The sequence below is a fragment of the Ancylobacter dichloromethanicus genome, assembly GCF_018390645.1.
In the GTDB taxonomy this organism is placed as follows: domain Bacteria; phylum Pseudomonadota; class Alphaproteobacteria; order Rhizobiales; family Xanthobacteraceae; genus Ancylobacter; species Ancylobacter dichloromethanicus.
Genome location: NZ_JAHBGC010000016.1, coordinates 1 through 57428 on the forward strand (window position 1 = coordinate 1; position 57428 = coordinate 57428).

48 protein-coding genes, 1 tRNA gene and 1 pseudogene (1 of these 50 running past the window's edge) are annotated in these 57428 nt (G+C 69.4%); 33 read left to right on the forward strand and 17 right to left on the reverse strand.

What is annotated here, in order from left to right:
* Window positions 1-221: pseudogene (locus KHC23_RS06905) on the forward strand (serine hydrolase domain-containing protein); the annotation flags it as partial.
* 179 nt (window positions 222-400) lie between these two features.
* On the opposite strand, the gene KHC23_RS06910 reads toward KHC23_RS06905, so the two are convergent.
* Window positions 401-490 (reverse strand) — tRNA-Ser (locus KHC23_RS06910).
* A 186-nt stretch (window positions 491-676) separates the two neighbouring features.
* Window positions 677-1072 carry a hypothetical protein gene (locus tag KHC23_RS06915; protein ID WP_213370846.1) on the reverse strand — a complete coding sequence of 132 codons (396 nt, stop codon included), beginning with the start codon at window positions 1070-1072 and terminating at the stop codon, window positions 677-679.
* 455 nt (window positions 1073-1527) lie between these two features.
* Between KHC23_RS06915 and KHC23_RS06920 the strand changes: the two genes are divergently transcribed.
* The 7 genes from KHC23_RS06920 to KHC23_RS06950 all read left to right on the forward strand — a co-directional run bounded on the left by KHC23_RS06920 (window position 1528) and on the right by KHC23_RS06950 (window position 15856).
* Complete coding sequence (locus KHC23_RS06920) at window positions 1528-2871, forward strand: efflux RND transporter periplasmic adaptor subunit (RefSeq protein WP_484771495.1); 1344 nt, start codon at window positions 1528-1530, stop codon at window positions 2869-2871.
* A gap of 87 nt (window positions 2872-2958) precedes the next feature.
* Entirely contained in the window at window positions 2959-6138 is a 3180-nt protein-coding gene (locus tag KHC23_RS06925) for an efflux RND transporter permease subunit (RefSeq protein WP_213370850.1), read from the forward strand.
* 274 nt (window positions 6139-6412) lie between these two features.
* Window positions 6413-9724 carry a transglutaminase family protein gene (locus KHC23_RS06930; protein WP_213370852.1) on the forward strand — a complete coding sequence of 1104 codons (3312 nt, stop codon included), beginning with the start codon at window positions 6413-6415 and terminating at the stop codon, window positions 9722-9724.
* A 120-nt stretch (window positions 9725-9844) separates the two neighbouring features.
* Window positions 9845-12358, forward strand: coding sequence for a circularly permuted type 2 ATP-grasp protein (locus KHC23_RS06935; RefSeq protein WP_213370854.1), 2514 nt, complete (start codon window positions 9845-9847; stop codon window positions 12356-12358).
* Complete coding sequence (locus KHC23_RS06940; protein ID WP_213370856.1) at window positions 12355-13281, forward strand: transglutaminase family protein; 927 nt, start codon at window positions 12355-12357, stop codon at window positions 13279-13281. Before KHC23_RS06935 ends, KHC23_RS06940 begins: the two co-directional genes overlap by 4 nt.
* 222 nt (window positions 13282-13503) lie before the next feature.
* Window positions 13504-14271 (forward strand): SapC family protein, encoded by a 768-nt coding sequence (locus KHC23_RS06945; RefSeq protein ID WP_213370858.1) that lies wholly within the window; start codon window positions 13504-13506, stop codon window positions 14269-14271.
* 205 nt (window positions 14272-14476) lie between these two features.
* Window positions 14477-15856, forward strand: a complete 1380-nt coding sequence (locus KHC23_RS06950) for an AmpG family muropeptide MFS transporter (RefSeq protein WP_213370860.1) — start codon at window positions 14477-14479, stop codon at window positions 15854-15856.
* A gap of 90 nt (window positions 15857-15946) precedes the next feature.
* Here the strand turns inward: KHC23_RS06950 and recR are convergent, their stop codons facing one another.
* Window positions 15947-16552, reverse strand: a complete 606-nt coding sequence (gene recR, locus KHC23_RS06955) for a recombination mediator RecR (protein ID WP_213370862.1) — start codon at window positions 16550-16552, stop codon at window positions 15947-15949.
* 198 nt (window positions 16553-16750) lie between these two features.
* Here recR and KHC23_RS06960 point away from each other — a divergent pair, with 198 nt between their 5' ends.
* Entirely contained in the window at window positions 16751-18220 is a 1470-nt protein-coding gene (locus tag KHC23_RS06960; RefSeq protein WP_213370864.1) for a sodium:proton antiporter, read from the forward strand.
* A 5-nt stretch (window positions 18221-18225) separates the two neighbouring features.
* On the opposite strand, the gene KHC23_RS06965 is transcribed toward KHC23_RS06960, so the two are convergent.
* The 3 genes from KHC23_RS06965 to KHC23_RS06975 form a co-directional block, all read right to left on the reverse strand.
* Entirely contained in the window at window positions 18226-18750 is a 525-nt protein-coding gene (locus KHC23_RS06965; RefSeq protein ID WP_213370866.1) for a DUF3016 domain-containing protein, read from the reverse strand.
* A 36-nt stretch (window positions 18751-18786) separates the two neighbouring features.
* Window positions 18787-20391, reverse strand: coding sequence for a phosphoenolpyruvate carboxykinase (ATP) (locus tag KHC23_RS06970; protein ID WP_213370868.1), 1605 nt, complete (start codon window positions 20389-20391; stop codon window positions 18787-18789).
* Window positions 20392-20521: 130 nt separating this feature from the next.
* The gene (locus KHC23_RS06975; protein WP_213370870.1) at window positions 20522-21271 is read right to left on the reverse strand and encodes a HugZ family pyridoxamine 5'-phosphate oxidase; all 750 of its coding nucleotides are present in this window, start codon (window positions 21269-21271) and stop codon (window positions 20522-20524) included.
* Window positions 21272-21460: 189 nt separating this feature from the next.
* Here KHC23_RS06975 and KHC23_RS06980 point away from each other — a divergent pair, with 189 nt between their 5' ends.
* From KHC23_RS06980 to ahcY, 6 genes are all read left to right on the forward strand, one after another.
* The gene (locus KHC23_RS06980) at window positions 21461-22159 is read left to right on the forward strand and encodes a response regulator transcription factor (RefSeq protein ID WP_152303983.1); all 699 of its coding nucleotides are present in this window, start codon (window positions 21461-21463) and stop codon (window positions 22157-22159) included.
* A 7-nt stretch (window positions 22160-22166) separates the two neighbouring features.
* Complete coding sequence (locus tag KHC23_RS06985) at window positions 22167-24089, forward strand: sensor histidine kinase (protein ID WP_213370872.1); 1923 nt, start codon at window positions 22167-22169, stop codon at window positions 24087-24089.
* Window positions 24090-24091: 2 nt separating this feature from the next.
* Complete coding sequence (locus KHC23_RS06990) at window positions 24092-24577, forward strand: HPr kinase/phosphorylase (RefSeq protein ID WP_213370874.1); 486 nt, start codon at window positions 24092-24094, stop codon at window positions 24575-24577.
* Between the two features lie 178 nt (window positions 24578-24755).
* Complete coding sequence (locus KHC23_RS06995; protein ID WP_213370876.1) at window positions 24756-25157, forward strand: PTS sugar transporter subunit IIA; 402 nt, start codon at window positions 24756-24758, stop codon at window positions 25155-25157.
* Window positions 25154-25441: an HPr family phosphocarrier protein gene (locus KHC23_RS07000; protein ID WP_213370878.1), complete on the forward strand. Its 288-nt coding sequence runs from the start codon at window positions 25154-25156 to the stop codon at window positions 25439-25441. The genes KHC23_RS06995 and KHC23_RS07000 overlap by 4 nt, the downstream gene beginning before the upstream one ends.
* A gap of 133 nt (window positions 25442-25574) precedes the next feature.
* Complete coding sequence (gene ahcY / locus KHC23_RS07005) at window positions 25575-26987, forward strand: adenosylhomocysteinase (RefSeq protein WP_213370880.1); 1413 nt, start codon at window positions 25575-25577, stop codon at window positions 26985-26987.
* 54 nt (window positions 26988-27041) lie between these two features.
* On the opposite strand, the gene KHC23_RS07010 is transcribed toward ahcY, so the two are convergent.
* Window positions 27042-27530 (reverse strand): GNAT family N-acetyltransferase, encoded by a 489-nt coding sequence (locus KHC23_RS07010; RefSeq protein WP_213370882.1) that lies wholly within the window; start codon window positions 27528-27530, stop codon window positions 27042-27044.
* 233 nt (window positions 27531-27763) lie between these two features.
* Here KHC23_RS07010 and KHC23_RS07015 point away from each other — a divergent pair, with 233 nt between their 5' ends.
* The gene (locus tag KHC23_RS07015; RefSeq protein ID WP_213370884.1) at window positions 27764-28075 is read left to right on the forward strand and encodes a hypothetical protein; all 312 of its coding nucleotides are present in this window, start codon (window positions 27764-27766) and stop codon (window positions 28073-28075) included.
* Window positions 28076-28117: 42 nt separating this feature from the next.
* On the opposite strand, the gene KHC23_RS07020 is transcribed toward KHC23_RS07015, so the two are convergent.
* Both KHC23_RS07020 and KHC23_RS07025 read right to left on the reverse strand, forming a co-directional pair.
* Entirely contained in the window at window positions 28118-29146 is a 1029-nt protein-coding gene (locus KHC23_RS07020; protein WP_213370886.1) for a magnesium transporter, read from the reverse strand.
* A gap of 153 nt (window positions 29147-29299) precedes the next feature.
* On the reverse strand, window positions 29300-30073 hold the full coding sequence (locus KHC23_RS07025; protein WP_213370888.1) for a ferredoxin--NADP reductase: 774 nt from the start codon (window positions 30071-30073) through the stop codon (window positions 29300-29302).
* A gap of 172 nt (window positions 30074-30245) precedes the next feature.
* On the opposite strand from KHC23_RS07025, the gene KHC23_RS07030 reads away from it, so the two are divergent.
* Window positions 30246-30695, forward strand: a complete 450-nt coding sequence (locus tag KHC23_RS07030; protein ID WP_213370890.1) for a VOC family protein — start codon at window positions 30246-30248, stop codon at window positions 30693-30695.
* Between the two features lie 16 nt (window positions 30696-30711).
* Here the strand turns inward: KHC23_RS07030 and KHC23_RS07035 are convergent, their stop codons facing one another.
* Complete coding sequence (locus KHC23_RS07035; protein WP_246544371.1) at window positions 30712-32151, reverse strand: sensor domain-containing diguanylate cyclase; 1440 nt, start codon at window positions 32149-32151, stop codon at window positions 30712-30714.
* Window positions 32152-32449: 298 nt separating this feature from the next.
* Here KHC23_RS07035 and KHC23_RS07040 point away from each other — a divergent pair, with 298 nt between their 5' ends.
* Window positions 32450-33835: an aldehyde dehydrogenase family protein gene (locus KHC23_RS07040; RefSeq protein ID WP_213370894.1), complete on the forward strand. Its 1386-nt coding sequence runs from the start codon at window positions 32450-32452 to the stop codon at window positions 33833-33835.
* Here KHC23_RS07040 and KHC23_RS07045 read toward each other — a convergent pair.
* Window positions 33798-35114, reverse strand: a complete 1317-nt coding sequence (locus KHC23_RS07045; RefSeq protein WP_213370896.1) for an Hsp70 family protein — start codon at window positions 35112-35114, stop codon at window positions 33798-33800. The two genes, KHC23_RS07040 and KHC23_RS07045, sit on opposite strands and share 38 nt — an antisense overlap.
* Window positions 35115-35443: 329 nt before the next feature.
* Between KHC23_RS07045 and KHC23_RS07050 the strand changes: the two genes are divergently transcribed.
* A complete protein-coding gene (locus KHC23_RS07050; RefSeq protein WP_213370898.1) occupies window positions 35444-36106 on the forward strand; it encodes an exopolysaccharide biosynthesis protein in 663 nt (220 codons plus the stop codon).
* Window positions 36107-36129: 23 nt separating this feature from the next.
* Here KHC23_RS07050 and KHC23_RS07055 read toward each other — a convergent pair whose 3' ends face one another.
* Complete coding sequence (locus KHC23_RS07055) at window positions 36130-36348, reverse strand: hypothetical protein (protein WP_213370899.1); 219 nt, start codon at window positions 36346-36348, stop codon at window positions 36130-36132.
* A 223-nt stretch (window positions 36349-36571) separates the two neighbouring features.
* Between KHC23_RS07055 and KHC23_RS07060 the strand changes: the two genes are divergently transcribed.
* A complete protein-coding gene (locus KHC23_RS07060; protein ID WP_213370901.1) occupies window positions 36572-37012 on the forward strand; it encodes a DUF983 domain-containing protein in 441 nt (146 codons plus the stop codon).
* Here the strand turns inward: KHC23_RS07060 and KHC23_RS07065 are convergent.
* Entirely contained in the window at window positions 36995-37828 is an 834-nt protein-coding gene (locus tag KHC23_RS07065) for a ChbG/HpnK family deacetylase (protein WP_271188738.1), read from the reverse strand. The genes KHC23_RS07060 and KHC23_RS07065 overlap by 18 nt on opposite strands.
* A gap of 216 nt (window positions 37829-38044) precedes the next feature.
* On the opposite strand from KHC23_RS07065, the gene KHC23_RS07070 reads away from it, so the two are divergent.
* The 7 genes from KHC23_RS07070 (at window position 38045) to KHC23_RS07100 (ending at window position 47596) form a co-directional block, all read left to right on the forward strand.
* On the forward strand, window positions 38045-39085 hold the full coding sequence (locus tag KHC23_RS07070; protein ID WP_213370903.1) for a glycosyltransferase family 2 protein: 1041 nt from the start codon (window positions 38045-38047) through the stop codon (window positions 39083-39085).
* Complete coding sequence (locus KHC23_RS07075; RefSeq protein WP_213370905.1) at window positions 39082-40851, forward strand: glycosyltransferase family 39 protein; 1770 nt, start codon at window positions 39082-39084, stop codon at window positions 40849-40851. The genes KHC23_RS07070 and KHC23_RS07075 overlap by 4 nt, the downstream gene beginning before the upstream one ends.
* An 11-nt stretch (window positions 40852-40862) precedes the next feature.
* The gene (locus KHC23_RS07080; protein WP_213370907.1) at window positions 40863-41315 is read left to right on the forward strand and encodes a GtrA family protein; all 453 of its coding nucleotides are present in this window, start codon (window positions 40863-40865) and stop codon (window positions 41313-41315) included.
* 80 nt (window positions 41316-41395) lie between these two features.
* Window positions 41396-42241, forward strand: a complete 846-nt coding sequence (locus KHC23_RS07085) for an ImuA family protein (protein WP_213370909.1) — start codon at window positions 41396-41398, stop codon at window positions 42239-42241.
* Window positions 42242-42323: 82 nt separating this feature from the next.
* On the forward strand, window positions 42324-43757 hold the full coding sequence (locus tag KHC23_RS07090) for a Y-family DNA polymerase (RefSeq protein ID WP_213371055.1): 1434 nt from the start codon (window positions 42324-42326) through the stop codon (window positions 43755-43757).
* 7 nt (window positions 43758-43764) lie between these two features.
* On the forward strand, window positions 43765-47145 hold the full coding sequence (locus KHC23_RS07095; RefSeq protein ID WP_213370911.1) for an error-prone DNA polymerase: 3381 nt from the start codon (window positions 43765-43767) through the stop codon (window positions 47143-47145).
* 175 nt (window positions 47146-47320) lie between these two features.
* Window positions 47321-47596, forward strand: coding sequence for a hypothetical protein (locus KHC23_RS07100; RefSeq protein ID WP_213370913.1), 276 nt, complete (start codon window positions 47321-47323; stop codon window positions 47594-47596).
* A 266-nt stretch (window positions 47597-47862) separates the two neighbouring features.
* On the opposite strand, the gene KHC23_RS07105 is transcribed toward KHC23_RS07100, so the two are convergent.
* On the reverse strand, window positions 47863-49197 hold the full coding sequence (locus KHC23_RS07105; protein WP_213371057.1) for an NAD(P)H-dependent oxidoreductase: 1335 nt from the start codon (window positions 49195-49197) through the stop codon (window positions 47863-47865).
* 134 nt (window positions 49198-49331) lie between these two features.
* The gene (locus KHC23_RS07110; RefSeq protein WP_213370915.1) at window positions 49332-50354 is read right to left on the reverse strand and encodes a sugar-binding transcriptional regulator; all 1023 of its coding nucleotides are present in this window, start codon (window positions 50352-50354) and stop codon (window positions 49332-49334) included.
* A 202-nt stretch (window positions 50355-50556) separates the two neighbouring features.
* Between KHC23_RS07110 and KHC23_RS07115 the strand changes: the two genes are divergently transcribed.
* Window positions 50557-51006 (forward strand): MarR family winged helix-turn-helix transcriptional regulator, encoded by a 450-nt coding sequence (locus tag KHC23_RS07115; RefSeq protein ID WP_213370917.1) that lies wholly within the window; start codon window positions 50557-50559, stop codon window positions 51004-51006.
* Here the strand turns inward: KHC23_RS07115 and KHC23_RS07120 are convergent.
* Entirely contained in the window at window positions 50996-51961 is a 966-nt protein-coding gene (locus tag KHC23_RS07120; RefSeq protein WP_213370919.1) for a LysR family transcriptional regulator, read from the reverse strand. The two genes, KHC23_RS07115 and KHC23_RS07120, sit on opposite strands and share 11 nt — an antisense overlap.
* A 191-nt stretch (window positions 51962-52152) precedes the next feature.
* On the opposite strand from KHC23_RS07120, the gene KHC23_RS07125 reads away from it, so the two are divergent.
* The 4 genes from KHC23_RS07125 (at window position 52153) to moaB (ending at window position 55456) form a co-directional block, all read left to right on the forward strand.
* Complete coding sequence (locus KHC23_RS07125) at window positions 52153-53085, forward strand: ring-cleaving dioxygenase (protein WP_213370921.1); 933 nt, start codon at window positions 52153-52155, stop codon at window positions 53083-53085.
* An 82-nt stretch (window positions 53086-53167) separates the two neighbouring features.
* Window positions 53168-53800, forward strand: a complete 633-nt coding sequence (locus KHC23_RS07130) for an alpha/beta hydrolase (protein WP_213370923.1) — start codon at window positions 53168-53170, stop codon at window positions 53798-53800.
* Between the two features lie 107 nt (window positions 53801-53907).
* Window positions 53908-54834: a KPN_02809 family neutral zinc metallopeptidase gene (gene ypfJ, locus KHC23_RS07135; protein WP_213370925.1), complete on the forward strand. Its 927-nt coding sequence runs from the start codon at window positions 53908-53910 to the stop codon at window positions 54832-54834.
* Between the two features lie 55 nt (window positions 54835-54889).
* Window positions 54890-55456: a molybdenum cofactor biosynthesis protein B gene (moaB, locus tag KHC23_RS07140; RefSeq protein ID WP_213370927.1), complete on the forward strand. Its 567-nt coding sequence runs from the start codon at window positions 54890-54892 to the stop codon at window positions 55454-55456.
* 32 nt (window positions 55457-55488) lie between these two features.
* Here the strand turns inward: moaB and KHC23_RS07145 are convergent, their stop codons facing one another.
* Window positions 55489-56073 carry a glycosyltransferase family protein gene (locus tag KHC23_RS07145; RefSeq protein ID WP_213370929.1) on the reverse strand — a complete coding sequence of 195 codons (585 nt, stop codon included), beginning with the start codon at window positions 56071-56073 and terminating at the stop codon, window positions 55489-55491.
* A gap of 343 nt (window positions 56074-56416) precedes the next feature.
* Between KHC23_RS07145 and KHC23_RS07150 the strand changes: the two genes are divergently transcribed.
* Window positions 56417-57428, forward strand: the 5' portion of a protein-coding gene (locus KHC23_RS07150) for a PA0069 family radical SAM protein (protein ID WP_246544395.1). 80 nt of this gene lie beyond the right edge of the window; the window shows 1012 of its 1092 coding nt (coding positions 1-1012); it begins with the start codon at window positions 56417-56419; the stop codon falls past the right edge of the window.

The following is a 57428-nucleotide window of genomic DNA, read 5'->3' on the forward strand; positions in this document are numbered from 1 at the left end:
GGATTCGGCAGGGCTATGGCTATATGTGGTGGACCCTTCCCGAGGACATTTGGGGAAAGAGCGCCTTCTACGCGTCCGGCTATGGCGGCCAGATCATAGCCGTTGTGCCGACGAAACGGCTGGTGGTCGTGCAGACCGTTGATCTGAGCCAGAATCCGAAGGGCATCCGGACAAGCGCCTTCATCGACCTTTTGAAGAAGGTCGCCTCCGCATCGCGGTAAGCGGTCTGGCGCAGCGCACGACCGGGCGCCCGTAGGGCCGCAAGAGCGCGGCCCAAGCGAGAGGGCGCTCAACGGTCGATCGGCGCGCGCAGTAATTCTAAAATGTGGGGTAAAATGAGGGCGGCTGAGTTGGGCGGTCGTACAAAAACCTTGTAAATCAAGGCTTTAGGTTAAGAGGCTGGCGGAGGGAGCGGGATTCGAACCCGCGATACGGTTTCCCGTATACACACTTTCCAGGCGTGCGCCTTCAACCACTCGGCCACCCCTCCGTCGCCGGTCCGCGAGGGCCGGTGTCTCGTCGATCGGTGCCGGGCGGGCCGGCCGAACCGTCGAAGAGGCGCGGAATATAGCGAAGCGCGCCACTCTGGCAAGCCATCCGCGCGTGTTGCGCCGCCCATTCGCGCGAGGCTGGGGAAAAGGTGCCCGCGCGCGGCGCGGCGAAGGCCGCCGGCCGGTCAGTTCAGCGGCGCGGTGGTCGAGGTGATGGTGCAGGTGGCGGCGTCGGCCTTGGGCCCCATCAGGTGGACCTGGTCCTGGCCCTTGGCGCCGGCGACGATGTTGTAGATCGTGGTGCCGGCCGAACCGGCCGGCTTGCCGTTGACGGTGAAGGCGCAGTTCACCCCGACCGACCCCACGGTGGCGGCGGTCTCGTTGACCACCGAAACCCCCATCACCGTTCCCACGTCATTGGTGAAGATGTCGCCCTGGCTCAGCACCAGGCCGGAGAATTTGGCGGCGGCCTGCGGCTCGGCCTGCTGCGCGGCGGCGGGCAGGGAAATACCGGCCAGCGACATCGCCGCGAGGGGCAGGGCGGCGATCAGGGCGAGGGCGATGGGCAGGCTGTGCAACATGGGGGGCCCCGCGGTCCGCCGCGGCGTCCGGACCGGAAGTTTGACGGGAGGCTCGCCGCAGGAGGGCAGCCTAGTCGATGCGCGTCAAATGTCGAGACGGTAGGCCGCTCCCGGTGGGCGGGGGAGCCGTTGAGTCGCGGTAAATTGGCCGCCGCCGGGCAAGGTCTTTCCGCGCTGTCGACGGCGCCCGGCGCTGTGATGCGTGGTTGCGGCGCCCCGCAGTCACGATGCGCGGGCCATTGGCGCAAATATATCCGCTGTCCTCTTTCGGTGGAAGGCGAGCCTTCCGGCGCGGCACTGGCCTGCGGAAGCCATCAAGTGTGAAGTTAATATTGCAATTTTTTCTGCCTCTAAGGTGATTTATTGTGTTGAACGTGCCCGGATTGCCACAACTAGACAAGTCTGCGAGCGACGGTATAGTTTGCCGGTAGAGTTGTGCGCCACGGGAGAGCGGAATGAGTCCGAGCGTGTGTCAGGCCGGTCGACGTCGCATGGGCGCCGGTCTGCTCGGTGTCGGTATGGCGTCCCTCCTGCTTGCGGCGTGCTCGGAAGAGAACAAGTATGTGGCGCCGCCGCCGCCGCAGGTGACGGTCGCCGCGCCGGTGCAGCAGGCGGTGACCCGCTACCTCAAGTTCACCGGCAACACCGCCTCCATCAACACTGTCGATCTGGTCGCCCGCGTCGAGGGCTTCCTGATGTCGATCGACTACAAGGACGGCGCGGTGATGAAGAAGGGCGACCGGCTCTTCCTCATCCAGCAGGACACCTACCAGGCCGATCTCGACCAGGCCAAGGCGCAGCTCGCCTCGGCGCAGGCCCAGCTCACCAACACCCAGGCGGAATATCAGCGCCAGTCGACGCTCGGCCAGCAGGATTTCTCCTCGCAGGCTACCGTCGACAAGGCGCGCGCGGCGATGGAGGAGGCGGTGGCGTCGGTCGACGCGGCCAAGGCCAATATCGAGATCGCCACCATCAATCTCGGCTACACCACGGTGCTGGCGCCGTTCGACGGCATCGTCACCCGCCACCTCGCCGATGTCGGCCAGCTGGTCGGTCACAGCCAGCCGACCACGCTCGCCACCATCGTGCAGATGAATCCGATCTACGCCTATTTCAACATCAGCGAGAACCAGGTCCTGCGCATCAAGGAAGCCCTTGCCGCGCAGGGGCGGACCATCGAGGAAGTGAAGCAGATCGAGATCGACATCGGCCTGCAGGACGAGGGCGACGAGTACCCGCACAAGGGCCGGCTCGACTATGTGTCGCCGGAAATCGACCCCGCGACCGGCACGCTGCTGGTTCGCGGCGTGTTCGACAATCCCAAGCTGGCGCTGCTTCCCGGCCTGTTCGTGCGGGTGCGCATTCCGGCGCAGAAGATTCCGGACGCCTACCTCGTCGACGACACCGCGATCGGCACGGCGCAGCAGGGCAAATATGTGCTGGTGGTCAACAAGGACAATGTGGTCGAGCAGAAGATCGTCACCGTGGGCCAGCAGATCGGCAATTACCGGGTGATCGAATCCGGGCTGTCGGCGGAGGATCGCGTGGTGATCGGCGGCGTCCAGCGCGCGACGCCGGGCTCGAAGGTCGACCCGGTCGAAGCCAAGGCAGACGCGGCGAAGCCGGACGAAGCCAAGCCAGACGGAGCCAAGGCGGACGCGGCGAAGCCGGACGCGGCATCGGCGACGACTCCCGCCGCCGCGACCCCCGCCGACAATGCGGCCGGCGCCAAGCAGGATCCGGCGCCTTCGGACCCGGCGCCTTCGGACCCGGCGCCGGCGGCCAAGCCCGCGAACTGACATCTGTGACCCGACGTCCGGAAGCTGGTTTCCGGCAACCGACATCGCGACCCCCGCGCAGGACCGCTTGAACCGAAGGCCCGTCACATGATTTCGCGCTTTTTCATCGAACGGCCGGTTCTCGCCAACGTCCTCGCGCTGGTCTTCGTGCTGATCGGCAGCGTCGCGCTCTACACCTTGCCGGTGGCGCAATATCCCAATGTCGTGCCGCCGACGATCCAGGTCTCCACCCTGTATCCCGGCGCCAGCGCCCGCACGCTGGTCGACACCGTCGCGCTGCCCATCGAGCAGCAGGTGAACGGCGTCGAGGACATGCTCTACATGCAGTCCACCAGCGCCAGCGACGGCACCTATTCGCTGACCGTGACCTTCGCCATCGGCACCGACCCCAACATCGCGCAGGTGCTGGTGCAGAACCGCGTCGCCATCGCGCTCGCCTCGCTGCCGCAGGCGGTGCAGGTGCAGGGCGTGACGACGCAGATCAAGTCGACCGCGATCCTTCAGTTCGTCACGCTCTATTCGCCGGAAGAGAAGTTCGACAGCCTGTTTCTCGCCAATTACGGCGTCATCAATATCGAGAACGAGATCGCCCGCCTCGATGGCGTCGGCAATGTCAGCGTGTTCGGCGCCGGCGATTATGCGATGCGGGTCTGGCTCAATCCCGACGAGTTGCAGGCCCGCCAGCTCACCCCGCAGGACGTGATCGACGCGATCCAGCAGCAGAGCCAGGAAGTGGCCTCCGGCGTGGTGGGCATGCCGCCGGTGCCGAAGGGGCAGAACTTCCAGTTCACCCTTCTGATGGACGGCCGGCTCAACGACGTCGCCGACTACGAGAACATCATCGTCAAGGTGTCGAACGCCGATGGCGGGCGCATCACCCGCCTGCGCGACGTGGCGCGGGTGGAGATCGGCGCGCAGACCTACAGCCAGATATTCACCTTCAACAACAAGCCGGCGGCGGCGCTGGGCATCTACCAGCTGCCGGAGGCGAACTCGCTGCAGGTGGCGACCGAGGTGCGGGCCAAGATGGAGGAGCTCTCCAAGAGCTTCCCGCCCGGCCTCTCCTATGACGTGCCGTTCGACACCACCGTGTTCGTGAACGCCTCGATTTCGGAGGTCTACGTCACGCTGTTCGAGGCCGGCATCCTGGTGCTCATCGTCATCCTGGTGTTCCTGCAGGACTGGCGGGCGATGCTGGTGCCGGCGACCACGGTGCCGGTGACCATCATCGGCACCTTCGCCGCCATGGCGGCGATGGGCTTCACGGTCAACCTCTCCACCCTGTTCGCCATCGTGCTCGCCATCGGCATCGTGGTCGACGACGCCATCGTCATCGTCGAAGGCGTGGCCCGCCATATCGAGCGCGGGCTGCCGGGCCGGCAGGCCGCCGAAAAGGCGATGGACGAGCTGCTGGGGCCGATCATCGGCATCACGCTGGTGCTGATGGCGGTGTTCCTGCCGGCGGCGTTCATGCCCGGCCTCACCGGCCAGATGTACCAGCAGTTCGCCCTTGTCATCGCCGCCACCGCGTTCATCTCGGCGATCAACGCGCTGACGCTGAAGCCGACCCAGTGCGCGCTGTGGCTGCGCAAGCCGGTGCCGGAGGACCAGCGCAACATCTTCTATCGCGGCTTCAACGCCGTCTACAACAAGGCCGAGCACTGGTATGCCGGCCTGATCCATCACATGGTCAAGGCGAGCGGGATCATCGTCACCGTCGGCCTGGTGCTGATCGGCCTCGCCATCTGGGGCATCACCCGGGTGCCGACCGGCTTCCTGCCGACCGAGGACCAGGGCTATGTGCTGATCGGCGCGCAGCTTCCCGACGCGGCCTCGCTCCAGCGCACCACCGAGGTGATGAGCCAGATCTCCGAGATCGCCGGCAAGACGCCGGGGGTGAAGGACGTGATCGCCATTTCCGGCGTCTCCGTGCTCGACAACAACGCCACCCTCGCCAATGGCGGCGTCGCCTATGTCATGCTCAATCCGTGGGACGAGCGCGACAAGGCGGGGCAGGGGCTGCGCTTCATCTACGACACGCTGAACAAGGAGCTGCAGCAGGTCGAGGGGGCGATGACCTTCGTGCTGGTGCCGCCGGCGATCCAGGGCGTGGGCAACGCGTCCGGCTTCACCATGATGCTGCAGCAGAAGGACGGCAGCTTCGACTTCACCGAACTGCAGGCGGTGACGCAGCAGATCCTGAAGAACGCCTCCACCCAGTCGGCGCTGCAGCGTCTCTCCACCTCGTTCCGCGCCAACGTTCCCCAGCTCCTGTTGAAGATCAACCGCATCAAGGCCGAGACTCTGGGCGTGACGGTGGGCCAGGTGTTCTCGACCGTGCAGGGCTATGTCGGCTCGAGCTATGTCACCCAGTTCAACGAGTTCGGGCAGACCTTCCAGGCCTATATCCAGTCCGAGCCCGACTTCCGCCGCACGCCGGAGGAAATCCTCAACCTGAAGATCCGCACCCCGGACGGCACCATGGTGCCGCTCGGCACCCTGGCCGAGGTGGAGCCCGCCTTCGGCCCGCCGCTGATCACGCTGTACAACCTCTACCCCGCCACCACCATCCAGGGCGGCCCGGCGCCCGGCTTCTCGTCCGGCCAGGCGCTCGACATCATGGACCAGGTCGCCGACGCGACGATGCCCGGTGGCATGGGCTTCAGCTGGACCGCCATGTCCTATCAGGAGGTGGTGGTCGGCAACGAGGTCTACTTCGTCTTCGGCCTCGCCATCCTGCTGGTCTATTTCGTGCTCGCCGGCCAGTATGAGAGCTGGGTGCTGCCGTTCTCGGTGCTGCTGGCCGTGCCGCTGGCCCTGCTCGGCACCGTGGTGGCGCTGACCGGGCTCGGGATCTCCAACAATCTCTACACCCAGATCGGCCTGATCCTGCTGATCGCCCTGTCGGCCAAGAACGCCATCCTGATCGTCGAATTCGCGCGCGAGAAGCGGGCGGAGGGGATGGAGATCGCCGAGGCGGCGACCGAGGCCGCGCGGCTGCGATTCCGGCCGATCCTGATGACCTCCTTCGCCTTCATCCTTGGCGTCCTGCCGCTGGTGCTCGCCACCGGCGCCGGCGCCGCCTCGCGCAAGTCGATCGGCATCGCGGTGTTCTCCGGCATGCTCGCCTCCACCTGCCTTGCCGTGCTGTTCGTGCCGTCCTTCTACACGGTGCTGCAGCGCTTCGAGGAATGGCGCGTGCGCGGCAAGGTGCCGGCCGGCACCGCCCCGCCGGATGGCGACGGAACGCCTCATCCGGCGGCGTGAGCCGGCGGGAAGCGCGTTGATCCGGGGGTGCGAGAGCCGGGGCGCGGGGGCCTGCGCCCCCGACGCCTCAATTCTTGGCAGCCGGCTGACGCTTCGCTAGGCGGCCGGCGCGGGGGCCCCGCCCCCCAGCCTCCTGCGGCGCCGGGACACGCCCCTGCGGCATGGCGGGCCGGCCCCATTGCCCTGCGGCACGATTCCTGCGTTCATCGGGGTGGTTCCGCCCCGCTGGCGCGCTGGCGGGCGTGGTGTGTTCTTCGTCGGTCAGTTGGTGCCTATGACAATCTTCGCGAGCCTGCATCACGTCACGGCCTACAGCTATGACCGTCCGGTCTCGCTGGGACCCCAGATCATCAGGCTGCGCCCGGCGCCCCATTGCCGGACCCCGGTGAAGAGCTACGCGCTCAAGGTCACCCCCTCGAACCATTTCGTGAACTGGCAGCAGGACCCGTTCGGCAACTGGATGGCCCGCTTCGTCTTCCCCGAGAAGGCGACCGAGTTCCGGGTCGAGGTCGATCTGATCGCCGACATGACGGTGTACAACCCGTTCGACTTCTTCATCGAGGAATATGCCGAGAAGCTGCCCTTCGCCTATCCCCCCGGCCTCGCCAAGGAACTGATCCCCTATCTGGAGCTGGAGCAGGGCGGCCCGCTGCTCGACGGCTTCGTCGACCAGATCCGCCCGCCCGCCGGCGCGCCGACGGTGGACTACCTGGTCGAGCTGAACCAGAAGCTGCAGCAGCGCGTCGGCTATCTCATCCGCCTGGAACCGGGGGTGCAGACGCCGGACGAGACGCTGGGGCTGGCCTGCGGCTCCTGCCGCGATTCCGGCTGGCTGCTGGTGCAGGTGCTGCGCCGGCTCGGCCTCGCCGCCCGCTTCGTCTCCGGCTACCTGATCCAGCTCAAGCCGGATGTGAAGGCGCTGGACGGTCCGACCGGCACCGAGGTCGACTTCACCGACCTGCACGCCTGGTGCGAGGTCTATCTGCCGGGCGCCGGCTGGATCGGGCTGGACCCCACCTCCGGCCTTCTGTGCGGCGAGAGCCATCTGCCGCTCTGCGCCACGCCCAACCCGGCCTCGGCCGCGCCGATCACCGGCGGATTCTCGGCCGAGGAGGGGACGAAGACCGACTTCGAATTCGAGATGAAGGTCACCCGCGTCGCCGAGAAGCCGCGTGTCACGCTGCCCTTCTCCGACGAGGCGTGGGCGGCGCTCGACGCGCTCGGCGACAGGGTCGACGCGGACCTCGCGGCGCAGGATGTGCGCCTGACCATGGGCGGCGAGCCGACCTTCATCTCGATCGACGACTATCAGGGCGCGGAGTGGAACACCTCGGCGGTCGGCCCGACCAAGCGGGCCCGGGCGGACGAGCTGATCCGCCGGCTGCGCAAGCGCTTCGCCCCCGGCGGCATGCTGCATTACGGCCAGGGCAAATGGTATCCCGGCGAGAGCCTGCCGCGCTGGACCTTCTCGCTCTACTGGCGCAAGGACGGCAAGCCGGTCTGGCGCGACCCCGCGCTCGTCGCCACCGAGGCCGTCTCCTCGGCCACCATCGAGGAGGCGCACGGCTTCATCGCGATGCTGGCCGACCGGCTCGGCGTCGGTGCCGGCTTCGCCGAGCCCGCTTTCGAGGACCCCGCCTACTGGATCGTCAAGGAAGGCGACCTGCCGGAGAATGTCGACCCGTTCGATTCCAAGCTGGAGGATGCCGAGGCGCGGGCCCGCATCGCCCGCGTGTTCGCGCGGGGCCTCGGCAAGCCCAGCGGCTATGTGCTGCCGATCCAGCGCTGGCAGGCCCGCGCCTCGCGCGGCTGGGTCAGCGAGAAATGGCGCTTCCGGCGCGGGCGCATGTTCCTCGTGCCGGGGGATTCGCCGGCCGGCTTCCGGCTGCCGCTGGCGAGCCTGCCCTGGGTGCCGCCGGCGGCCTACCCTTACGTCCATCCCGCCGACCCGATGACCATTTCCGGCGACCTGCCGGACGTCGAGGCACTGCACCAGCTCTACCGCCGCACCGCGACCGAGGACGGCCAGCAGGAGCAGGTCGACCAGGTGCTCACCGGCACCGGCGCGGTGCGCACAGCGCTTACCGTCGAGCCGCGCGACGGGCGGCTCTGCGTGTTCATGCCGCCGACCGAGCGACTGGAGGACTATCTCGAACTGCTCGCCGCCATCGAGGTGACGGCGGAAGAGCTCAAGCTGCCGGTGCATATCGAGGGCTACACCCCGCCGGTCGACCCGCGCCTCAACGTCATCCGGGTGGCGCCCGACCCCGGGGTCATCGAGGTCAATGTCCACCCGGCGGCGAACTGGAAGACCTGCGTCGAGATCACCCGCGACCTCTATGAGGAAGCCCGGCTGTCGCGGCTCGGCACCGAGAAGTTCATGGTCGACGGGCGCCATACCGGCACCGGCGGCGGCAACCATGTGGTGGTGGGCGGCGCCATGCCGGCGGACAGCCCGTTCCTGCGCCGGCCGGACCTGCTCGCGAGCCTCGTCACCTACTGGCAGCGCCATCCCGCGCTGTCCTATCTGTTCTCGGGGCTGTTCATCGGCCCGACCAGCCAGGCGCCGCGTGTCGACGAGGCGCGCCACGACGCCCTGTACGAACTCGAAATCGCCATGGCCCATGTGCCCGCGCCCGGCAGGGGCATGGCGCCGCCGCCCTGGCTGGTCGACCGGCTGTTCCGCAACCTGCTCACCGATGTCACCGGCAACACCCACCGCTCCGAGATCTGCATCGACAAGCTGTTCTCGCCGGACGGGCCGACCGGCCGGCTCGGCCTGGTCGAGTTCCGCTCGTTCGAGATGCCGCCGGACTGGCGGATGTCGCTCGCCCAGCAATTGCTGCTGCGCGCGCTCATCGCCTGGTTCTGGCGCGCGCCGCAGCAGGGCCCGCTGGCCCGCTGGGGCACCGCGCTGGCCGACCGCTTCATGCTGCCGCATTTCGTCTGGGCCGACTTCCAGGACGTATTGGCCGATCTCAGCGGGGCGGGCTACCGCGTCGATCCGCTGTGGTTCGAGGCGCAGCGCGAGTTCCGCTTCCCCTATTTCGGCCAGGTCGAGCATGGCGGCGTGACGCTGGAACTGCGCCAGGCGCTGGAGCCATGGAACGTGCTCGGCGAGGAAGGGGCGGCCGGCGGCACGGTGCGCTTCGTCGATTCCTCGGTGGAGCGGCTGCAGGTGCGGGTCGAGGGCCTCAACCCGATCCGCCACGTCGTCGCCTGCAATGGCCGCCGGCTGCCGCTGCTGCCCACCGGGCGCTTCGGCGAATATGTCGCCGGCGTGCGCTTCAAGGCGTGGCAGCCGGCTTCCGGCCTGCACCCGAACATTCCGGTGCACGCGCCGCTCACCTTCGACATCGTCGATCTGTGGTCGAACCGCTCGCTGGGCGGCTGCGTCTACCATGTCGCCCACCCCGGCGGGCGCAATTACGAGACGTTCCCGGTGAATTCCTACGAGGCGCAGGCACGGCGGCTGGCGCGGTTTCAGGCCCATGGCCACACGCCCGGCTATCTGTTCGTGCCGCCGGAGGAAGCCTCGTCCGAATTCCCCGCGACGCTGGATCTGCGGCGGCCGGCGCGGATCTGACGCGGCGCCTTGCTTCATTCGGGCCACAGGCCGGGCCGCGCCGACCCGGGCGCGCCGCTTTGGCGCGTGCGGTCGCGGCGCGAGGATGGTATGCCCATCCTTTAGGGCCGAGAGGAAGCCATGCCCGGTCGCAGTGACCCGAAGGCGCGCACGCGCCGCTTCGAAGAGGCGGCGGTCGAGGCGCTCCTGGCGGAATACAAGCCGTTTCCCGGTGTCCACGATGAACTCGTGGACGGCGAGGGGCGGCCGCGCGCCCACTGGACCTCGCTGCTGGCGGCGCTCGCCGAGATGGGCGTCGAGGAGGTCAACCGGCGTTTCCGCGCCGCCGACCGCCATCTCTACCGCTCCGGCGTGTTCTACCGCGTCTATGACGACCCCAATGGCGGCGAGCGGCCCTGGCCGATCTCGCATCTGCCGCTGGTCATCGACGCCACCGAATGGCGCGCGCTGGAGCGCGGGCTGATCCAGCGCGCGCAGATGCTCGAATCGCTGCTCGCCGATCTCTATGGCGGGGGGCAGCTGGTGCGCTCGGGCGCGCTGCCGGCGGCGGCGGTGGCCGGCAATCCCGATTTCCTGCGCCCGATGGTCGGGGTCGACCCGCATGGCGGCAGCTTCCTCAGGATCTACGCCGCCGATATCGGGCGCGGCCCGGACGGCAATTGGTGGGTGCTGTCGGACCGTACCCAGTCGCCCTCGGGCGCCGGCTACGCGCTGGAGAACCGCATCGCCATCGCCCGGGCGCTGCCGGACCTCGCCCGCTCGCTCAACGTCAAGCGCCTTGCCAGCTATTTCCAGGGCCTGCGGGCGGGACTGACGCGGCTCGACCGTTCCGGCGAGGGGCGGGTGGGCCTGCTCACCCCCGGGCCGCTCAACGAGACCTATTTCGAGCACGCCTATCTCGCCCGCTATCTCGGCTTCGTGCTGCTGGAGGGCGACGATCTCACCGTGCGCGACAACATCGTCTATGTGCGCACCGTGGCCGGGCTGAAGCGGGTGGACGTGCTGATGCGCCGGCTCGACGCCGACTATGCCGACCCGCTGGAGCTCAACCCGTCCTCGCGGCTGGGCGTGCCCGGGCTGATGCAGGCGATCCGTGCCGGCGGGGTGGCGGTGGTGAACGCGCTCGGCGCCGGCGTGGTCGAGGCGCCGGCGATGATGGGGTTCCTGCCCCGGCTCGGCCGGCAGGTGCTCGGCGAGGCGCCGATCCTGCCCAATGTCGCCACCTGGTGGTGCGGCCAGCCGGCCGAGCGCGAGCGCGTGCTCGACAGCCTCGACGACCTCGTGCTCTCGCCCGCCTTCCGCCGGCCGGTGCCGGGGGCGCTGGAGGACGGCCCGGTGATCGGCGCCGATCTCGCCCCCGCCCGCCGCGCGGCGGTGGAGCACGCCATCCGCACCCGCGGCGTCGACATTGTCGGCCAGGAGGCGGTGCGGCTGTCCACCATGCCGGTGTGGCGCAACGGCCGGCTGGAGCCGCGCCCCTTCATCCTGCGCATCTTCGTCGCCGCCACCGAGGCGGGCTGGACCGTCATGCCCGGCGGCTTCTGCCGCGTCTCCGACAGTATGGACGCCCGGGCCGTGTCGATGCAGGGCGGCGGCCGCTCGGCCGATGTGTGGGTGCTGGACGCCGCGCCGGTGGAGCAGACCACGCTGCTGCCGGCGCGCGACGCGGTCGAGGTCAAGCGCCAGACCGGCCCGCTGCCCAGCCGCGCGGCGGATAATTTCTTCTGGCTCGGCCGCTATGTCGAGCGGGCGGAGAGCACGCTGCGGCTGCTGCGCACCCTCGCCGGCCGGCTCTCCTCCACCGCCGATGGCGGCGGCGCGTCGGTGCCGGCGCTGCTCGACCTGCTGCAGTCCTGGGGCGCGGCGCCGGACGAATTGGGCCGGGCGCGGCCGATCCGCCATGTGCTGGCGGCGCTGACGCGGCGGGACCAGCCGGGGGCGCTGCCCAACCTCATCGACCATGCCCGCCACACCGCCTCGGTCATTCGCGACCGGCTGTCGCCGGATGCCTGGCGCACGCTGGCCGATCTCGGGCTGATGATGGACGAGCCGGTGCCGGCGGCGAGCGCGGAGCCGGACGCCTATGAGCGCGCCGACCGCGCCTTGCGCGCGCTCGCCGCCTTTTCCGGCCTCGCATCGGAGAACATGAACCGGCTGGCCGGCTGGCGCTTTCTCGATCTCGGCCGCCGCGTCGAGCGCGGCATCGCCGTGTGCCGCTTCGCCCGCGCGCTGGTGGGCGAGACGCCGAGCGCCAGCACGCTGGATGTGCTGCTGGAGCTGTGCGACAGCCAGATCACCTACCGCTCGCGCTATGTGATGGTGGAGAGCCGCGCGCCGGTGCTCGACCTCGTGCTGCTCGACCCGGTCAACCCGCGCTCGCTCGCCTTCCAGATCGCCGCCATCAGCGACCATCTCGACGCGCTGCCCGGCCATCTCGGCGAGGCGTTGCCGCCGCCCGAGGAGCGGCTCGCCGCCCGGCTCTCGGCCAGCATGAAGGCGTTCGACGCGGTCGAGTTCGACGATGCCCGGCTCAGCCAGATCGGCGCCGAGCTGATGGAGCTCTCCAACGATGTGGCGGAACGCTACTTCATCCACCGCCAGCCGGTGGAGACGCCGTGGGACCTGCTGGCATGAAATACGACATTCACCAGTCCACCGCCTATTCCTACGCCTCGTCCGTGCCGGTGGCGCGCCATGTGGTGCGCATGGTGCCGGTCGACCGGCCGAACCAGCGGGTGGTCGCCAGCCATTTCGTGGTCGAGCCCGAGCCGGTGGAATGGACCGAGACGCGCGATTTCTTCGGCAACAAGGTGGTGCATATCCGCATCGAGACCCCGCACCGGAGCTTCACCGTGAAGACCCGGGCGCGGGTGGAGGTGGAGGCGCCGGCCGAGATCGCCGCCGATGCCGGCCCGAGCTGGGAGGAGGCGCGCGAGGCGGCGGATGAGAGCCTCGACCTCTCCGCGCTCTCGCCGGCGCATTTCCTGTTCCCCAGCCCCGCCGTGCCGCTGAGCGCGCCGATCACCGAATGGACGGCGGAGAGCTTCCCGCCCGGTCGGCCGATGCTGGCCGCCTGCGTCGAGCTGATGAACCGTCTCTATGAGGAGTTCACCTACGACCCGCGCGCCACCGACGTCTCGACCCCGCCGCTGGAGGCGTTCGAGCTGCGGGCCGGGGTGTGCCAGGACTTCGCCCATATCATGATCGCCGGGCTGCGCGGCCTCGGCCTGCCGGCGGCCTATGTCTCCGGCTTCCTGCGCACCGAGCCGCCGCCGGGCAAGGAGCGCCTCCAGGGCGCCGACGCCACCCATGCCTGGGTCATGGTGTGGTGCGGCGAGGCGATCGGCTGGCAGGGGCTGGACCCGACCAACGCGCTCGTCGTCGCCACCGACCATGTCGTGCTGGCGGTGGGGCGCGACTATACCGATGTCGCCCCCATCGGCGGCGTGGTGTTCGGCTCGGGCAAGCAGAAGCTGAATGTCGAGGTGGACGTGATTCCGCTGGCGGAAGAGGCGGCGGCCGGCAAGGGGCCGGCCTCTCCCCATTCGCGGGCCTGAGACCCCGCGCGCGCAGGCTCCCGGCGGGTGATTGTCGCGCCCCTGCCGATAGGGTAATCCGGTCTGATCGACGGCTCTTGAGCGAAATGCCCAGGGGTATTATCGAACGTCCTCTCTCAACTGGATCGGTGGTTTCTTCGAGCGAAGGGCCGGTCCCACGCATGCGGACGCACCCGGTTGACGGGGCGCGTCCGTCGGCCCGCTACGCGAAAGGTTCCTGCCGTGACGAACCCGACCCAGCCTTCCCCCGCCGCCTCTCTCCCGCTGTTCTACCGCTCGCCGGCCCTGCTGCGCTACCGCAGCCATGCCCGGCTTGGCGTCCGGCGCGAGGCGAGTTTCCAGTTCGCCGCGGCCGCGACGTCGATTCCGCTGGTGGCGGGCGATTTCGTGCATGCCGCGCGCGACTATCCCATCGTGTTCGCCGGTGACGAGGGAGCCATGCCGCTGGCGGTGACGGGCGTCGCCGCCGGGCGGAACCTGTTCGTGGAGGCCGACGGGCGCTGGCGCGCCGGCAGCTATATTCCCGGCTATGTCCGCCGCTACCCGTTCATCGGCATCGTGGAGGGCGGCGCCACGATGCTGGGCGCCGATCTCGCCAGCGACCGGCTCGCCGTCGCCGATGACGAGGGGGCCGAGCGGCTGTTCGACGCCAAGGGCGGCGCCACCAAGATCGGCCAGGCCGCCAGGGACATGTGCGACGCCTATGCGGCCGACCATGCCCGCACCACGGCCTTCGTCACGGCACTGAAGGCCAACGGCCTGCTCTCCGCGCGCTCGGCGCAGGTCAATTATGCCGATGCCGGCCGCGCCGTGGTGCAGGGCTTCCAGCTGGTGGACGAGGCGGCGTTCCGGGCGCTCCCCGGGCCGGTGGTCGTCGAGTTCCACGCCAGGGGCTGGCTGGACCTCATTATCCTGCACCTCGCCTCCCAGCACCGCTGGCGCGATCTGGTGAACGCCTCCTCGAAGGAGCGCGCCAAGGCGGCGAACTGACGGAGCCCGCGGCCCGCCCTCGCCCGGGAGCCGGGTCGCGGAAGGGCGGGCCGCATCCTCCGGCGCGGGCGCGCCGGGGCCGGCGGTCAGGCTGGGCGGGTGAAGCGCGTCTTGGCGATTCATTCGCGGGCGAAAGCACTTTAGAGATGGGTGAGACGCCCCCCGAATCGGCGCGCCCTCCCGCGCGCCGCCGAGAGAGCCGGCCATGACCGACACCGCCCGCACCCCCGCCCGCGACGACGACGGCTTCCTCGCCAGCCTCGCGGTCTATCTGCGCCCGCGGGTGCTGATCGTCATCCTGCTCGGCTTCTCCTCCGGCCTGCCGCTGGCGCTGTCCGGCGCCACGCTCACCATCTGGATGGCCGAGGCGCAGGTGAACCTCGCCACCATCGGCCTCTTCGCGCTGGTCGGCGTGCCCTATAATTTCAAGTTCGTCTGGGCGCCGCTGGTCGACGCGCTCGACGTGCCGCTGCTGGGGCGCTGGCTCGGGCGGCGGCGCGGCTGGCTGGTGTTCACCCAGCTTCTGCTGGTGCTCGCCGTCATCTGGCTCGGCTTCCAGGACCCGGTGAACGCGCCCTGGCATGTGGCGCTCGGCGCGCTGCTGGTCGCCACCGCCTCGGCGACGCAGGACATCGTGGTCGACGCCTTCCGGGTCGAGAGCCTGGAGGTGCGCGAGCAGGCCGCCGGCATGGCCGGCTATGTCGCCGCCTACCGGGTCGGCATGCTGGCCTCGGGCGCCGGCGTGGTGCTGCTGGTGGCGTGGTTCGAGGTGCTCGGCACCCCGCGCGCGGATGTGTGGGCCTATGGCTACCTCGCCGCCGCGGCGATGGTCGGCGTCGGCCTGTTCGCCGCGCTGATGGCCAAGGAGCCGGCGGCCGAACCGGCGACCGAACCGGCGGGGCAGCCGGCAGCTCAACCGGCGATCCAGCACCAGGAGAACGTGTTCCGGCGCATCGGCCAGACCGCGGTCGGGGCGTTCAGCGAGTTCCTCACCCGCAACAGTGCGGTCGCCATCCTGCTGTTCGTGGTGCTGTTCAAGTTCTGCGACGCCTTCGCCGGCGCGCTGAGCGGCGCCTTTGTCATCGATATCGGCTTCGACAAGGCGACCTATGCCGGCGTGGTCAAGGGCGTGGGCTTCGCGGCGGCGCTGCTCGGCGGGTTCGCCGGCGGGGTGATCGCCCGCGCTTTGCCGCTCTCCACCGCGCTCTGGGTGGGGGGAATCCTGCAGATGCTCTCCAACCTCGCCTTTTCCTGGCAGGCCTGGATGGGCGTGAACGTGCCGGCGCTGATGGTGACCATCGTGGTCGAGAACTTCGCCGGCGCCATCGGTACGGTGATCTTCGTCGCCTATATCTCGGCCCTGTGCGGCAACCGTGCCCACACCGCGACGCAATACGCGCTGCTCACCGCGCTGGCCGCCGTCGGCCGAACCTTCCTCGCCTCCTCGGCCGGCTTCATCGCGGTGGAGACGGGGTGGATCGTGTTCTTCGCCATCACCTCGGTCGCCGCCCTGCCGGGGCTGGCGCTGCTGGCCTGGCTGCAGGCGCGCGGCCATTTCCGCGAACTGGCAGCCGGCAGCCGGTGAAGCGGCAGCGTTGCAGCCTGTCGTCTGCAGCCGGATGCAGCAGCGCTCGCAGCGCCCTCCGCAGTTGGCGATTGCAGTCGCGCGGCAGGCTCAGAAGCTGGTGCGCGCCCGGATCGCCGCCGACAGCGTGCCCTCGTCGAGATAGTCCAGCTCGCCGCCCACCGGCACGCCATGGGCGAGGCGGGTGACCTTCACATTCGCCTCGCGCAGAAGCTCGGTGATGTAATGCGCCGTGGTCTGCCCATCGACCGTGGCGCCGAGCGCCAGCAGCACTTCCGTCACCGTGCCGCCCTGCACCCGCCCGACCAGCGCGGCGAGGTTGAGGTCGTCCGGCCCGATGCCGTCGAGCGGCGACAGCGTGCCGCCGAGCACGTGGTAGCGCGCGTTCAGCGCCGCGGCGCGCTCCAGCGCCCACAGGTCCGCCACATCGGCGACCACCACCAGCAGCGCGGGGTCGCGGGTGTCGTCGATGCAGATCGAGCAGGGGTCGCGGACGTCGATATTGCCGCAGACGCGGCAGGTGCAGATCTTGCCCAGCACGTCCTCGAAAGCGCTGGCGAGCGGGCTCATCAGTTGTTCGCGCTTCTTGATCAGGTGCAGCGCCGCCCGCCGGGCCGAGCGCGGGCCGAGGCCCGGCACGCGGGCGAGAAGCTGGATCAGGCGTTCGATCTCGGGACCGGCGACGGCGCGGGGCATGGGCATCCTCAAGGCCGGAACGCTCCCGGCCGATCCTGTCTCGTCTAGCGCAGGCCGGCCCGGGCCGCAAAGGCGCAGCGACGTGGCCGAACCCGGCAGCATAATCGCGGCGGCGCCGGTCCGGTTTTGCTCGACACCCGGGGAGGGGGTTGCTAACCGGGATTTCAACGAATGAATACGCCGACCTGGGGGAGACTGATGACGACGACGAAAGCCGCCGCGCGTGCCGTCCTGTGCCTCGCGGCCCGGTGCCGTGCCATGCCGTTCCTGGCCGCCCTGCTGCTGGCGGGCGCGCTGCCGGCCCAGGCGGCGGAGGGCGCCGGAATCGACGGCGCCGCCCTGCCGCTGCTCTGGGGCCTCCCGTTTGTCGGCATGTTGCTGTCGATCGCCGTCATCCCGCTGCTGGCCGGGCATTTCTGGCACCATCACTACGGCAAGGTCGCGCTGTTCTGGGGGCTGGCCTTCCTGGTGCCGTTCATCGCCGTGTTCGGCGCCGGGCTCACGGTCTACGAGGTCGCCCACGCGGCGCTGCTGGAATACATCCCCTTCATCATCCTGCTGTTCTCGCTGTTCACCATTTCCGGCGGCATCCTGCTCACCGGCAACCTGCACGGCAGCCCGGGGGTGAACACCAGCCTGCTCGCCATCGGCACGCTGCTGGCGAGCGTGATCGGCACCACCGGCGCCTCCATGGTGCTGATCCGCCCGCTGCTGCGCGCCAATGACGACCGGCGCCACAATGTGCACACCGTGGTGTTCTTCATCTTCCTGGTGTCGAACATCGGCGGCTCGCTCACCCCGCTCGGCGATCCGCCGCTGTTCCTCGGCTTCCTGAAGGGCGTGGATTTCTTCTGGACCACGCAGCACCTGTTCCACGACACCGCCGTCATGGCCGTCATCCTGCTCGGCGCGTTCTACCTGCTCGACCGCTATTTCTATGCGCGCGAGGAGAACCTGCCGGCCAAGGCCGACCCCACCCCGGACACGGAGCGGCTCGGCCTGCGCGGGCTGCGCAACGTGCCGCTGCTGGCCGGCGTCATCGGTGCCATCCTGATGAGCGCGCTGTGGAAGCCGGGCATCGAGTTCGACATTTTCGGCACCCATGTGCCGCTGCCCTCGATCGCCCGCGACCTCGGCCTGCTGGTGCTGGCGGGAATCTCCATCGCGATCACCCCGGCTTTCATCCGCGAGCGCAACGGTTTCGACTGGGAGCCGATCCGCGAGGTCGCCAAGCTGTTCGCGGCCATCTTCCTCACCATCATTCCGGTGATCGCGATCCTCAAGGCGGGCGCCAACGGCGCGCTGTCGCCGCTGGTGGCGCTGGTGACGGACGAGGCCGGCGGGCCGGTGAATGCCGGCTATTTCTGGATGACCGGCCTGCTCTCGGGCTTCCTCGACAATGCGCCCACCTATCTGGTCTTCTTCAACCTCGCCGGCGGCGACGCGCAGGAACTGATGACGCGCTACGCGGTGACGCTGGAGGCGATCTCGGCCGGCGCGGTGTTCATGGGGGCGCTGACCTATATCGGCAACGCGCCCAATTTCATGGTGCTGGCCATCGCCAAGAGCCGCGGCGTCGCCATGCCGAGCTTCTTCGGCTACATGGCCTGGTCGGGGCTGTTCCTGCTGCCCTGCTTCGCGCTGCTGACCTGGCTGTATTTCCTGTAGCGGGCTCAGCTCGCCGGCCGCTTCGCCTCCAGCGCGGCGAAGCGGGTGCGGAACCAGCGGTCCAGCATCGCCGTCTCGAAGCGCAGCGGCTCGGTGGAGCGCACCGCCACCGGGTCGGTCAGATAGTTCATCGCCCGCAGCGTCTCCTCGCCGCGCGCGATCACCTTGCCGCTGCGGCGCAAGGTGTAGCGCAGCGTCATCGAGGGCCAGGTGTCCTGCCGCATGACGCGACGTTCCCCGGTGCGCGAACGCAGCGGGTTGATCCTGCCGGCGAGGTCGAGGTCGAGCACGGTGACGTCGATCTCATAGCCCGCCGGCAGCCGCTTGGCGGCGAGGCGCTGGATGATGCGCTCCAGCCCCTCCAGCGTCAGGCGCTGCTCGACCGGCCCCCAGGAGAGATTGCCGTCGCGGTAGGTCTCCGGCGCGCGGAAGGTGACATGCGTCGCCGCCTGCGCCGCGCCGGGAAGCAGCAGCACCGCACCGAGGGCCAGTGCGGCGCGGGTGAGGGGCGGGATGCCGGGCGTCGTCATGTCTTCCTCCGCGGAGCGTGAAGGGTGAGTGTCGCCCTATTCCGCCGCCATGGCCATCCCGGGCTGGGCGCCGCGCACGCCCTCGCCGAACGCCGTCTCGAAACGGGCGAAATGAGCGCCGAACAGCCCGGCCAGCCGGCGCGCGGCGACCCCGTGCTCGATCTGGCTGGGCCAGGCTCGCGCCGGGTCGAGCAGCCGGGGGTCGACATCTTCCAGCGCCGTCGGCACGGCGAAGCCGAAATGCGCATCGGTCCGCCATTCGCCGGCCGCCAGTTCGCCCGCCAGCGCGGCGTCGACCAGCCGCCGGCTGGTCTCCAGCGGCACCCGGCGCCCGCTGCCGGCCTGCCCGCCGACCCAGCCGGTATTGACCAGCCAGCAGGTCGGCGCATGCGCGGCCAGCAGGTCGCGCAGCAGCCGGCCCTGGATGTCGGTCGTACCCGGCAGCTCCGCAGCGGCGAAGCCGGGCGCGAAGGCCGCTTCGGGCGTCTCCCCGGTGCCGCCGGCGCCATAGCCGGAGAGGAAATGGTAGAGCGCCTGCTCCGGGCTCAGCCGGGCGATGGGGGGCAGCACGCCGAGCCGGTCCTGCACCAGCATGAACAGATGCGTCGGCGCGCCGAGGGAGCCGCCGCGCCGGTCCGGCCCCGCCGGGGCGATGGCGCGGGCAAGGGCGGCCGAGGCGGCGTCGGCGAAATCGGGCACCCGCGTGTCGGGGTCGACCGCGATATTCTCCAGCACCGCGCCGAAGCCCGGCGCGGCCTCCGGGGGATGGAGCCGGTCGGCGGGGCGGGCATAGGCGCCCGTCTCCAGCACGAACACGCCCTCGCTCTGCCAGGCCAGCGCGCCATCGCCGACCGGCGCCTGGGCGCAATAGCCGGCCAGCGCGGTCTTGCCGGCGCCGCTGGTGCCGAGGAACAGCGCGACGTCGCCCGCCGGGCCGTGGGTGACGGCGCCCCGCAGCGCCAGCACGCCGCGTCCGGCAAGCCGGTCGGCGAGGAAGATGAACAGCGCCTCGCGGATCGCCTCGCTGCGGGCGGTGCCGGCGACCAGCGCCAGCCCGTTGTCGAGGTCGATCGCGATCGCGCCGGCGGGGCCAAGGCCGTGCCTCTCGGCGTCGGGCCGGAAGCTGGGCGCGCATAGAATGGTGAGGTGCGGGCCGTTATCGGCGCCGGCCGCGCCTGTGTCTGCGGCGGCATCCGGGGCGGGGAGCAGATTGCGGGCGAGCAGCGCGTGCCAGGCCTGTTCCGAGAGCACCCGCAACGCTACGCGCCGGCCCGGCCCGGCGTCGGCCTGTGCCTCCTGTCCGAACAGGGTGCGGCTCCCGGCATGTGCCAGCAGGTCGGCCTTGAGCGTCTCGAAGGTCTGGCGCGGCAGGAGGGCGATGTCTCCGCCGGCGCCGGTTTGGCCCGCGCCGTCTTCGCCCGCCTCGCGCACCAGGTAGCGGCCGGGTGCCGCGCCCTGCGCGGTGGTCACGACCAGCGCGCCGGTATCGGTGAGCCGGGCCTCGCCGCGCGCTACGGCGCGCTCGCACAGCGCCGCCGTTCCGAGATTCCAGAACACCCGGCCGGTGGCCGAAAGACCGAGGGCGGAAAGACCCGCCATTTCCGGGCCGTGATGTTCGCTCTGCGTGCCGGTTTGACTCAAGGTCGGCTCCTCCTACGCGTGACAGGAAGAGGCACCATGGGAGCGCAGTCGGGCGTTTTGAGCGAGTTTCCGGGTCGATTCTGTGGCCAAAAGCGGGACGCAGCGATATCTTGGCCCCGAAGCGGTGGCCTCAAACCATTGCGCTGCGGGCCTTGTTCGCCAGTTCGACCAGCACCGCGCGCATCTCCTGCGCGCTCGTGACGCGGCGCCCGAAATCGAGCCGGCGCACCCGCGTGCCGTCCATCAGGTCGCAGCCCTCGGGGTCGAGCCCCACCAGCCGCCAGTGGCCGGGCCCGGTGCCGAGGAGATGGAGGGCGTAGAGCTGCACCGCGTCGGCATGGTCGGCGTTCATGTGCGCGACGGCGCCTTCCTCGGCGGCGAGGACGGCGCCGGCGTCGTCGATCCGGGTGGCAAGCTCGGCTCCCGCCACATCGACGATCCGCCCGAATCCGGCGACGAGATGGGCGCTGTCGACCTCCATGCGGTAGAAGGCGAAGTCGCTGAAGCCGGCAAAGCCCGCCGCGTCCGGATGCCGCGCCAGGAACCGGCGGCGCGCCGCGGCGCCCGCGTCGGTATCGGCGAGCGGCGCGATCCGGCCCTTCAGGCCGGCGCGTGCGCCCTGCAGTTCGTCGCCGTCGCGGTGCTCGTCCACCAGCAGCGACACGCGCGGGTCGCGCCCGAGATTTCCGGTGTGGCGGGCGAGCTGCGAGAGCAGCAGCAGCGGCGCGCCATCGGGCAGGGTGGCAAGCTGGACCAGCGAGGCATAGGGCCCGCCATCGGCGTCCAGCGTCGCCAGCGCCCCGGTCTGGCTCTCGCGGAGCAGCCGCTTCACCGCCAGCACCGGGTTGAATTCGTCCGTCTTCCGGGGAGTCGCCGACATGGTGGAACACTCCGTTTTCCAAGGCCAAAGGGGTGCGCGAGCCGGCGTCCAGCGTCAAGCGCTCCGCCATGATTGGCCGTCGCCCTCGAAACGCGCTAATTTCCGTTGAATCAGTTTGCGTGTCACATTGTGGCCACGCCGGCGGGGTTCACCGCTTCGTGTACCGCCGCCGAACAGGAAAGTGCGCAGATGCCGACCATCGCTCTCGTCGACGACGATCGCAACATTCTCACCTCCGTATCCATCGCCCTGGAGTCGGAGGGCTACCGGATCCAGACCTATACGGACGGCGCCACGGCACTTGACGGTTTCAAGACCAATCCGCCGGACCTCGCCATCTTCGACATCAAGATGCCCCGCATGGACGGCATGGAGCTGCTGCGCCGGCTGCGCCAGAAAAGCGACATGCCGGTCATCTTCCTCACCTCGAAGGATGACGAGATCGACGAATTGTTCGGCCTGAAGATGGGGGCCGACGATTTCATCAAGAAGCCGTTCTCGCAGCGCCTGCTGGTCGAGCGGGTGAAGGCGGTGCTGCGCCGCTTCGCACCCAAGGACGGCACCCTGCCGCGCGAGACCGACAGCGCCAAGGTGCTGGAGCGCGGCCTGCTGCGCATGGACCCCGAGCGCCACACCTGCACCTGGAAGGGCGAGAACGTCACCCTCACCGTCACCGAATTCCTCATCCTGCAGGCGCTCGCCACCCGCCCCGGCGTGGTGAAGAGCCGCAACGCGCTGATGGACGCGGCCTATGACGACCAGGTCTATGTCGACGACCGCACCATCGACAGCCACATCAAGCGGCTGCGCAAGAAGTTCAAGGTGACCGACGACAATTTCGAGATGATCGAGACGCTGTATGGCGTCGGCTACCGCTTCAAGGAGTAGCGGCTCCTTGCTCGATCCCGAATCGACCCGGAGCGCGCCCGACGAGATGGTGGTCGGCGATGAAGGGGAATCGATGGACATGCCCCGGCCCGCCGAGCGGGCGGGCCTGCTCGGCGCGTTGCGCCGGGCACGCAATTTCGTTGCCTTCAAGAGCTTTTCCAGCCTCACCCGCCGCATCGTCCTGCTCAATCTGGTCGGCATGTGCGTGCTGGTGTCGGGCATCCTCTATCTCTCCGAATTCCGCGCCGGGCTGATCGACGCGCGGGTGCAGAGCCTGCTGGTGCAGGGCGAGATCATCGCCGGCGCCATCGCCGCCAATGCGCAGGTCGAGACCAACGCCATCACCATAGATCCCGAGCGCCTGCTGGAGCTGAGGGCTGGCGAGAGCTACGGCCCGGGCGAGGAGGGCTTCGCGCCGCTGGAATTCCCGATCAACCCGGAACGCGTCGCCCCGGTGCTCAAGCGGCTGGTCGAGCCCACCGGCACCCGCGCCCGCATCTACGACCGCGACGGCGCGTTGCTGCTCGATTCGCGCTCGCTCTACGCGCGCGGCGAAATCCTGCGCTTCGACATGGCCGCGCCCACCACGCCCAAGCCGAACTGGATGGAGCGCGGCTGGAACAGCATGAAGTTCTGGTTCGAGCGTGGCGACCTGCCGCTCTACAAGGAACTCGGCCCCAATAATGGCAAGGGCTACCCGGCGGTGGTGGAGGCGCTGCAGGGGCAGAAGGCGAGCGCGGTGCAGGTCAATGACCGCGGCCAGGTGATCGTCTCCGTGGCGGTGCCGGTGCAGCGCTTCCGCGCCATTCTCGGCGCGCTGCTGCTGTCCACCCAGGGCGGCGAGATCGACGAGGCGGTGGCGGCCGAGCGGCTGGTCATCGTGCGGGTGTTCCTGGTGGCGATGGCGGTGATGGTGGTGCTGTCGCTGCTGCTCGCCGGCACCATTGCCGGCCCGGTGCGCAAGCTCGCCGACGCCGCCGAGCGGGTGCGCCGGCGGACCCGCTCGCGGGTCGAGATCCCGGATTTCACCAGCCGCTCCGACGAGATCGGCCATCTCTCGGGCGCGTTGCGCGACATGACCGACGCGCTCTATTCGCGCATCGAGGCGATCGAGAGCTTCGCCGCCGATGTCTCGCACGAGTTGAAGAACCCGCTGACCTCGCTGCGTTCGGCCGTGGAGACGCTGCCGCTGGCCAAGTCCGACACCTCGCGCGGCCGGCTGCTGGAGGTGATCCAGCACGACGTGAAGCGGCTCGACCGGCTCATCACCGACATTTCCGACGCCTCGCGGCTCGACGCCGAATTGCAGCGCCAGGAATCCGAGCCGGTCGACCTGGTCCGGCTGCTCAACACCGTCACCGGCGTGCACAATGACGTGCTGCGCGGCGACGGCGTGCGGGTGAGCCTCGCCTTCGAGCCGGCGCCGCCGGCGGGAAGCAGCACGTTCATCATCCCCGGCCACGATTCCCGCCTCGGCCAGGTGATCAACAACCTGATCGACAATGCCCGTTCCTTCTCGTCCCAGGATGGCGAGGTCCGCGTGACCTGCCGGCGGACCCGCGACGCGGTGGAGATTCTGGTCGACGATGACGGCCCGGGCATTCCGCCGCACGCGCTGGGCCGCATCTTCGAGCGCTTCTACACCGACCGGCCGGAAGAGCAGGGCTTCGGCCAGAATTCCGGCCTCGGCCTGTCCATTTCCCGCCAGATCATCGAGGCGCATGGCGGGCGCATCTGGGCGGAGAACCGGCCGGCCGAGACCCGCCCGGCCGAGCCGGCGGCGAAGAAGCCGAAAGCCACGCGCGCCAGGGCCAAGCCGGCGGCGGGCGAGACCCCCGTCGCCCCCGCCGGCGGGGCGCAGGCCGAGACGCCGAAGCCGGCGGCCAGGCCTTCCGGCGCGCGTTTCGTCGTCCGGCTGCCGGCGAGCTGACCATGGCGGGGGTGATCGACGGACCCGACGGCGCCACCCCGCACGCGGCCACCGTGCACGCCTCCTGCGTCCGCGTCGCCGGGTGCGGGGTGCTGATCCGGGGGGCGTCGGGCACCGGCAAGTCGCACCTCGCCTTTGCACTGCTTCTCGCAGGCCGCGCCGGCATCGCCACCCCCGCCGAACTAGTCGCCGACGACCGCGTGGTGCTGTCGCGCCGGGGCGCGCGGCTTTTCGCTGCCGCGCCGCCCGTGCTCGCCGGGCTGATCGAGGTGCGCGGGGCCGGCCTGCGGCGCGTGCCCTTCGCGGCCGAGACCGCCGTCGATCTCGTGGTCGACCTCGGCGCCGCCGATGCCGCCCGGCTGCCGGCGCCGGCGGCGCGGCAGGTGGCGCTCGAGGGGGTGGAGATCGCGCGCCTCCCCGTCCTCGCCGGCGGCGATGCGGTGCAGCAGGTGCTGGCGCTGATCCTCACCGAGGCCGTCCCGGAGTAGCGATTTCCCGCTTTTTCGCGCCGCCGCCGGCCCTGTGCGGATTTTCCGCAGCGGTACTTGCCATTCGTGTGCAGCGCAACGATGATGTGCGCCCCGCAAAGGGGGCGGCGGGCGATCCTGCAATGAAGCCTCCCGCAAAGAATTGCAGTCGCGCCGGACAGGCGTGCGGCGGAGCAAGATGATAGGTCTCGTACTCGTAACGCACGGACGCCTTGCCAGCGAATTCCGCGCCGCGCTTGAACATGTCATGGGACCGCAATCCCACATTGAAACCATCACCATCGGGCCGGACGACGATATCGAGCGGCGCCGGCAGGACATCGTCGATGCGGTCGCGGCGGTGAACAGCGGCGGCGGCGTGGTGATCCTCACCGACATGTTCGGCGGCACGCCCTCGAACCTTGCCATCTCGGTCATGACCGCGCCCGACATCGAGGTGGTCGCCGGCATCAACCTGCCGATGCTGGTGAAGCTCGCCACGGTGCGCGGCGAGGTGCCGATGGGCGAGGCGGTGGTGCAGGCCCAGGAAGCCGGGCGCAAATACATCAACATCGCCAGCCGGGTGCTGGCCGGGAAATGAGCGTGACCACGGACGGTCTCCGGCGCGAGCTTGCCATCGTCAACAAGCGCGGCCTGCACGCCCGTGCTTCCGCCAAATTCGTCCAGACGGTGGAGCGCTTCGACGCCGATGTGCGCGTCACCCGCGCCGGCGAGACGGTCGGCGGCAGCTCCATCATGGGATTGATGATGCTGGCGGCGGCGCCCGGCACCACCATTCTGGTGGAGGCGAGCGGCGCCGAGGCGCAGGCGGCGATCGAGGCGCTGGAGGCGCTGGTCTCCGGCCGCTTCGGCGAGGACGAGTGAGCGAGCCGCCCCGGCACCCGCAAGCGTCATATAAAGACATCTTTATATCGTTATTGTATTTGTGGAGCCCGGCTGCTATCACCCGGCCAGCTCATCCGTACCGCTTTGCGTCAGGCAGCAGGGAATCCGCATCATGGCCATTGCCAGCGACTACATCGTCAAGGACATCAGTCTCGCCCCGTTCGGCCGCAAGGAACTCTCGATCGCCGAGACCGAAATGCCGGGTCTGATGGCCACGCGCGAGGAATACGGCCCGAAGCAGGTGCTGAAGGGCGCGCGCATCGCCGGCTCGCTGCACATGACCATCCAGACCGGCGTGCTGATCGAGACGCTGGTCGCCCTCGGCGCCGATGTGCGCTGGGTGTCGTGCAACATCTACTCGACCCAGGACCACGCGGCCGCCGCCATCGCCGCCGCCGGCGTGCCGGTGTTCGCCGTCAAGGGCGAGACGCTGACCGAATATTGGGACTACACCGCCAAGCTGTTCGACTGGCACGGCGGTGGCCACCCCAACATGATCCTCGATGATGGCGGCGACGCCACCATGTATGTCCATCTGGGCCTGCGCGCCGAGAACGGCGACACCGCTTTCCTCGACGCTCCCGGCTCGGAAGAGGAGCAAGTGTTCTTCGCGCTGCTGAAGAGGCAGCTCAAAGAGAAGCCCAAGGGCTATTTCAAGGCGATCGCCGACAGCATCAAGGGCGTCTCGGAAGAGACCACCACGGGCGTGCACCGCCTGTACGACATGCAGAAGGCCGGCACGCTGCTGTGGCCCGCCATCAACGTCAACGACTCGGTCACGAAATCGAAGTTCGACAACCTCTATGGCTGCCGTGAATCGCTGGTCGACGGCATCCGCCGCGGCACCGACGTCATGATGTCCGGCAAGGTCGCCATGGTCGCCGGCTTCGGCGATGTCGGCAAGGGTTCGGCCGCCTCGCTTCGCCAGGCCGGCTGCCGCGTGATGGTCTCCGAAGTCGACCCGATCTGCGCGCTGCAGGCGGCGATGGAAGGGTATCAGGTGGTGACCATGGAAGAGGCGGCACCGGTCGCCGACATCTTCGTCACCGCCACCGGCAACAAGGACATCATCACCATCGAGCACATGCGCGCGATGAAGGACCGGGCGATCGTCTGCAACATCGGCCACTTCGACAACGAGATCCAGATCGCGTCGCTGAAGAACCTGAAGTGGGACAACATCAAGCCGCAGGTCGACGAGATCACCTTCCCCGATGGAAAGCGCATGATCCTGCTGTCGGAAGGCCGTCTGGTGAACCTAGGCAACGCCATGGGGCACCCGTCCTTCGTGATGTCGGCCTCGTTCACCAACCAGACGCTGGCGCAGATCGAACTCTATGCCAACAACAAGGACGGCAGGTACAAGAAGGAAGTGTACGTGCTGCCGAAGTCGCTGGACGAGAAGGTCGCCATGCTGCACCTCGCCAAGATCGGCGTGAACCTCACCAAGCTGCGCCCCGACCAGGCCGCCTATATCGGCGTGACCCCTGAAGGCCCCTTCAAGTCGGACCACTACCGCTATTGAGCCTTTCCGGGTTCGCGCGAGTGTAAAGGGCGCCTTCGGGCGCCCTTTTTCGTCTCAGAGCTCCCTCTGCATCAACACCAGGTCGAGCCGACGGCCGAACTTGATGCCGATGCCCGGCATGCGGGCGGTCTCGATGAAGCCGAGGCGCGCATGCAGGGCCAGCGAGGCGTCGTTGCCCGCCGTGACGCCACCGATCATCACCTTCTTGCCGAGCGCGCGCGCCGGTTCGAACAGGGCTTCCACCAGCGCCCGCCCCAGCCCGCGCCCGCGCGCGGCTTGCGCCACATAGACCGAATGCTCGACACAGATGCGAAAGCCCTCGAAGGGGCGGAAATCGCCGAAGCTCGCATAGCCCAGCACCTCGCCCCCGTCTTCGGCGACGATCACCGGATAGGCCTTGGCCCGCCGGTCGCGCAGCCAGGCGACGCGGTTGGCGAGATCGGTCGGCGTGTCGTTCCAGATCGCCGTCGAGTTCAGAACGGCGTGATTGTAGATGGCGAGGATACCGCCCAGATCGGCTTCCACTGCGTCGCGTAGCATCATGTTCCCCGGTTCCGGCATCGGCAGCTTAGAGCATGTAAGGGGAGTGGCGCGCGACTTTCGCGGCCGGCACAGGCTCGTCCGGTGCCGCACTGTCGACCCTGTGAATCCGCTCGATGGCAGGGACTGGCGGCGTCGCGGCGATGAAATTCCCCGCCCGCCGCTGGAATGAAGCCGGAACGCTCCCCATATCCGGGTTTCGCGGGGCGACCGCGCCAGGAGGAAAGACCTAAAGGATGAGCTCGACCGATCCGTTCGATCGCATGCGTTTCACCGTCAGGAAGGTGAGCTGGTGGCAGGTGGCGCTGGTCGTCGCCGTGGCCCTGGCGCTCGGCACCGCTCTGGCGCTGGTCGCGGCCAGCGTGTTCCTCGTTGTCTTCCCGGTCGTCGTCATCGCCGGCCTCGCCTACCGCCTGTTCGGCGGGCGTCGGCGCACGGGTGCCACGGGCGGCCCCGAGATCATCGAGGCCGAATACCGCGTGCTGTCACCCGAGGAAGCGGCGCGCGCCGATCGCGACCGCTGGGATTCCGGCCACACGCCGCGCTGAGGCGACCATCGCCGGTTTCTCGTCAGCGCCGCTCCTGCAGCCTCACGCCGGTGCCAGTTCGATGCCCAGCAGCCGGGTGGTGACGGAGAAATAGATTAGTAGCCCGGTCAGGTCGACGATGGTGGTCAAGGCGGGACCGGAAACCACGGCGGGGTCCTGGCGCAGCGCCACCGAGACGACGGGCAGTACTGCACCGATCAGGGTGGCGCTCACCACCTGGACGGCGATGGCGACGCCGATGGCGATGCCAATGTCGCTGAGGCCCAACCCCATGGGGATTTCGGCGCCGTTGGAGAGGAAATACACCTTCAGATAGGTGAAGACGAACAAGGTCGCCGCCACCAGCAACGCTACCCGTAGCTCCCGCCACAGAACCCGCCCTGCATCGAGCGTTGTGATGCTGCCGAAGGAGATGGCGCGGGTAATCAGGCTCGCCGACTGGGTGCCCACATTGCCTCCGGTGTCCGCGATCATGGGCATGTAGAGCGCGAGGATCACCAGCACGTCGAGCGCGCTCTCATAGGCGTGGACCACAAGGCCGGCCGCAAGCCCCGCAACCGCAAGGCCGAAGATCCAAGGTATACGGCGCCTGTAGTCCTGCCAGATGGTGAGATTCATGTAGTTGTCGTGGTCGTGGGCCACGCCCACGATGCCCGCCATCTTGGCCGCGCTTTCGTCGGCCATGTCGAACAGAAACCGATAAGCCGCCTCATCCGGGAGAAGGCCGCGGATCCGGCCGTCCTTGTCCAACACGGGCAGGCAATGCGCGCGGGTGCGCAGAACATTGCGAGCGGCATCTTCGGCGGCGGTATCCTCGGTCAACGGCGTCACGTCGGCGATCACCATCTCGCGTGCCGGCCGCGTCGCGGCTTCGGCAAGGCAGTCGCGCACGTTGACGAGACCGAGAAAGCGGCCGTCCAGCTGCCTCAGGCAGGCGAAATTCACGTCGTCCTTATGGGCGGCCTCCGAAAACCGGGCCACCACGTCCCCACAGGTCGCAGACGAATCGAAACTGAGAAAGTCCTGCCGGGCGATCGAAAGGACGGCGATGGTGTCGGACGGAGCAAGCATGAGGTCCTCGCAAGGCGGCGCCACCGAGAGGCGTCAGAGCCGCAGAGTACCTCCCTCCCTTTTTGTCCATGTGACGTCTGTGGCCCTTTGCCGACCCAGGCGTCGTGAAGGAGGCCGCAGCTTCCTTCCATGCTCGCGCCCCGCGAGAGCCGATCACTTCTCCACGAAGGCTTTCTCGATCACGAAGTCACCCGGCTCCGTGGTCGAGCCTTCCTCGAAGCCCTTCTCCTTGAGAATGACGCGCATGTCGTCGAGCAGCTGCGGGCTGCCGCACAGCATGACGCGGTCGTCCTCCTTGTCGAGCGGCGGCAGGCCGAGATCGGCGAACAGCTTGCCGGAGGTGATGAGATCGGTGATACGGCCCTGGTTGCGGTAGGGCTCGCGCGTCACCGTGGGGTGGTAGACCAGCTTCTCCTGCACCAGTTCGCCGAAATACTCGTTCTCCGGCAACTCCTCGGTGATGAACGCTTGATAGGCGAGTTCCGCCACCGTGCGCACGCCATGGACGAGGATGACCTTCTCATAGGCCTCGTAGGTCTCCGGGTCCTTGATCAGGCTCATGAACGGCGCGAGGCCAGTGCCGGTGGCCAAAAGATAGAGCCGGCGGCCCGGCACCAGATAGTCCACCAGCAGGGTGCCGGTCGGCTTGCGCCCGACAATCACCTCGTCACCGACCTCGAGGTGCTGCAGCCGCGAGGTAAGCGGCCCGTTCGCCACCTTGATCGAGAAGAACTCCAGCGTCTCCTCGTAATTGGCGCTGGCGATGGAATAGGCGCGCAGCAGTGGCTTGCCGTCCACCTGCAGGCCGATCATCACGAACTGGCCGTTCTTGAACCGCAGCGCCGGGTCGCGCGTGGTGGTGAAGGTGAACAGGTTGTCGGTCCAGTGATGCACCGACAGGACGCGCTCAGTGTGGAGATTGCTCATCTACAATCCATAAAAGTGAAAACTTCCAAACAAACTGGAAGCTGATGTAATTCTTGGGCTCCGTTTACTGCGCATCGGGGCCGCTGTCGACCCTTTGTCGCGGCCTTGTCACGCGCGCTTGCGCCTCTCGCCGGGGTCGGGGAAACATGCGGCATGGGCCCCGCCGGGGGCCATGAGCCTTGTCAAGGAGACCGCCGTGTTCAGCCACATCATCCTTGGGGCGCGCGATCTCGTCGCGCTGACCGCCTTCTACGACGCGGTGCTGGCACCGCTCGGGCTGGTGCGCGTCGACGAGCCGTCGGATGGCGGGCCACCCGGCTCGATGTGGCTGCTGCCGGGGCGGCGCTGGCCGCAATTTTTCGTGCAACTGCCGTTCAACGGCCTGCCGGCGAGCTGGGGCAATGGCACGCAGGTCAGTTTCGCCGCACCCTCGCCGGCGGCGGTGGACGCGGCGTGGCGGGCGCTGATCGACCATGGCGGCTTCGACGAGGGGGCGCCGGGCCTGCGCCCGGACTACGCGCCCGACTATTACGGCGCCTATGGCCGCGACCCGGAGGGCAACAAGCTGTGCTTCGTGCATCTGGCCGAGCTGGAAGAGCTTACCGTCAGGGCGGGTGCGTGAGGCGGCGCGGCGCCGGTCAGCGGCCGGCGTCGTTCTCGCGCCTTTTCTCGTACATCTGCGCCTCCGCCCGCCGGACCACCACTTCCAGCCGCTCGCCCGGCGCGCTGGTCGCCATGCCCAGCGACAGGCGGAGCGTGCTGGCGGAATAGAACTGGTTGTTGAGGTTCGCCAGTTCGTGGATGCTCTCCATCACGGTGAGCCCGGCTTCCGCATCCACCCCCGGCAGCAGCACGGCGAATTCGTTGCCGGCGATGCGCGCGGCGCAATGGGGGGCGTCCACCGCCTTGCCGATGATCTCGCCGGCGCGGCGCAGCAGCATGTCGCCGGCCACCTGGCCGAGCTGCTCGTTCACCTTCTTGAGGCCGTCGAGGCGGACCGAGATGACCGTGACCGGAAACGGGCCGCGCCGCTCCAGCCGGTTCAGTTCGTCGACATAGAAGGTGCGGTTGTAGAGCTTGGTCAGCACGTCGTGCTTGCCGAGATATTCGAGATAGGCCTCGGCCTTCTTGCGCGCGGTGATGTCGGTGAGCGCGACCTGCACCAGCGACCAGTCGTTCTCATGGCCGGGCAGCACCGAGAATTGCAGATGCACATGCAGCAGGTCGCCGCCCAGCGTGTAGTTCACCACCTCGCGGCTGTGGAACAGCTTGCCGTTCCACAGCTCGATCAGCTGCTCGCGGAAATGGCGCTGCATGTCGTCGCGGAACACCGCCTGCACGTTGTCGACCAGCTCGGCGGTGCTGCTGGCGCCGAACATTTCCAGCGTGTGCCGGTTGACCTCGAGCACCCGGATTTCGCTGACACAGCGCTGCACGAATTCCGGATGCACGTCGGTGAAGACGCGGAAATCCTCGATGCCGCGAAAGCGCAGATCGTCCATCAACTGCTTGATGGTGGAGAAATCCTCCACCCACAGCGACACCGGCGAGTGCTGGAACAGGCCGAGCGCATAGCGTTCGGCATTGGCGGCCTGGCGGCGCGCCGCCTCGCGGGCGGTGACATCCTCGGCGGAGAGCAGGATGCGGCCGAGGCTTTCCTCATAGCCCGGCAGGACGGTGCCCTTGAGCTGGATGTCGAGCCGATCGCCGGCCAGCGTGTAGTTGACCGCCTGGCTGGAAAAGCTCGTATGCCCATCCCAGAGCTGCGACAGCTCCTCGATATGGGTCAGCAGCATGTCGTCGCGGAACACCTTGTCGAGATTGTCGACGAGGTGGGAAAAGCTGCTGGCCTCGAACAGCGTGAGCGTGCGCCGGTTGACCTTGAGCACCTTGATGCGCCGTGAACATTCCGCGACCCGTTGGGGGTGTCCGCGCAGATGGTCGCGCAGCGAGGTGACGCCCTCGGCGCGCCAGCGCTCGAACAGCTCCCGCACGGCGCTGAAGTCCTCCAGCCACAGCGAGATCGGCGCCAGGTCGAACATGTCCTCATCTTCGCCCCGCACCGGCCGGGGGGCCATCCGGGGCTCCAGTGGCGACATGCTGGATTTGTTCGGCTTCATCGCGGCATACCGACCATGTGCAGGAGGTTGTCGTAAAATGTGGGAACCAGCCCTTCCGGGCGGACCTTCGTACGATCGTCGCGAAGGTAAAATGAGACCATTTGGTCCAAATTCCACGTAAACTTAAGGGAGATTCGTCTGCGCCGCAACGCGCGGGCACCGGGTCGGCGCCGGCGCGGCGACGGTGTACGCCGCCACACTTTCTTATATCCTCCTGCCGGCGCGGAGGCCATCCGCGACCCGGCCTGGATGTGACATGAGCGACATTATCTGCATTTCCCCGATCGACGGCACCGAGCTCGCCCGCCGCCCGCCTGCCTCCGAGGCGGCGATCGCGCAGGCGCTGGCACAGGCCCGCGCCGCGCAGCGTGACTGGCGCCGGGTGCCGATCGCCGAGCGCTCGTCCCATGTGCTGCGCTTCCTCGATGCCATGCTGGCGATGAACCAGGAGATCGTGCCCGAGCTCGCCCAGCAGATGGGCCGTCCGGTGCGCTATGGCGGCGAGTTCGGCGGCTTCGAGGAACGGGTGCGCTATGTCGTGGAGATGGCGGAGGATGCCCTCGCGCCGGTCATTCCCCATGATGCGCGGCCGGGCTTCACCCGCTACATCAGGCGCGACCCGCTCGGCCTCGTGCTGGTGGTGGCGCCGTGGAACTACCCCTACCTGACGGCGGTGAACACCATCGCCCCGGCGCTGATCGCCGGCAACGCGGTGCTGCTCAAGCACGCGGCGCAGACGATCCTCGTCGGCGAGCGTTTCCAGATGGCGATGGACCGCGCCGGCCTGCCGAAGGGGCTGTTCGCCAATCTGGCACTGACCCATGACCAGACGTCGCGGCTCATTGGTTCGGGGGCGGTCGATTTCGTCAATTTCACCGGTTCGGTGGAAGGCGGGCGGGCCATCGAGCGGGCGGCGGCGGGCACCTTCACCCCGCTGGGCCTGGAACTCGGCGGCAAGGACCCGGCCTATGTCAGGGCCGACGCCGATCTCGATTTCGCGGTGGGCAACCTGGTGGACGGCGCCTTCTACAATTCCGGCCAGTGCTGCTGCGGCATCGAGCGCATCTATGTGCATGAAAGCCTCTATGACCGCTTTGTCGAGGGTTTCGCCGACCTGACCTCGCGCTACGTGCTCGGCAACCCGCTGGACGAGACGACAACGCTGGGCCCGATGGCGCAGAAGCGCTTCGCCGACCTCATCCGTGGCCAGATCGCCGAGGCGGTGGGCAAGGGCGCGACGGCGCATGTCGACCCCGCCGCCTTCCCCGCCGACAAGGCGGGCACGCCCTATCTCGCCCCGCAGGTGCTGACCGGCGTCGACCATTCCATGTCGGTGATGCGCGACGAGAGCTTCGGCCCGGTGGTCGGCATCATGAAGGTGAAGGACGACGAGGAGGCGCTGGCGCTGATGAATGACAGCGTCTACGGCCTCACCGCCTCGGTCTGGACCGCCGACCTTGACGCCGCCGAGCGGCTCGGTGCGGAGATCGAGACCGGCACCGTGTTCATGAACCGCTGCGATTATCTCGACCCGGGCCTCGCCTGGACCGGGGTGAAGCAGACCGGGCGCGGCGCCTCGCTCTCGCGCCTCGGCTTCGAGACGCTCACGCGGCCGAAATCCTTCCATCTGCGCCACGGCTGAGGTCGCCGGCGCCGGGCTTGCCGTAGCGGCGGGCGGCCTCGATGGCGAGGCCGGTGCCGACCGAGCCGAACGTGTCGCCATCCACCGCGCGCGCCTGCGGCACGGTGGCGCGGATGGCGGCGCGCACATGGGCGAGCCGGGTCGAGCCGCCGGTGAGGAACAGCGCGTCGATGTCGCCCGCCTTGAGCCCTGCCTGGCCGAGGCAGATGCCGACCCGCCGGGCGATCCTGCCGGCCAGCCCCTTCGTATGTTCGACCAGTTCGTCCGGCGTCAGCCCCACCGACAGCCCGGCCTCCAGCCAGCCGAGGTCCACCCGCGCCTGCTCGGCCTCGGCGAGGGCGATCTTAGCCGCCTCGGCCTCCATCGCCAGCGTGTGGCCGCGCTGTTCCTCGATCACCCGGATCAGGCGCTCCACCCGCTGCGGCTCGGCCGCCTCGCGGCGCACCTCGTTGAGTTCGCGCACGGTCCTGGCGTTGTACAGCCGGTTGATGCTCGACCAGGTCGCCAGCTCGTGGAAATAGCCGCTCGGCACGTCGCGGCCGGGCCGCTTCATCGGGCTGCGGAAGCCGAGCAGCGGCATCAGCGTGCCGAGGCTGAGGGTGCGGTCGAAATCGGTGCCGCCGATGCGCACGCCGTCATTGGCGAGGATGTCGTCGGCGCGGTCCGCGCGCGTCCGGCGCGCCTCGCCGAGCCGGACGATGGAGAAATCCGAGGTGCCGCCGCCGATATCGGCGATGAGCGCGATCTCTTCGCCCGTCGCCTGCTGCTCATAGTCGAGCGCGGCGGCGATGGGCTCGAACTGGGTCGAGACCTCGGTGAAGCCGATGTCGGCCGCGATGGCGCGCAGCGTGTCCTCGGCCTTGCGATTGGCCGCCTCGTCGTCGTCGACGAAGAACACCGGCCGGCCGAGCACGACCGCGTCCAGCTTTCCCCCGGCCGCCCCGGTGCCGGCCTCCGCCTCCGCCCGCGCCTTCACCGCCCCGAGATAGTCGGCGATCACCTCGCGAAAGCCGATGGCGCGGCGCCCGATCTGGGTCTTCTCCTCGATCAGCGCGCTGCCCAGCACCGCCTTGAGCGAGCGCATCAGCCTCCCGTCCTCGCCCTCGACATAGCGGGCCATGGCGGCGCGGCCGATGGTGAGGTTGCCGTTCCGGTCGTAGAACACCGCGCTCGGCACGGTCGACTTGCCGTCTTCCAGCGCGGCCAGCACCGGCCCGCCGCCGCGCCAGAGGGCGAGGGTGGTGTTGGAGGTGCCGAAGTCGAGGCCGCAAAACGTCATGGACAAGCTCCCATCGGAAGGGGCGCCTTCCTAGAGGCTTCGTATGACCTGTTCAACTGACATGATGTTGACGTCGCCCGCCGGAGGCGCCACAGCTTGGCGACATTCACAGGGAACGACGCCGTGACGCTGCACAACTGGACCATGAAGCACTCCATCGCGGTGGTGGTGATCACGCTGCTGGCCGTCGGCGCCTTCCTGTTCAGCTGGACCTGAGCGACGCCGGCGCGCAGAACTTCCGGCCTTTTGACTTCTGGCCATTGTCACATGCCGCCCTTATCTGAGGGCAGGGTCGCGTTGCGCGGCCTCCGGGAGGAGTGACGTCCGTCGTGCTGTCCAAACCGCCGACCGAGAACAGTGCCGACGCCGGGCAGGCCGGCGGGCTGGACGAGACCCTGCGCCTGTCGGAGGTGCTGAATGCCATCGCGGCGGATACCTCGCGTGAGCGCATCGCCGTGGGCGATCTGCTGAAGGTGATGCAGGAGCGGGCCTTCGGGCCGCTGATGCTGATCTTCGCGCTGCCCAACGCGCTGCCGACGCCGCCGGGCACCTCTTCCGTGCTGGGCGCGCCGCTGGTGTTTCTCACTGCGCAGCTCGCGCTCGGCTGGTCGCCCTGGCTGCCGCCGATCATCGCCCGGCGCTCCATCGCCCGCAAGGATTTCGCCGCCTTCGTCGCCAAGGCCACGCCCTGGCTGGCGCGGGCGGAGAAGTTGCTGCGCCCGCGCTTCGGCGTGCTGGCGCATCCGCCGGCGGAGAACATCGTCGGGCTTATGTGCTTCGTGCTGGCGGTGGTGCTGGTGCTGCCGATTCCGCTCGGCAACATGCTGCCGGCGCTGGCGATCTGCCTGCTGGCGCTCGGCATTCTGGAGCGCGACGGGCTGTGGATCATCGCCGGGATGGCGCTCGCCGTCGCCTCGCTCGGCGTCGTCTGGGGCGTGGTCTGGGCCTTCGTGAAGACCGGGCTGTTCCTGCTGCACCGCCTGATCGACTGAGCGAGGGCACGACGGCCCCCGGGTCAGCCCTGCGCGCGGGCGCTCTCCAGCGCGCGGGTCAGCATGTCGAGGCATTCGCGCGCCTGCTCGTGGCCGGTGGCATCGCCGCGCAGGCGGAACGCGATGTCGCGCAGGTCGCGTATGGCGACATCGACGGCGGTGGCGAGGTCGATGTCGAGATCGGCCTCATACGCATAGTCGGGCTCGGGGACGCGGATCGGAAACGGAACGACGTTACTCATGCGACTACTGGACTCGTGTTCGGCGAATCGCCCTTGGCGTTATCCCCGGAAAGATGCCCGCAATTGGTTAACGACCCGCTCCTGTTACCGGCCGCCTCCAGGAGTGTATGCAGTCAATATGCAATCAATACTTCATTGTATTGACATTGAATGCTTCACTGCCTAGCTATTGAATGCAGCGTGCCGAGGCGAAGAGGCGTCGGCACGTGCAGGAGAGACCTTCATGTCCGTCCGTCTGCCTTCCGTGCCGGTCGCCGACCGGGCCTATCCGACACTCTCGCCCTTCAAATGCGGCATGCGCGCCTGCTGTCCGCGCTGCGGGCAGGGCAAGCTGTTCGACGGGTTCCTGAAACTGGCGCCGCGCTGCGAGGTCTGCGGCCTCGATTATTCCTTCGCCGACCCGGCGGATGGCCCCGCCTTCTTCGTCATCTGCTTCGTCTGCGTGCCGGCAGTGATCTTCGGCCTGTGGCTGGAAGTGGCGTTCCAGGTTCCCTATTGGGTGCATCTGGTGACGACATTGCCGGTGCTGCTCGTCACCTGCATCCCGCCGCTGCGCCCGCTCAAGGGCTGGCTGGTGGCGAGTCAGTATTACCACAGGGCGGAGGAGGGGCGCCTCGTCACCGCCGCCGACGTACCGGACGCCGCCTCAGCCGCCCGCGAGTGAGGGGCCGGCCGGCGCCGCCCCGGTCTCGCGGAAGCGCGCCGGGCGCACCCCGGCGGCCTCGAGGTCCTCGCCGCAGGCGCCGGAGCGCAGATAGGCGAGTTCCCGCTCGCGCGGCGCCAGCAGCGGGTCGAGCCGGCGCAGTTCCTCGTCGACCATGCCGGGATGGCAGTGCACCAGCACCCGCGTCCCCGGCCCCCGAAGGCTCGCCCGGAACACGTCGCGATAGGGCGGATCGGGCGTGAAGCCGTAGAGCCCGCGAAAACTGTCATTGCTGGCGATGCCCGCGCGCGCGGCGCGCGGCGCGCTGCCGGCGGCGAGCGTGCCCACGACCAGCGCCTTGCGCAAGCCGAGGCCGCGTCGCCGGGCCCAGGCGAGGGGCTCGGTGCAGTTGCGCAGCCAGGGCAGCCGCCCGCCATAGCGCGCCACCATTTCCTCGATCACGACCGCGCGGATGCCCGGCAGCGCGTGGGCGTGCTGGTGGCCGTCGATGAAGTCCGGTGGTGCGCCCCATGCGTCCTCGAAGGCATCGAGCTGAGCGCGCAGTTCGTCCCGCAATGCCGCGCGCGGCAGCGCCCCGGCCAGCGCGCGCAGGATGAGCGGCCCGATCTCCGGCAGCCGCCCCTCATGCGCCAGCCCGCGCGCGGGGGAGAGTGCGCGCTGGCCGGTGAGGGTGAAATGCAGGCCGATATCGGCGGGATAGGCGGCGACGAGCGCCCGGAGCCCGTCCGCCCGCCGCTTCCAGCCCGGCAGCCCGGTCATGGCGCCGGTGGCCGAGAGCCGGCCGCGTTCGATCAGTTCCTCTATGGCCGCGCTCACGCCGTCGCTCAGGCCGTAATCGTCGGCGCAGATTACTATGGGTTTCAGGGTGTTTCCTTTCGGTGTCCGGCGGACAAACAAAGATCACAATCGACTCATACGTCAATGCAAGTTTCACGAAAGTCAGCCGTGCCTTTAATAAAGGGAAGGTCGCCTTACCTGACGGAAAACGTTTCCGTCGCCAAGGCGAGAGGCAAGTAAATCTAGATTAAAGACATGAGCAAAGCTTCCCCAAGGTCGCCCGGCCTGATCTCGATCGTGGTGCCGGTATACAATGAGGCGCGCTGCCTGGCGGCGCTGCACGCCCGGCTCTGCGCCGTGCTCGATGCCTATCCCGAACTGCGCCGGGAATTCGTCTTTGTCGACGACGGCAGCCGCGACGACAGCTTCGCTCTGCTGGCCGCGCTCGGTGCCGGCGATCCCGCGATCAAGGCGCTGCGCTTCGCGCGCAATTTCGGCAAGGAATCGGCGATGGCCGCCGGCCTGCGCGCGGCGGTGGGCGACATCGTGGTGCTGATGGATTCCGACCTTCAGCACCCGCCGGAGGTCATCCCGGAGATGATCGAGCGCTGGCGCGACGGCGCCCAGATGGTCACCGCCGTGCGTCGTTCGCGCAGTACCGATCCGCTCGGCCGGCGGCTGCTCTCGCGCGGCTTCTATCATTTCTTCCACGCGCTGTGCGAGGTCGAGATCCCGGAGGGAGCGGGCGACTACCGCCTGTTCGACCGCCGCGTCGTCGACGCCATCAACGCCCTGCCCGAGCGCAACCGCTTCATGAAGGGCATCACCAGCTGGGTCGGCTTCCGGCAGGAGGAGATCGAGTTCGAGGTCGCCGAGCGCGCCGGCGGCACCAGTTCGTTCAACACGCTGCGCCTGCTGCGCTACGCCATCGACGGCCTGTCCTCCTTCTCCATGGTGCCGCTGCGGGTCTGGTCGCTGGTCGGGGTGGCGCTCGCCGGCCTGTCGGGCCTCTATGGCCTCTATCTGCTCGGCGAGGCGCTGGTGTTCGGCGTGCGCACGCCGGGCTTCCCCACCATCATGGTGAGCATGCTGTTCGTCTCCGGCGTGCAGCTCATCAGCCTCGGCGTCATCGGCGAATATGTCGGGCGCATCTTCACCGAGGTGAAGCGCCGGCCGCTCTACCTCGTCGCCGACGAGATCGGCTTCGGGGTATCGGCCGCGCGGCCGGCCGGCTCGTCCGCCCCCGCCGAGATGCGGCAGGCCCCCGCCCTCGTGCCGGATGGTTTCGCCTCGTGAGCCTCGACACTTCCGCCGTTCCCGCCGCCGCTCCCGGTCGCCCCGCGCTGCGGCGCGGGCAGGCGATCTCGCCGACGCGCCTCGCCAGCCTCGCCGTGTTCGCGGCGGTGGCGGCGTGGATCGTGCTGACCTTCCGCGATTATGGCATCAGCAATGACGAGCCGGTGCAGCACACCTATGGCCAGCTGCTGCTGGCCTGGTATGCGAGCGGATTCACCGACGAGCGCGCCTTCCACTACATCAACCTCTATCTCTATGGCGGCCTGTTCGACCTGATCGCGGCCGGCCTCGAGCCCTATGTGCCGCTGCCGCTCTACGAGTGGCGCCACCTCCTCTCCGCCGGCTTCGGCCTGGTCGGGCTGGTCGGCACCTGGCGGCTGGCGCGGCTTCTCGGCGGTGAGAAGGCGGGCCTCGTCGCGGTGCTGCTGCTGGCCTTCACCGGTATGTATGGCGGGGCGATGTTCACCCACACCAAGGACGTGCCCTTTGCCGCCGCCATGGTGTGGAGCCTCTGTTTCATCACCGCCCTGGCGGTGGAACTGCCAGCGCTGCCGCGCTGGCGCACCGTGCTCGGGCTCGGTCTTTCGGTCGGCTGCGCGCTCGGGCTGCGGGTCGGCGGGGTGTTCGCGGTGTTCTATCTCGCGCTCATCCTTGCGGCGGGGACGCTGGTGTTCCGCGACCTGCGCCTGCCGCTGCGGGTTCTGCCGCGGCTCGTCGTCTCCGGCCTGGTGGCGCTCGCGCTGATGGCGGCGACCTGGCCATGGTCGGTGCTGCCGCCGACCAATCTGTTCAAGGCGATGGGCGCCTTCAGCAATTTCAGCTTCGACCTCAAGACCCTGTTCAACGGTCGCTTGCTGCCGATCGACCAGGTGCCGCCCGGCTACATGCCGGAATATCTGCTCATCAAGCTGCCGGAAGTGACGCTGCTCGGCCTTCTCGCCGCGCTGGCGATGACGGTTCTGGCGGCGGCGCGGCTCGTGCGCGGACGACGGTTGGCGATGGCGGTCCTCGCCCATCCGCGACGGATGCTGGCCTTTCTGCCGCTGGCGCTGGCGATCCTGGTGCCGGTCGTCTTCGCCGTGCTGGACGACCCGCCGCTCTATAACGGCATCCGGCATTTTCTGTTCGTCCTGCCGCCGGTCACGGTGCTGGCGGCGCTCGGGCTCGTCGGCGGGTGGCGCGGGCTGTGGCGGCACTCGCGCGTCGCCGGGGCGGTCTTCGCGCTGGCCGCGCTCGAGCTGTTCCTGTTCAACGCCTCGGTGCTGTGGCGCCTGCACCCTTACGAATATGTCGCCTATAACCAGCTGGTCGGCGGCACCGCCGGGGCGTGGGGGCGCTTCGAGGGCGATTACTGGTCGTCGAGCCTGCGCGAGGCATCGCTGGCGCTGCGCCACGGGGTGGCGCGGGAGAGGGCGCCGGAGCACCCCTACAAGGTCTCGGTCTGCGCCGAGGACGTGCAGGCGCTGACCTATCTCGGCCCGAACTTCCAGGCGGTCGAGGACTGGGACGGTGCCGATTTCGTGCTGTCCGCCAGCAATGTCGGCTGCGACGGGATACCGGGCCTGCCCTATGCGACGGTGAGCCGGATGGGCCTCGCCTTCGCCTCGGTGATGGACCAGCGCCTGCGCCACCCGCCGGTGGAGGTGCCGCTGCCGGACAAGGACCGGGGCATGGACAAGGGGATGGATCCCGACGCCCCGGCGGTTTCGCTGAAGGAGGCCGGGCCGCAGGAAACCGGGCCGCAGGTCGCCAAGGCCCGGCCGTGAGGGGCCCGCGCATGAATGCTGCGTCGTCGAGGCGGGGAGAAAAAGCGGCGGCGCTGCTGGCGCGGGCGCGCCACATCCTGCTCTTCGCCGCCCTCGGCGCCGTCGGCACGCTGGCGCATTATGCCGTGCTGGTCGGGCTGGTGCAGGGCGGCCTCGCCGGGCCGGTGGCGGGGTCGAGCGCCGGCTTCCTGGTCGGCGGGATGGTCAATTACCAGCTCGGCCGGCGCCTGGTCTTCCGCTCCTCGAAGCCGCACCGCGCGGCGCTGGCGAAATTCTTCACCGTCGCCGGCATCGGGCTGGGATTGAACGCGCTCTTGATGGCGCTGCTCACCGGTCCTCTTGCCGCGCCCTATCTGCCGGCGCAGGTCCTCGTCACCGGCCTGCTGGTGCTCTGGCATTACGCCGGCAACGCGCTGTGGACGTTTCGCGCGGCGCGGCAGGCCGGCGCCCCGGTGGAGGGCTGATCCCACAGAGACGACTTGACTCTCGGCGCGGATGGAGTCGTTTTAGGGGGAACAAAGCATGAACAATATCGAGCGCTGCGATGGACCCGATCCGCGATGTGGCGGCGCTGAGGCAGATGCTCGCCGGGCTGGAGGCGGCACGTCTGCCCGGCGTCGAGCCGTCCTTCTCCCTTGGTGCCGCCGGGCCGGCGGCGGGCGGGGTGTGCCTTGCCCGCGGCGCCCTGCACGAGGTGCAGGCAGCCTGTAGCGCCGACCTGCCGGCGGCCGCCGGCTTCGCGCTGGCGCTGGCGCTGCGCGCGCTGCAAACCGCCGACGCGGGGGAGAGGCGGCCGCTGCTGTGGGTGCGCCAGGACCTTGCCGAGGCCGAGTTCGGGCGGCTCGACGCGCCCGGCATCGCCGCGCTCGGGCTTGATCCCGCGCGCCTCCTGGTGGTGCGGGCGCGCGACGGGGCGGAGGTGCTGCGCGCGGCGGGTGACGCGGTGCGCTGCGCCGGGCTCGGCGCCCTGCTCATCGAGACCTGGGGCACGCCGAAGGCGCTCGACCTCACCGCCACGCGGCGCCTCGCCCTGCGGGCGGCGTCCTCCGGGGTGACGAGCTTCCTGCTGCACATGGCCGCGCAGGCCGCCCCAACAGCGGTGGCGACGCGCTGGCGGGTGGCACCCGCTGCCTCGGCCCCGCTGGAAGGCGACGCGCCGGGCGCGCCTTCCTTCCACGCCACCCTGCTGCGCCATCGCGGCGGCGCGGGCGGTGTGCGGCCGGTGGAGGGCGGCGACTGGAAACTGGAGTGGGACCATGAGGCCTGTACCTTCCGCGACCTCGACCCGCTACCTCGCGCTGTGGTTCCCGTTCCTGCCGGCCGACCGGATGGAGCGGGTGCGCAGGAGGCGCGGCGGGGCGAGGTCGTCGCGCTGCGCCGTGCCGGCTGACGGTGGGCCGGGGAGGCGGGGCGAGGGCGATCGGCAGATCGGCGACCCCTTTGCCCCCGCGCCGCTGGTCTTCGTCGAGAAGGTGCGGGGCGCCCTGCGCCTCGCCGCGCTCGACCGCGCCGCGCATCGCGCAGGGCTCGCCCCCGGCCTGACGCTGGCGGATGCGCGCGCCCGCCTGCCCGGCCTCGCCGTGCTCGACCACGACCCCGCCGCCGACGCCGCCTTTCTGGGGGAGGTGGCGGATGATTGCGACCGCTGGACGCCGCTGGTGGCGCTGGACGCGCCGGAGGGGGCGCCGGACGGGCTGATCCTCGACATCACCGGCTGCGCGCATCTGTTCGGCGGCGAGGCGGCGCTGCGCGCGCGGCTTCTCGCCCATCTCGAACGCCACGGCCTCGGCGCGCTCGCGGTCATCGCCGGCACGCCGGACGCGGCGCGGGCGCTGGCCCGCTCGGGGCGGGGCGGGGTGGTGCCGCCGGGCGGGGAGGCGGCTGCCGTCGCCGGCCTGCCGGTCGCCCGGCTCGGGGTGAGCGCGGAGACGGTGACCGGGCTTTCGCGCGCCGGGCTCAAGACCATAGGCGATCTCGCCGCCCGCCCCGCCACGCCGCTCGCCGCCCGTTTCGGCGTGGAGTTGCTGGTGCGGCTCGACCGCACGCTGGGGCGCGAGGATGTGCGCCTCGTGCCGCGCCGCCCGCTGCCGGCCTGCATCGCCGAGCGGCGCTTCGCCGAGCCGATCGCCCGCACCGCCGACATCGAGGCGACGCTCGCTTTGCTGGTCGACGATCTCGCTTTGATGCTGGAGGCGCGCGGCGAGGGCGGGCGGGCCTTCGAGGCCTGCTTCTTCCGCACCGATGGCGCGGTGCGGCGGCTGAGGGTAGAGACCGCGCGGCCGCTGCGCGACGGCGTGGCACTGGCCCGGCTCTGGCGCGAGCGGATCGAGACGCTTGCCGACCCGCTCGACCCCGGCTTCGGCTTCGACCTGGTACGGCTCGGCGTATTGCGGTCCGAGCCGCTCACCCCGGCGCAGGTGAGCCTCGACGGCCGCGCGGTGGAGGAGGAGGAAGTCGCGGCGCTGGTCGACCGGCTCGCCGTGCGGCTGGGGCGCGAGCGGGTGCTGCGTTTCCTCCAGCGCGACACCCACGATCCCGACCGCGCCAGCGCGCTGGTGCCGGCGGGCGCCGCAGTCCCTTCGGCCGCGCCGGCCGGCTCGGCGGCCGAGGCGCTGGCGCGCCCGCTCACCCTGTTCGATCCGCCCCAGCCGGTGGAGGCGCTGGCCGAGGTGCCGGACGGCCCGCCGCTGCGCTTCCGCTGGCGGCGCGTGGTGCACGAGGTCGCCCGCGCCGAGGGCCCCGAGCGCCTCGCCCCGGAATGGTGGCGCCGGCCGGAGGAAACGCCGACGCGCGACTATTACCGGGTGGAGAATCGCGAGGGCCGGCGCTTCTGGCTGTTCCGCGCCGGTCTTTATGAGCGCGAGCCCGGTGCGCCGCGCTGGTTCCTGCACGGCCTGTTTCCGTGAGGCGATGATGGACGCGCCGCTCTATGCCGAACTCGTCGCCGCCTCGAACTTCTCCTTCCTGCGCGGCGCCTCCTCCGCGGTGGATCTGGTGGCGCGGGCGATCGCGCTCGGCCATGCCGGGCTCGGCATCGCCGACCGCAACACGGTGGCCGGCGTGGTGCGCGCCCATGCGGCGGTGAAGGAGGCCGAGGAAGCCTGGCGGGCGGCGCAGGACCGGCAGGCTCACGACTCAAGGGCGCGGTTCCCCTTCACCCTCGCCGTCGGGGCGCGGCTGGTCTTTGCCGACGGCACGCCCGACATCGTCGCCCATGCGCAGACGCGCGCCGGCTGGGGAAGGTTGTGCCGGCTGCTCACGGCAGGCAACCTCAAGGCCGCCAAGGGGTCGTGCATCCTCCGGCTCGACGACCTGCTGGCCGATGCCGGCGGGCTGTCGCTTATCCTGATGCCGCCGGATGGTATGCCGGTTAAGGAACTGCCCGGGCTTGTCCCCACCCTGGCCCGGCTTCTTGAGGCGGCGCCCGGCGCGCTTTGGCTCGGCGCCGCGATGCACCGGCGCGGCGACGACCGTCGCCGCCTCGCGGCGCTGAAGGCGGTGGCCGCGCAAGCCGGCGTGCCCCTTCTCGCGACCAATGACGTGCTCTTTCACCACCCGGACGAACGCGACCTGCAGGACGTGCTCACCTGCATCCGCGAGGGCGTCGTCATCGACGCCGCCGGGCGCTTTCTGGAGGCCAATGCCGAGCGGCATCTCAAGCCTCCGGCGGAGATCGCCCGCCTGTTCCGCGACGCGCCCGAAGCGGTGGAGGAGACGCGCCACTTCCTCGCCCGCATCGACTTCTCGCTGGCGGAACTGACCTATGAATATCCGCAGGAGCCGGTCCCGCCCGGCTACACCCCGCAGGGCCGGCTGGAGGAGCTGACCTTCCAGCGCGCCGCCCTCCGCTACCCCGAGGGCGTGCCCGACAGGGTGGAACGCCAGCTCAGGGTCGAGCTGGCGCTGATCGGCGAACTGGGCTACGCGCCCTATTTCCTCACCATTCGCGATATCGTCGACTTCGCCGAGAAGCGGGGCATATTGTGCCAGGGGCGCGGCTCGGCGGCCAATTCGGCGGTGTGCTACGTGCTCGGCATCACCGCCGTCGATCCCGCCACCAGCAATTTGCTGTTCTCCCGCTTCATCGCCCGCGAGCGCAACGAGCCGCCGGATATCGACGTCGATTTCGAGCATGAGCGGCGCGAGGAGGTGATCCAGTACATTTATGAGCGCTATGGCCGCGAGCGGGCCGGCATCGTCGCCACGGTGATCTCCTATCGCCCGAAGAGCGCCATCCGCGATGTCGGCAAGGCGCTCGGCCTCACCGAGGACGTCACCGCCCGGCTGGCCGGCACGGTGTGGGGCAGCTGGGGCGACGACATCAAGGGCAGCCAGGCGCGCGAGGCCGGGCTCGATCCCGGCAACCCCATGGTGGCGCGGGCGGTGGGCCTCGCCATCCGGCTCATCGGTTTTCCGCGCCACCTGTCCCAGCATGTCGGCGGCTTCGTGCTGACCCAGCACCGGCTCGACGAGACGGTGCCGATCGGTCTCGCGGCGATGAAGGACCGCACCTTCATCGAATGGGACAAGGACGACATCGACACGCTCGGCCTGCTGAAGGTCGACGTGCTGGCGCTCGGCATGCTCACGTGCATCAGGAAGTCGCTGGACCTGCTGCGCGCGCATGAGGAGATCGACTGGTGCCTCGCCGAGGTGCCGCGCGAGCAGGGCGATGTCTACGACATGCTGTGCAAGGGCGATTCCATCGGCGTGTTCCAGGTTGAGAGCCGGGCACAGATCAACATGCTGCCGCGCCTCAGGCCGCGCAAGCTCTACGACCTCGTCATCCAGGTCGCCATCGTCCGGCCGGGGCCGATCCAGGGCGACATGGTGCACCCCTATCTGCGCCGGCGGGACGGGCTGGAGAGGGAGGATTATCCCTCGCCGGCTCCCCCGCACAACCCCGACGAGCTGCGCGAGGTGCTGTCGCGCACGCTCGGCGTGCCGCTGTTCCAGGAGCAGGCGATGCATCTCGCCATGGTGGCGGCGGAGTTCACCGATGTGGAGGCCAACCAGCTGCGCCGCGCCATGGCGACCTTCCGCCATAACGGCACCATCGGCACCTTCCAGAATTTGCTGGTCACGCGGATGAGCGCGCGCGGCTACGATCCCGCCTTCGCCGCGCGCTGCTTCGAGCAGATCAAGGGCTTTGGCGAATATGGCTTCCCGGAGAGCCACGCGGCTTCCTTCGCCAAGCTGGTCTACATCTCCGCCTTCCTCAAATGCCGCTACCCCGCGATCTTCGCGTGCGCGCTGCTCAACGCCCAGCCCATGGGCTTCTACGCCCCGGCGCAGATCGTGCGCGACGCGCAAGAGCACGGGGTCGAGATCCGTCCGCCGGACGTCAATTACAGCTTCCATGACAACACGCTGGAGCGCGACGCGCCGGGCGTGCCGCTGGCGCTCCGCCTAGGCCTGCGCCAGCTCGACGGCTTCGGCGAGGTGTGGAGCCGGCAACTGGTCGAGGCCCGGCAGCGGGGCTTCCTGCATGACATGGAGACGCTGGCCCGCCGCTCCCGCCTGCCGGCGGCGGCGCTGGCCAGGCTGGCGGATGCCGATGCCTGCCGCTCCATGGGGCTCGACCGGCGCGAAGCCGCCTGGGCGGTGCGCCGGCTGCCGGACGACGCGCCGCTGCCGCTGTTCGTGGCGGCGCAGGCGCGCGAGCTCGGCGCGGACGCGGACGCGCATCTGCCCCTCATGCCGCTGCCGGAGCAGATCGCCGTCGACTACCAGACCACGCGCCTGTCGCTGAAGGGCCACCCGATGGGCATGCTGCGCGCGCTCTTCGCCGCCGAGGGGGTGGCCTCCAGTGCCGAGGTCGCCCGCGCCCGCGATGGCGCTCGCCTCCGTGCGGCGGGCATCGTGCTGGTGCGCCAGCGGCCGGGCAAGGGCAACGCCGTCTTCATGACGCTGGAGGACGAGACCGGCATCGTCAACGTGCTGCTCTGGACCCGCCAGTTCGAGCGCTACCGGGCGCAGGTGATGGGGGCCCGGCTCATCGTGATCGAGGGGCGGGTGCAGAAGAGCAAGGAGGGCGTCGTCCATCTGATGGGCGAGCGCGTGGTCGACCGCACGGCGGAACTGTCCCGCCTGTTCGAAGACCCGCGCCGTATGCCGCCACCGCAGCTCGATCCGGGGCAGGATGAGCGGGTGCGGGGCGGGCGCGTGAAAGAGGGGCGGGCGAAGCTGGAACCGGCGCCTGCGTCGGCCGGCCATCCGCTCGCCGGCCGCCGCACCAGCCATGGCCATCCCCGGCAGGTACGCATATTGCCGAAGTCGCGGGACTTCCATTAGCGCCTTTTCGCGCGGGCGGAGTCCGCCGTGCGCCGACGAACGGCATCAAGGCAATAAAGGGGATCGTCGGCGGGAGGGGTGGATCGACGGCGATGCAGGCCGCCGACGGCCTGTCGCCCGCGGCCCGTTCGATGCTAGACCGGCCCGAGATGCAGGAACGAGGAGGAGGCACCCCATGGCGCAGCGTTTCGACGACTGGGAGAAGGACGACAAGGGCAATCTGAAGGTGTGGCCGATGCTCGCCTTCACCACCGCCCTGTTTGGCACCGAGAAGGTGGGGCTGCGCCTTGAGATCGGCGCCCAGCAGCCAAAGCCGGGCGAGCCGGTGCCGGCGCTCCAGCTGGTGCTCGACCCCGCCCAGGTGCGCCAGCTCGCCGAAGCGCTGGCGGAGGCCGAGGCGCGCCTGGTCGATGCCCGCTTCTCGACGCTCGGCCGTCCCGGCAACGCCTGAGGGGCATCCTTCGAGGCGCGCTACGCGCGCATCTCAGGATGACGGCGTTTCCCGTTCGGGGTTGCCCCACCGCCGCCCGTACGCAAAAGCCCGTCATGTCGAGGGGCCGGCCGCAGGCAATAGCCCGTCATGCTGAGGTGCCGGCCGCAGGCCGGCCTCGAAGCACGTCGCGACCCGGCCGCCCTTTCTCCGGCCTCTCATGAGGCCGATCCCGGCTCGGTCCGGCGAACCGTCGGGGATGACGGGCGTTCCTGCGAAACGTCCCGCTAAGCCGCCAGGAACTGCGCGTCCGCCTGGTCGAGCCGGCGGCGGATCTGGGTGACGATGAGCTGCTCGTCGGGCAGGCAATTGTCATAGGTCAGCCGCTCGCCGGCCTTCACCGGCTTCAGCACCCGGGCGCGCTCGGCAAGGCCGAGCGGCAGGGCGAAGCTGTCGCGGGCGTCGCGCCAGCTCATCGTGTAGCCGCGATAATCATATTCGCCGATCCGGCCGAGCACCGCGCCGGGCGCGAGGTCGCGCTTGGCCACCGCCGTGCACTCGGCCACCGGATGGTCCAGCACCTCCATGTCGCGCGTGCCATGCATCACCGCGCGCACCGCCGAGAGCGGCACTTCGAGGCTGGTGAGGTGGAACGGGCGGATCAGCGCGAAGCAGGGGCCGGGGCCGACCTTGAGGTCGGCCATGCGCTCGCTGACACGCGGATGGCGCGGCTTGACGATGCAGAACACGCCGGGCGCCACGCCCTTGCCGAGGGTGAAATCCACCACGCCGGAGCGCGAGAGGATGCCGCCATCCTCCCGGGTGCACAGCACCTGCGCCAGCACGTCGCGGTCCGCCGCCGGCCCGTGCATGCCCGGCACGTCCGGCACCAGCCCGGTGGCATTGGCGAGCGCGGTCATCTCGACCATGGTCTTGGAGCCGTCGACGAACTCGACCAGCATGCGCGGGTTCATGTTGCGCGCCCGCGCCTCCTCCTCGAACTCGTCGGGGACGGCGTCGGGCTTGAAGGCGTTGTTCTTGGCCTTGCCGGCGCAGACGATCTCGAAGCCCAGCGCCTGGGCGAAGCCGATCAGCTCGATGGTGGCGGCCGGCTCGTCGCCCGCCGCCCCGGTGAGCACGACGCCCGCCGCCCTGGCCTCCTGCTTGAGGTAGCGGCCGATGGTGATGTCGGCCTCGACGCTCAGCAGCACCACATGCTTGCCGTTGCGGATCGCCTCCAGCGACACCAGCGTGCCGATGTTGGGGCTGCCGGTGGCGTCGATCACGACGTCGATATGGCCGGAGGCGCACATGGCGGTGTAGTCGTCGGTGATGACGAAATGGCCGGCCTCGATGGCGCGGTCGATGCCCGAGCGGGTCGAGGCGCTGACGATGTCCTCGCGGCGGTGGCCGGCCATCAGGGCGGCGTCAATGGCGACCTGCGCGTTGAGTTCCGTCACCGCGCCGATGCGCACCCCCGGCATCAGCGCCGCCTGCACGATGAGGTCGGTGCCCATCTGGCCGGCGCCGGCGAGGCCGATCGTCACCGGCCCGTGCTTGGCGGTCCACTGTTCCAGTTCGGCGGCGAGGCCCGTTCGCACGATCCCGCCTGCACCGAGCATAGTTGCACCGAGCATACGCTCAACCCTTCCTTGAAGCGCGCCTCCGCCTTTCGGCGAATGCGTCATCGCTCTTCGGTACTCGACATTTGTTCCAAGGCAAAGGGCGCTGACGCCCGCATCCCGGCATTCCGCCTTCAGTAATCTGCGCCGGCCTCTTCAAGTACCGCGGCGGCGGTGATCTCGTCGGTGATGAAGACGGTGGGGCGCAGCATGCGCAGCGCGGCGATCACTGCCTTGGCCTTGCCCGGCCCGCCGGAGGTGAGGATGCGCTCGGGGGTCGCCTGCAGCGTCTCGATCGGGATCGACATGACGCGGGAATTGATCGGGTGGTCGACCGGCCGGCCCTCAATGTCGATGAAATTGTAGATCACGTCGCCCACCGCGCCGGCGGCGATCAGCGAGGCCCAGTCGGCATCGGAGAAGAAGCCGAAGCGCAGCGAGGTGCTCTCCGAATCCATCTCGCCGACGCTGAGCACCACCGCGTCCATCTCGCGGGCGAGGTTGTAGACGGTGCCGAGGCCGCAGCGCTCGATCAGCGCCTGCTTGGTCTCCACGCTGTCGACGATGGCCGGCGCCGCGATCAGGTGGCAGTCGGCCTGGAACAGCCGCGAGAGCTGCCAGGCGAATTCGGAGGGGTTGTACTGCTTGGCCTTGGTGATGCCGCCCAGCAGCGAGATGACCTGGAGGTTCGAGACCGTCTTCTCGTCGATGAAGCCGAGCGCGCGCATCAGCGTGCGGCCCCAGCCGAAGCCGATCTTCATGTCGGAGCGGATGAGGTCGGAGATGAACAGCCCGGTGGCCGCGCCGATGGCGCTGGTGGCGTCCGCGAACGGGCCGGAGACCGGGGCCACCACCGCCTCGCGCAGCCCGAACGCCTTCTGCAGCCCCATTTCCAGCCGCGGCAGCTCGGCGATCTCGCGGCTGAGCGAGATCTTCACCTCGTTGAGCTGGCGGGCGTCGGCGAGCAGGCGCACCACGGTGACGCGGCCGATGTCCAGCGCCTCGGCGATGGCGCTCTGCGTCATGCCCTCGACATAGTACATCCAGGCCGCGCGCAGCCGCAGCCGCGCCGAGCGGCGGCCGGTGGGGCTCAGATCGGCGAGCGACGAATTCTCGCTCAGACCGCCCGGCCTGGTCGTGGCGGCTCCACCCGACATAAGCAGCTATCCCCCCGAATGACCTCTCCGCGTTGCTATAGATGACGACGGCGCTATCTTCAAACAATGCGCGCCCGGCGGATGGCCGCGCCCGGCACGCTGCCCGCCCGCCGCGGTTACGCAAAAACCCGCTTGTCGCCGCTGTGCCCGCAGGGCACGGTGCCCGCTACAGTGCCCCCGCCCAGGCACGCATGGTTCCGGTATGTCCAGCACAGACGACACGCTCAGGCTCAAGGATTTTCTCTGCTTCGCGGTCTATTCGGCGAACCATGCCTTCAACCGCGTCTACAAGCCGATGCTGGACCGGCTGGGCCTGACCTATCCGCAATATGTCGCCATGGTCACGCTGTGGTCCGAGGAAGGGCTGACCGTCGGCCAGATCGGCGAGCGGGTGCTGCTGGAGACCAACACGCTGACGCCGCTGCTCAAGCGCCTGGAGGGCGCCGGGCTGGTGCGCCGGGTGCGCGACGTGGCGGATGAGCGCCAGGTGCGGGTCTATCTCACCGAGAAGGGCCGCGCCCTGCGCCACGAGGCCGAGCGCGTGCCGGCCGAGATGGGCGTGTGCCTCGATCACGATTCGCAGGAACTGCGCGCGCTGACCGGCGACCTGACCCGGCTGCGCGACCGGCTGCTGTCGCGCCTCAAGCCGTAGCCGGGTCGGGCGCCGCCTTTTCCGGCGCCGCCCTTTCGGGAAGCTCGATCTGCCCCTCGATGAAGCGGCGGTGGCGGGCGATCTCGCCGGCGAGGAAGTCGAGGAAGGCGCGCACGCGCGGCGAATGGCGCAGGTCCGGGTGGGTCAGCAGCCACAGATCGGCGGCGTACTCGTTGTCGGTCGGTCCGAGCCGCACCAGCGAGGGGCGGGCATCGCCGATCAGGCAGGGAATATGGCCGATGCCGATGCCGGCCTCCACCGCCTCGGCGATGCCCAGCACGCTATTGATCTTGTAGGCGACACGGTCCGGCGGCACGTTTTCCTGCACGAACTTCACCGTCTTCAGCGCGCCGAGGCTGTCGCCGAGCGACACCCAGTTGCAGGCGTCGAGTTGCTCCTGGGTGACCGCGCGCGGCTCGGGAAAGTCGACCGCGCGCCCGTACAGCGCCCAGGCGATGCGGGCGACCCGCCGGCCGACCAGGTTCTCCGGCGGGTTGTCGGTGGCGCGGATGGCGACGTCGGCGTCGCGCTTGGACAGGTTGAGCGGCTGGTTGCTCAGCACGATGTCGAGCCGCACCTCCGGGTAGCGCTCGCGGAAGGTGGCGAGCATCGGCATCAGCAGGTGGATGAGCAGCGAATCCGGCGTCGTCACCCGCAGCTCGCCCGAGGGCGCGGGCTCGCGGCCGGCGAGCTTGCGGCCGACCGCGGTGATCTCCTCGTCCAGCCGGTTGGCCAGCGCCACCATCTCCTCGCCGGCGGGGGTGAGCGCGTAGCCGGTGCGGTGGCGCTCGAACAGAAGCGTGCCGAGATGCTCCTCGATCTGCTTGAGCCGGCGGAACACCGTGGAATGGTTGACGCCCATGGTCATCGCCGCCGCCGGCAGGCCCTTGGCATCGGCGACCGCCTTGATGAGCCGGAAGTCGTCCCATCCGAGGTTCTTGAACGGCTCGGCCATGCTGCTCCCCGACGGTGGCGACAGCTTAAATCGCTGCGGTGAAAGAAGATTCGTTCCATGCCAGCGAGGCCGACGATAGCAGCACAGATGAGATTGCGTCAACGCAATTGATTAGTCATGGCATTGCGTCGTTGCCGGCTTATCTTCTGTGGCAACAGGGGCGCAGGTCGCGCTCGAAGGAGGGCAGGATCATGAACCGCAATGGCATCCATCATGTGACGGCGATCGCCGGCAATGCGCGCCGCAATGTCGAATTCTACACCCGCACGCTTGGCCTGCGGCTGGTCAAGAAGACCGTGAATTTCGACGACCCCGGCACCTATCACTTCTATTACGGCGACGAGACCGGCGCGCCGGGCACCATTCTCACCTTCTTTCCGTGGGATCACGTCGCCCCCGGCCGGCTCGGCGTCGGCGAGACGCAGGAGACCGCGTTCCGCGTGCCTGCCGCCTCCATCGGCTACTGGACGCAGCGCTTTGTCGAGAACGGCGTGTCGCACAGCGCGCCGGTCAAGCGCTTCGGCGAGAGTGTGCTCACCTTCAAGGACCCGCACGGCACCCGGCTTGCGCTGGTCGGCGTCCCCGGCGCCGAGAACGAGCCGGCCTGGCTCGGTACCGACGTCCCCGCTGAAAATGCCATTCGCGGCTTTCACAGCGTGAACCTGCTGCTGGCCGAGGCGGCGCCCACCGGCGCCATCCTCACCGACGTGTTCGGCTTCAAGGAGATCGGCCGCGAGGGTTCGCTGGTGCGCTTCAAGGCCGAGGGCACGGAAATCGGCGGCATCGTCGACATCCACGAGGCCGGCGGCTTCCTGCCCGCCCGCATGGGCGGCGGCTCGGTGCATCATATCGCCTTCCGCGCGGCGGACGATGCGGCCGAGTTCGCCATGGTCAAGAAGCTGGGGGAGAACCACGGCATCGCCACCACCGAGCAGAAGGACCGCAATTATTTCCGGTCCATCTACTTCCGCGAGCCCGGCCACGTGCTGTTCGAGATCGCCACCGACATTCCCGGCTTCGCCGCCGATGAGCCGGCGGCGACCCTGGGCGAGGCGCTGAAGCTGCCGGACTTCCTGGAGGCCCGGCGCAGCCAGATCGAGGCCGTGCTGCCGGAAATCGCCTGAACCGGCACCGCCTGAGCCTGTCCACATACCATGGCGCCGTCCCTCGCGGACGGCGCCGCTCCTTTCTCGCGAGGAGGCTGTCATGACCGACGCCGCGCTTTCCTTCGTGCATCGCTATGAGCCTGCCACAAGGGCAGAGGCGCCCCCGCTGCTGCTGCTGCACGGCACCGGCGGCGACGAGAACGACCTGATCCCGCTGGGGGGCATGATTGCGCCGGGTTCGGCGCTGCTGTCCCCACGCGGCAAGGTCCTCGAAGGGGGAATGCCGCGGTTCTTCCGCCGGCTGCGCGAAGGCGTGTTCGATGAGGACGACGTGCGCGCCCGTGCCGCCGAACTCGCCGGCTTCATCGCCGAGGCGCGCGCCGCCCATGGCCTCGCCGCGCCCGTCGCGGTCGGCTTCTCCAACGGCGCCAACATCGCCGCCGCCCTGCTGCTGACCCAGCCGGACGTTCTTGCCGGCGCGGTGCTGATCCGCGCCATGGTGCCGCTGGCCGTGCCGCCGCCGGCGGATCTCGCGGGAAGGCGGGTATTGCTGCTCTCCGGCGCGATGGACCCGATCGTGCCGGAAGAGAACGCCGCCCGCCTCGCCGTCCAGCTTCGCGCCGCCGGGGCGGAACTCGACCATCGCACCCTGCCGGCCGGGCATGGCCTCTCGCAGGCCGACCTGACGCTCGCCCGCGACTGGCTGCGCGCGCCCGCCCGAACGGCCGCCTGACCTTCGGACCGGTATCGGTGGAACCGGATGCCGCCGGGCGCATTGCCGCCACGGCGCGGGTGATCCACACTCGCGCCGTGGCCGGGTGCCGGTCGGCGGAGGTGAAGATGCGTTGGGAGGATTTCCGGCGTAGCCGGAATGTCGAGGACCGGCGCGGCCAGGGCGGCGGGTTCAGCGGCGGCTTTGGCGGCCGGGGGCCGCGCATCGGCGGGCGCGGCGGCCTCGGCATTGGCGGGCTGATCGTCATCGGGCTGATCGCCTGGGCCACCGGCATCAACCCGGCGGTGTTGATCGGCGGCGCCGAAATCCTGCTCGGCGACGGCGACAGCGGTTACAGCCAGCAGCAACAGCCGGGCCAGAGGCCGCCGGCGCAGCGCACGCTCAGCGCCGAGGACCGGAAGCTTGGCGATTTCGCCGCCGTGGTGCTGGCCCAGACCGAGGATGTGTGGACGCCCATCTTCAAGGGACAGGGCGAGACCTATCGCGAGCCGGGCCTGGTGCTGTTTTCCGGCGCCACCCGCTCGGCCTGCGGCGCGGCGGATTCGGCCACCGGCCCGTTCTATTGCCCGCGCGACCAGAAGGTCTATCTCGACACCTCGTTCTTTCAGGAGCTGAAGCAGAAATTCCGCGCGCCGGGCGACTTCGCCGCCGCCTATGTCATCGCCCATGAGGTCGGGCACCATGTCGAGAACCAGATCGGCCTGCTGGAGCAGGTGCAGGCGCGCCAGCGCCAGGCCTCGCGCGCCGATGCCAACGCCCTCTCCGTGCGCGTCGAACTGATGGCCGACTGTCTCGCCGGCGTGTGGGCGCACCATGCCGATGCGCAGTGGCGCATCCTCGAGGATGGCGATATCGAGGAGGCGATGAACGCCGCCGCCGCCATCGGCGACGACCGGCTGCAGAAGCAGGCGCAGGGCTATGTGGTGCCCGACAGCTTTACCCATGGCACGTCCGCCCAGCGGGTGAAATGGTTCAGGCAGGGGCTCGACGGCGGGTCGCTGGCCCAGTGCAACACCTTCAAGGGCAATATCTGATGCAAGGGCGACATCCGCAGGGGCCGCATCCGGTGCAGCCCGCCGGGAGGCCGACATGAGTTCCGAAACCGCCTTCGTGCCGCTTTCCATCGCGGTGCTGACCATCTCCGACAGCCGCACATTGGCGGATGACCGCTCCGGCAACACGCTGGCCGAGCGTATCGAGGCGGCCGGTCACCGCCTCGCCGACCGCGCCATCGTGCCGGACGATGTGGAGGCGATCCGCGCGCGGGTGTCGGGCTGGATCGCCGACCCGCGGGTCGACGTCGTCATCACCACCGGCGGCACCGGCTTCACCGGCCGCGACGTGACCCCGGAAGCGGTGGAGCCGCTGTTCGAAAAGCGCATGGAAGGCTTCTCGACCGTGTTCCACATGGTGTCCTTCGGCAAGATCGGCACCTCGACGCTGCAGAGCCGCGCCACCGCCGGGGTGGCCAATTCCACCTATGTGTTCTGCCTGCCGGGCTCGCCCGGCGCCTGCCGAGACGGCTGGGACGAGATCCTGGTCCACCAGCTCGACATCCGCCACAAGCCCTGCAATTTCGTCGAGATCCTTCCCCGGCTCGACGAGCATCTCAAGCGCGGCAAGCTGCGCGCGCCGGCGGGGGGCGCGACGGGCTGAGGCCCGGTCTTCCGGCTGCGCCGGCCTGACGCTCAGTCTTCCGGCAGCAGGATCTGCGAGCGCAGCAGCACCAGCCGCCGGCGCCCGATCCGGGCCATCAGTCGGCTTGTGGCATGGGCTCCCGGCGTGTGGCCGCCCAGCGCCTCGTAGAGCCGTCGGTGCAGCAGCAGCCCCTGGTCGGGGCGCGGCCGGCCGGTGATGGCGTGGCGCAGCATGCCGACGCTCTCCCGGATGCGGGGCGAGACGCCGAATCCGTCGAGCGCCAGCCGGAAGGTCGCCGCGCGCCGATCGGTCTCGCCGGTCCGTTCGACCTGATCGGTAAAGCTGCGCACCTCCCGCGCCCAGCCTTCCTGCAGCAGGCCGGTCGGCTCCAGGAACAGCAGCCAGGAGGCGCGCGCCGCCGCTGCGCCCTGGCGCAGCCTCGCGCCGTGATCGGCGGCGCCGGCCACATATTCGCACCCCGCCGCATCGGCGATCTCGGCCACATCGGCCGAACCGGCCGAATCCACAAGCAGCACCTCACGCACAACACCGGCGGCGGCGCCCGGCACGAGCGAGGCGAGCGTCGGAATCAGCCGCCGGGCTGTCTCTCCTGTGGGAATAACGACCGAGATCACGCGTAAAGCCACCCTCGATGATCTTGGCTCGGAGAAAGGCCGGACCCGCATCCCGCGCCTGTCGGATAAAGCATTTCCTGCCTATCTCACCGATTTCGACGCGTATAGCCCGGCTGTCTTAATTCGGTCCATGTTCTTGATATGTTCTTATTGATGGGTTAGAGAATCCGTCATGCAACATCGCGCCACCGATTCCCCTCCCGGGCCGTCCGCGCCCCCCGCCGCTCCCCGGCATCTGGGCCGGCTGGCGCAGCAGCGCCGCGACGCGCGCGCCGAGGAGCGCAGTGCCGCCGCGCGCGACCTCACCGGCCTGTCGGACCTCGACGCCGTTCCGCCCGCTCCCATGCCGGACTGGATGGTGGAGGCCGAGCGTCGGCGCGGGCGCGGGGCACTGTCCAACGCGGCCGGGCGCTTCGAGCCGCACAGTCGCGAGCGCTTCGACGATGGCTGGCTGGAGTTGGACGATTTGCCGCCCTTCCGCACCAGCGTGACGGTGGAGAAGCCGCGCACCATCATCAACCGCAACGAATCGCCCGATGTCGGCTTCGACCGCTCGATCAACCCCTATCGCGGCTGCGAGCATGGCTGCGTCTACTGCTTCGCGCGGCCGACCCACGCCTATCAGGGGCTTTCCGCCGGGCTCGATTTCGAGACCAAGCTGTTCGCCAAGCCGGACGCGCCTGAACTCCTGGCCAGGGAATTGTCGAAACCCGGTTATGAGCCGCGCACCATCGCACTCGGCATCAATACGGACGGCTATCAGCCGATCGAGCGGGAATGGCGGCTGACCCGGCGCATTCTGGAGGTGCTGCGCGATTTCGCCCATCCGGTCGGCATCGTCACCAAATCGGCGCTGGTGGTGCGCGACCTCGATATTCTCGGCCCCATGGCGGAAAAGGGGCTGGTGAAGGTGGCGCTCTCCATCACCACGCTGGACCACAAGCTGGCACGCATCATGGAGCCACGCGCGGCGACGCCGCAGCGGCGGCTGGACGCGCTGCGCGCCCTCTCCGAGGCCGGGGTGCCGACCGCGGTGCTGGTGGCCCCGGTCATTCCCGCCGTCACCGATGCGGAGATGGAGCGCATCCTCGACGCCGCCGTCGCGGCCGGCGCTTCCGAAGCCGGCTATGTCATGCTGCGCGTGCCACTGGAAATCCGCGACCTGTTCCGTGAGTGGCTGCTGGCGCATTTTCCCGACCGCTACCGTCATGTGCTCTCGCTGCTCAAGGAGCTGCACGGCGGGCGCGAATATGATTCCACTTTCGGCCAGCGCATGACCGGCACCGGCCCCTATGCCTGGACGCTGGCGCGGCGCTTCGAGATCGCCAGCGAGCGGCTCGGGCTCAACCGCCGCC

Coding starts and splice junctions, on each gene's coding strand:
- KHC23_RS06915 (WP_213370846.1), bottom strand. CDS start 1,072: ATGTTGCACAGCCTGCCCATCGCCCTCGCCCTGATCGCCGCCCTGCCC.
- KHC23_RS06920 (WP_484771495.1), top strand. CDS start 1,528: ATGAGTCCGAGCGTGTGTCAGGCCGGTCGACGTCGCATGGGCGCCGGT.
- KHC23_RS06925 (WP_213370850.1), top strand. CDS start 2,959: ATGATTTCGCGCTTTTTCATCGAACGGCCGGTTCTCGCCAACGTCCTC.
- KHC23_RS06930 (WP_213370852.1), top strand. CDS start 6,413: ATGACAATCTTCGCGAGCCTGCATCACGTCACGGCCTACAGCTATGAC.
- KHC23_RS06935 (WP_213370854.1), top strand. CDS start 9,845: ATGCCCGGTCGCAGTGACCCGAAGGCGCGCACGCGCCGCTTCGAAGAG.
- KHC23_RS06940 (WP_213370856.1), top strand. CDS start 12,355: ATGAAATACGACATTCACCAGTCCACCGCCTATTCCTACGCCTCGTCC.
- KHC23_RS06950 (WP_213370860.1), top strand. CDS start 14,477: ATGACCGACACCGCCCGCACCCCCGCCCGCGACGACGACGGCTTCCTC.
- recR (WP_213370862.1), bottom strand. CDS start 16,552: ATGCCCCGCGCCGTCGCCGGTCCCGAGATCGAACGCCTGATCCAGCTT.
- KHC23_RS06960 (WP_213370864.1), top strand. CDS start 16,751: ATGACGACGACGAAAGCCGCCGCGCGTGCCGTCCTGTGCCTCGCGGCC.
- KHC23_RS06965 (WP_213370866.1), bottom strand. CDS start 18,750: ATGACGACGCCCGGCATCCCGCCCCTCACCCGCGCCGCACTGGCCCTC.
- KHC23_RS06975 (WP_213370870.1), bottom strand. CDS start 21,271: ATGTCGGCGACTCCCCGGAAGACGGACGAATTCAACCCGGTGCTGGCG.
- KHC23_RS06980 (WP_152303983.1), top strand. CDS start 21,461: ATGCCGACCATCGCTCTCGTCGACGACGATCGCAACATTCTCACCTCC.
- KHC23_RS06990 (WP_213370874.1), top strand. CDS start 24,092: ATGGCGGGGGTGATCGACGGACCCGACGGCGCCACCCCGCACGCGGCC.
- KHC23_RS06995 (WP_213370876.1), top strand. CDS start 24,756: ATGATAGGTCTCGTACTCGTAACGCACGGACGCCTTGCCAGCGAATTC.
- KHC23_RS07000 (WP_213370878.1), top strand. CDS start 25,154: ATGAGCGTGACCACGGACGGTCTCCGGCGCGAGCTTGCCATCGTCAAC.
- ahcY (WP_213370880.1), top strand. CDS start 25,575: ATGGCCATTGCCAGCGACTACATCGTCAAGGACATCAGTCTCGCCCCG.
- KHC23_RS07010 (WP_213370882.1), bottom strand. CDS start 27,530: ATGATGCTACGCGACGCAGTGGAAGCCGATCTGGGCGGTATCCTCGCC.
- KHC23_RS07015 (WP_213370884.1), top strand. CDS start 27,764: ATGAGCTCGACCGATCCGTTCGATCGCATGCGTTTCACCGTCAGGAAG.
- KHC23_RS07020 (WP_213370886.1), bottom strand. CDS start 29,146: ATGCTTGCTCCGTCCGACACCATCGCCGTCCTTTCGATCGCCCGGCAG.
- KHC23_RS07025 (WP_213370888.1), bottom strand. CDS start 30,073: ATGAGCAATCTCCACACTGAGCGCGTCCTGTCGGTGCATCACTGGACC.
- KHC23_RS07030 (WP_213370890.1), top strand. CDS start 30,246: ATGAGCCTTGTCAAGGAGACCGCCGTGTTCAGCCACATCATCCTTGGG.
- KHC23_RS07035 (WP_246544371.1), bottom strand. CDS start 32,151: ATGGCCCCCCGGCCGGTGCGGGGCGAAGATGAGGACATGTTCGACCTG.
- KHC23_RS07040 (WP_213370894.1), top strand. CDS start 32,450: ATGAGCGACATTATCTGCATTTCCCCGATCGACGGCACCGAGCTCGCC.
- KHC23_RS07045 (WP_213370896.1), bottom strand. CDS start 35,114: ATGACGTTTTGCGGCCTCGACTTCGGCACCTCCAACACCACCCTCGCC.
- KHC23_RS07055 (WP_213370899.1), bottom strand. CDS start 36,348: ATGAGTAACGTCGTTCCGTTTCCGATCCGCGTCCCCGAGCCCGACTAT.
- KHC23_RS07060 (WP_213370901.1), top strand. CDS start 36,572: ATGTCCGTCCGTCTGCCTTCCGTGCCGGTCGCCGACCGGGCCTATCCG.
- KHC23_RS07070 (WP_213370903.1), top strand. CDS start 38,045: ATGAGCAAAGCTTCCCCAAGGTCGCCCGGCCTGATCTCGATCGTGGTG.
- KHC23_RS07080 (WP_213370907.1), top strand. CDS start 40,863: ATGAATGCTGCGTCGTCGAGGCGGGGAGAAAAAGCGGCGGCGCTGCTG.
- KHC23_RS07085 (WP_213370909.1), top strand. CDS start 41,396: ATGGACCCGATCCGCGATGTGGCGGCGCTGAGGCAGATGCTCGCCGGG.
- KHC23_RS07095 (WP_213370911.1), top strand. CDS start 43,765: ATGGACGCGCCGCTCTATGCCGAACTCGTCGCCGCCTCGAACTTCTCC.
- KHC23_RS07100 (WP_213370913.1), top strand. CDS start 47,321: ATGGCGCAGCGTTTCGACGACTGGGAGAAGGACGACAAGGGCAATCTG.
- KHC23_RS07105 (WP_213371057.1), bottom strand. CDS start 49,197: ATGCTCGGTGCAGGCGGGATCGTGCGAACGGGCCTCGCCGCCGAACTG.
- KHC23_RS07110 (WP_213370915.1), bottom strand. CDS start 50,354: ATGTCGGGTGGAGCCGCCACGACCAGGCCGGGCGGTCTGAGCGAGAAT.
- KHC23_RS07115 (WP_213370917.1), top strand. CDS start 50,557: ATGTCCAGCACAGACGACACGCTCAGGCTCAAGGATTTTCTCTGCTTC.
- KHC23_RS07120 (WP_213370919.1), bottom strand. CDS start 51,961: ATGGCCGAGCCGTTCAAGAACCTCGGATGGGACGACTTCCGGCTCATC.
- KHC23_RS07125 (WP_213370921.1), top strand. CDS start 52,153: ATGAACCGCAATGGCATCCATCATGTGACGGCGATCGCCGGCAATGCG.
- KHC23_RS07130 (WP_213370923.1), top strand. CDS start 53,168: ATGACCGACGCCGCGCTTTCCTTCGTGCATCGCTATGAGCCTGCCACA.
- ypfJ (WP_213370925.1), top strand. CDS start 53,908: ATGCGTTGGGAGGATTTCCGGCGTAGCCGGAATGTCGAGGACCGGCGC.
- moaB (WP_213370927.1), top strand. CDS start 54,890: ATGAGTTCCGAAACCGCCTTCGTGCCGCTTTCCATCGCGGTGCTGACC.